The 57671-nt window shown below is 63.3% G+C and carries 49 protein-coding genes (2 of these 49 only partly in view); 29 read left to right on the forward strand and 20 right to left on the reverse strand.

Features of this window, described 5'->3' with window-relative positions:
* The 3 genes in view from J0O65_RS25970 to J0O65_RS25980 are tightly spaced (at most 5 nt apart) and all read right to left on the reverse strand, a layout consistent with a single transcriptional unit that may run on beyond the window.
* Nucleotides 1-110: the 5' end (the start) of a GGDEF domain-containing protein gene (locus tag J0O65_RS25970; protein WP_215410011.1), read on the reverse strand. 862 nt of this gene lie to the left of the window's left edge; only the first 110 of its 972 coding nucleotides appear in the window; the start codon lies at nt 108-110; its stop codon lies off the left edge, out of view.
* A 5-nt stretch (nt 111-115) separates the two neighbouring features.
* The gene (locus J0O65_RS25975; RefSeq protein WP_215410012.1) at nt 116-739 is read right to left on the reverse strand and encodes a chemotaxis protein CheC; all 624 of its coding nucleotides are present in this window, start codon (nt 737-739) and stop codon (nt 116-118) included.
* A gap of 2 nt (nt 740-741) precedes the next feature.
* Nucleotides 742-1110, reverse strand: a complete 369-nt coding sequence (locus J0O65_RS25980) for a response regulator (RefSeq protein WP_215410013.1) — start codon at nt 1108-1110, stop codon at nt 742-744.
* Nucleotides 1111-1317: 207 nt separating this feature from the next.
* On the opposite strand from J0O65_RS25980, the gene rpiA reads away from it, so the two are divergent.
* Entirely contained in the window at nt 1318-1995 is a 678-nt protein-coding gene (gene rpiA, locus J0O65_RS25985) for a ribose-5-phosphate isomerase RpiA (RefSeq protein ID WP_215410014.1), read from the forward strand.
* Nucleotides 1996-2031: 36 nt separating this feature from the next.
* On the opposite strand, the gene J0O65_RS25990 is transcribed toward rpiA, so the two are convergent.
* Nucleotides 2032-2556, reverse strand: coding sequence for a DUF6622 family protein (locus tag J0O65_RS25990; protein WP_215410015.1), 525 nt, complete (start codon nt 2554-2556; stop codon nt 2032-2034).
* A 178-nt stretch (nt 2557-2734) separates the two neighbouring features.
* Nucleotides 2735-3007: an oxidative damage protection protein gene (locus J0O65_RS25995; protein ID WP_034750797.1), complete on the reverse strand. Its 273-nt coding sequence runs from the start codon at nt 3005-3007 to the stop codon at nt 2735-2737.
* A gap of 219 nt (nt 3008-3226) precedes the next feature.
* On the opposite strand from J0O65_RS25995, the gene kdsA reads away from it, so the two are divergent.
* Nucleotides 3227-4072 (forward strand): 3-deoxy-8-phosphooctulonate synthase, encoded by an 846-nt coding sequence (gene kdsA, locus J0O65_RS26000; RefSeq protein ID WP_034750794.1) that lies wholly within the window; start codon nt 3227-3229, stop codon nt 4070-4072.
* A gap of 47 nt (nt 4073-4119) precedes the next feature.
* Here the strand turns inward: kdsA and argA are convergent, their stop codons facing one another.
* Complete coding sequence (gene argA, locus J0O65_RS26005) at nt 4120-5430, reverse strand: amino-acid N-acetyltransferase (protein WP_046685875.1); 1311 nt, start codon at nt 5428-5430, stop codon at nt 4120-4122.
* A gap of 129 nt (nt 5431-5559) precedes the next feature.
* Here argA and hrpA point away from each other — a divergent pair, with 129 nt between their 5' ends.
* Nucleotides 5560-9717 carry an ATP-dependent RNA helicase HrpA gene (gene hrpA, locus J0O65_RS26010; RefSeq protein ID WP_251373999.1) on the forward strand — a complete coding sequence of 1386 codons (4158 nt, stop codon included), beginning with the start codon at nt 5560-5562 and terminating at the stop codon, nt 9715-9717.
* Between the two features lie 254 nt (nt 9718-9971).
* Here hrpA and J0O65_RS26015 read toward each other — a convergent pair whose 3' ends face one another.
* On the reverse strand, nt 9972-10556 hold the full coding sequence (locus tag J0O65_RS26015) for a PRC-barrel domain-containing protein (RefSeq protein WP_215410016.1): 585 nt from the start codon (nt 10554-10556) through the stop codon (nt 9972-9974).
* Between the two features lie 238 nt (nt 10557-10794).
* Here J0O65_RS26015 and J0O65_RS26020 point away from each other — a divergent pair, with 238 nt between their 5' ends.
* From J0O65_RS26020 to J0O65_RS26030, 3 genes are all read left to right on the forward strand, one after another.
* Complete coding sequence (locus tag J0O65_RS26020) at nt 10795-11982, forward strand: extracellular catalytic domain type 1 short-chain-length polyhydroxyalkanoate depolymerase (protein WP_215410017.1); 1188 nt, start codon at nt 10795-10797, stop codon at nt 11980-11982.
* 308 nt (nt 11983-12290) lie between these two features.
* Nucleotides 12291-13505, forward strand: coding sequence for an MFS transporter (locus J0O65_RS26025; protein ID WP_215410018.1), 1215 nt, complete (start codon nt 12291-12293; stop codon nt 13503-13505).
* Nucleotides 13506-13588: 83 nt separating this feature from the next.
* On the forward strand, nt 13589-15622 hold the full coding sequence (locus J0O65_RS26030; protein ID WP_215410019.1) for a GNAT family N-acetyltransferase: 2034 nt from the start codon (nt 13589-13591) through the stop codon (nt 15620-15622).
* Between the two features lie 53 nt (nt 15623-15675).
* Here the strand turns inward: J0O65_RS26030 and J0O65_RS26035 are convergent, their stop codons facing one another.
* On the reverse strand, nt 15676-16941 hold the full coding sequence (locus J0O65_RS26035) for a putative Na+/H+ antiporter (RefSeq protein ID WP_215410020.1): 1266 nt from the start codon (nt 16939-16941) through the stop codon (nt 15676-15678).
* Nucleotides 16942-17147: 206 nt separating this feature from the next.
* Here J0O65_RS26035 and imuA point away from each other — a divergent pair, with 206 nt between their 5' ends.
* From imuA to J0O65_RS26055, 4 genes are all read left to right on the forward strand, one after another.
* On the forward strand, nt 17148-17858 hold the full coding sequence (gene imuA / locus J0O65_RS26040) for a translesion DNA synthesis-associated protein ImuA (RefSeq protein ID WP_215410021.1): 711 nt from the start codon (nt 17148-17150) through the stop codon (nt 17856-17858).
* On the forward strand, nt 17788-19275 hold the full coding sequence (locus J0O65_RS26045; RefSeq protein WP_215410022.1) for a Y-family DNA polymerase: 1488 nt from the start codon (nt 17788-17790) through the stop codon (nt 19273-19275). Before imuA ends, J0O65_RS26045 begins: the two co-directional genes overlap by 71 nt.
* A gap of 79 nt (nt 19276-19354) precedes the next feature.
* Entirely contained in the window at nt 19355-20059 is a 705-nt protein-coding gene (locus J0O65_RS26050) for a glutathione S-transferase N-terminal domain-containing protein (protein ID WP_215410023.1), read from the forward strand.
* Between the two features lie 73 nt (nt 20060-20132).
* Nucleotides 20133-20891 (forward strand): alpha/beta hydrolase family protein, encoded by a 759-nt coding sequence (locus J0O65_RS26055; RefSeq protein ID WP_215410024.1) that lies wholly within the window; start codon nt 20133-20135, stop codon nt 20889-20891.
* A 78-nt stretch (nt 20892-20969) separates the two neighbouring features.
* On the opposite strand, the gene J0O65_RS26060 is transcribed toward J0O65_RS26055, so the two are convergent.
* A complete protein-coding gene (locus tag J0O65_RS26060; RefSeq protein ID WP_035827997.1) occupies nt 20970-21320 on the reverse strand; it encodes a hypothetical protein in 351 nt (116 codons plus the stop codon).
* Between the two features lie 221 nt (nt 21321-21541).
* On the opposite strand from J0O65_RS26060, the gene J0O65_RS26065 reads away from it, so the two are divergent.
* The 5 genes from J0O65_RS26065 to coaD all read left to right on the forward strand — a co-directional run bounded on the left by J0O65_RS26065 (nt 21542) and on the right by coaD (nt 27049).
* Entirely contained in the window at nt 21542-22012 is a 471-nt protein-coding gene (locus J0O65_RS26065) for an Hsp20 family protein (protein WP_215410025.1), read from the forward strand.
* 259 nt (nt 22013-22271) lie between these two features.
* Nucleotides 22272-23780: a Do family serine endopeptidase gene (locus J0O65_RS26070; protein ID WP_215410026.1), complete on the forward strand. Its 1509-nt coding sequence runs from the start codon at nt 22272-22274 to the stop codon at nt 23778-23780.
* Nucleotides 23781-23811: 31 nt separating this feature from the next.
* The gene (locus J0O65_RS26075) at nt 23812-24471 is read left to right on the forward strand and encodes a response regulator (RefSeq protein WP_034750756.1); all 660 of its coding nucleotides are present in this window, start codon (nt 23812-23814) and stop codon (nt 24469-24471) included.
* A gap of 2 nt (nt 24472-24473) precedes the next feature.
* A complete protein-coding gene (locus J0O65_RS26080) occupies nt 24474-25808 on the forward strand; it encodes an ATP-binding protein (protein ID WP_046685864.1) in 1335 nt (444 codons plus the stop codon).
* A 95-nt stretch (nt 25809-25903) separates the two neighbouring features.
* Complete coding sequence (gene coaD, locus J0O65_RS26085) at nt 25904-27049, forward strand: pantetheine-phosphate adenylyltransferase (protein ID WP_215410027.1); 1146 nt, start codon at nt 25904-25906, stop codon at nt 27047-27049.
* 6 nt (nt 27050-27055) lie between these two features.
* Here coaD and J0O65_RS26090 read toward each other — a convergent pair whose 3' ends face one another.
* Together J0O65_RS26090 and J0O65_RS26095 are read right to left on the reverse strand one after the other, a co-directional pair.
* Entirely contained in the window at nt 27056-27652 is a 597-nt protein-coding gene (locus J0O65_RS26090) for a 2-hydroxychromene-2-carboxylate isomerase (protein ID WP_215410028.1), read from the reverse strand.
* 22 nt (nt 27653-27674) lie between these two features.
* The gene (locus J0O65_RS26095; protein ID WP_215410029.1) at nt 27675-29873 is read right to left on the reverse strand and encodes an OsmC domain/YcaO domain-containing protein; all 2199 of its coding nucleotides are present in this window, start codon (nt 29871-29873) and stop codon (nt 27675-27677) included.
* Nucleotides 29874-30004: 131 nt separating this feature from the next.
* Between J0O65_RS26095 and J0O65_RS26100 the strand changes: the two genes are divergently transcribed.
* Nucleotides 30005-30631 carry a hypothetical protein gene (locus tag J0O65_RS26100; protein WP_215410030.1) on the forward strand — a complete coding sequence of 209 codons (627 nt, stop codon included), beginning with the start codon at nt 30005-30007 and terminating at the stop codon, nt 30629-30631.
* A gap of 76 nt (nt 30632-30707) precedes the next feature.
* Here the strand turns inward: J0O65_RS26100 and J0O65_RS26105 are convergent, their stop codons facing one another.
* Nucleotides 30708-33110, reverse strand: coding sequence for a TonB-dependent receptor plug domain-containing protein (locus J0O65_RS26105; RefSeq protein ID WP_215410031.1), 2403 nt, complete (start codon nt 33108-33110; stop codon nt 30708-30710).
* Between the two features lie 177 nt (nt 33111-33287).
* A complete protein-coding gene (locus J0O65_RS26110) occupies nt 33288-34082 on the reverse strand; it encodes a PhzF family phenazine biosynthesis protein (protein ID WP_215410032.1) in 795 nt (264 codons plus the stop codon).
* A gap of 97 nt (nt 34083-34179) precedes the next feature.
* On the opposite strand from J0O65_RS26110, the gene J0O65_RS26115 reads away from it, so the two are divergent.
* Nucleotides 34180-37323: an error-prone DNA polymerase gene (locus tag J0O65_RS26115; protein ID WP_215410033.1), complete on the forward strand. Its 3144-nt coding sequence runs from the start codon at nt 34180-34182 to the stop codon at nt 37321-37323.
* A gap of 39 nt (nt 37324-37362) precedes the next feature.
* A complete protein-coding gene (locus J0O65_RS26120; RefSeq protein ID WP_251374000.1) occupies nt 37363-37842 on the forward strand; it encodes a GNAT family N-acetyltransferase in 480 nt (159 codons plus the stop codon).
* Here J0O65_RS26120 and J0O65_RS26125 read toward each other — a convergent pair whose 3' ends face one another.
* Nucleotides 37843-39252: an FAD-binding oxidoreductase gene (locus tag J0O65_RS26125; RefSeq protein ID WP_502793599.1), complete on the reverse strand. Its 1410-nt coding sequence runs from the start codon at nt 39250-39252 to the stop codon at nt 37843-37845. It abuts the gene before it with no gap.
* A 189-nt stretch (nt 39253-39441) separates the two neighbouring features.
* Between J0O65_RS26125 and J0O65_RS26130 the strand changes: the two genes are divergently transcribed.
* The 5 genes from J0O65_RS26130 (at nt 39442) to J0O65_RS26150 (ending at nt 44747) form a co-directional block, all read left to right on the forward strand.
* Nucleotides 39442-40359 (forward strand): ChaN family lipoprotein, encoded by a 918-nt coding sequence (locus J0O65_RS26130; RefSeq protein ID WP_215410034.1) that lies wholly within the window; start codon nt 39442-39444, stop codon nt 40357-40359.
* Between the two features lie 142 nt (nt 40360-40501).
* Nucleotides 40502-41263 carry a tonB-system energizer ExbB gene (gene exbB / locus J0O65_RS26135; RefSeq protein ID WP_215410035.1) on the forward strand — a complete coding sequence of 254 codons (762 nt, stop codon included), beginning with the start codon at nt 40502-40504 and terminating at the stop codon, nt 41261-41263.
* Nucleotides 41264-41266: 3 nt separating this feature from the next.
* Nucleotides 41267-41692: a TonB system transport protein ExbD gene (exbD, locus tag J0O65_RS26140; RefSeq protein WP_215410036.1), complete on the forward strand. Its 426-nt coding sequence runs from the start codon at nt 41267-41269 to the stop codon at nt 41690-41692.
* A complete protein-coding gene (locus J0O65_RS28325) occupies nt 41689-42450 on the forward strand; it encodes an energy transducer TonB family protein (protein WP_215410037.1) in 762 nt (253 codons plus the stop codon). The genes exbD and J0O65_RS28325 overlap by 4 nt, the downstream gene beginning before the upstream one ends.
* Before the next feature lie 38 nt (nt 42451-42488).
* On the forward strand, nt 42489-44747 hold the full coding sequence (locus J0O65_RS26150; protein ID WP_215410038.1) for a TonB-dependent receptor domain-containing protein: 2259 nt from the start codon (nt 42489-42491) through the stop codon (nt 44745-44747).
* A 70-nt stretch (nt 44748-44817) separates the two neighbouring features.
* Here J0O65_RS26150 and J0O65_RS26155 read toward each other — a convergent pair whose 3' ends face one another.
* Nucleotides 44818-45225, reverse strand: a complete 408-nt coding sequence (locus J0O65_RS26155) for a PRC-barrel domain-containing protein (RefSeq protein ID WP_215410039.1) — start codon at nt 45223-45225, stop codon at nt 44818-44820.
* Between the two features lie 247 nt (nt 45226-45472).
* Here J0O65_RS26155 and pyrG point away from each other — a divergent pair, with 247 nt between their 5' ends.
* From pyrG to ftsB, 3 genes are all read left to right on the forward strand, one after another.
* Entirely contained in the window at nt 45473-47125 is a 1653-nt protein-coding gene (gene pyrG, locus J0O65_RS26160) for a CTP synthase (RefSeq protein WP_152250204.1), read from the forward strand.
* 140 nt (nt 47126-47265) lie between these two features.
* Nucleotides 47266-48549, forward strand: a complete 1284-nt coding sequence (gene eno, locus J0O65_RS26165) for a phosphopyruvate hydratase (RefSeq protein ID WP_070260371.1) — start codon at nt 47266-47268, stop codon at nt 48547-48549.
* A gap of 61 nt (nt 48550-48610) precedes the next feature.
* Nucleotides 48611-48934: a cell division protein FtsB gene (gene ftsB / locus J0O65_RS26170; protein ID WP_035821182.1), complete on the forward strand. Its 324-nt coding sequence runs from the start codon at nt 48611-48613 to the stop codon at nt 48932-48934.
* A gap of 412 nt (nt 48935-49346) precedes the next feature.
* On the opposite strand, the gene J0O65_RS26175 is transcribed toward ftsB, so the two are convergent.
* The 5 genes from J0O65_RS26175 to J0O65_RS26195 form a co-directional block, all read right to left on the reverse strand.
* The gene (locus tag J0O65_RS26175) at nt 49347-49625 is read right to left on the reverse strand and encodes a hypothetical protein (RefSeq protein WP_215410040.1); all 279 of its coding nucleotides are present in this window, start codon (nt 49623-49625) and stop codon (nt 49347-49349) included.
* A 152-nt stretch (nt 49626-49777) separates the two neighbouring features.
* Nucleotides 49778-50920, reverse strand: coding sequence for a glycerophosphodiester phosphodiesterase (locus tag J0O65_RS26180; RefSeq protein ID WP_215410041.1), 1143 nt, complete (start codon nt 50918-50920; stop codon nt 49778-49780).
* The gene (locus J0O65_RS26185; protein WP_251374001.1) at nt 50920-53322 is read right to left on the reverse strand and encodes a TonB-dependent receptor; all 2403 of its coding nucleotides are present in this window, start codon (nt 53320-53322) and stop codon (nt 50920-50922) included. Before J0O65_RS26185 ends, J0O65_RS26180 begins: the two co-directional genes overlap by 1 nt.
* Nucleotides 53323-53475: 153 nt before the next feature.
* Nucleotides 53476-54453, reverse strand: a complete 978-nt coding sequence (gene hslO, locus J0O65_RS26190; protein WP_215410042.1) for an Hsp33 family molecular chaperone HslO — start codon at nt 54451-54453, stop codon at nt 53476-53478.
* Nucleotides 54454-54457: 4 nt separating this feature from the next.
* Nucleotides 54458-54982: a gamma carbonic anhydrase family protein gene (locus tag J0O65_RS26195; RefSeq protein ID WP_215410043.1), complete on the reverse strand. Its 525-nt coding sequence runs from the start codon at nt 54980-54982 to the stop codon at nt 54458-54460.
* 219 nt (nt 54983-55201) lie between these two features.
* Here J0O65_RS26195 and J0O65_RS26200 point away from each other — a divergent pair, with 219 nt between their 5' ends.
* The 3 genes from J0O65_RS26200 to htpX form a co-directional block, all read left to right on the forward strand.
* The gene (locus J0O65_RS26200; RefSeq protein ID WP_215410044.1) at nt 55202-56077 is read left to right on the forward strand and encodes an alpha/beta fold hydrolase; all 876 of its coding nucleotides are present in this window, start codon (nt 55202-55204) and stop codon (nt 56075-56077) included.
* 90 nt (nt 56078-56167) lie between these two features.
* Nucleotides 56168-57001, forward strand: a complete 834-nt coding sequence (locus tag J0O65_RS26205) for a 3',5'-nucleoside bisphosphate phosphatase (RefSeq protein ID WP_215410045.1) — start codon at nt 56168-56170, stop codon at nt 56999-57001.
* Nucleotides 57002-57214: 213 nt separating this feature from the next.
* Nucleotides 57215-57671, forward strand: the 5' portion of a protein-coding gene (gene htpX, locus J0O65_RS26210) for a protease HtpX (protein ID WP_215410046.1). It continues 431 nt past the right edge of the window; only the first 457 of its 888 coding nucleotides appear in the window; it begins with the start codon at nt 57215-57217; its stop codon lies beyond the right edge, outside the window.

Here is a 57671-nt window from a genome sequence, read left to right on the forward strand (position 1 = left end):
CAGTGATTCCACAGCACGATGCGGTGCCGCTCGTCGAGCACGATGGCGCCCAGGTTCACGGCGCCGAGTATGCTCTCGAGCAGGGCGAGTCGGTGTAAGGCATCGGGCATGATCGTCACGCCTGTCCCAGGACCTTGGCCAGGTAGCGGCTGACCTGCTGTTTCAGGTCGTGCAAGGCGGACAGGTCGAGCACGAACGCCACATAGCCATGGATCTGGTGCTTGGACAGCACGAAGTCGATATGCAGCATCAGCACGACGGCGTCGTCCTGGCCGCCGAACGATGACAGGATTTCCGCGCTGGTGCCCACGTGGTACAAGGGCAGCGAGCCATGCAGTTCGCTGTCGAACAGGTTGGCCAGGGTCCCGACGCAGGAATTGAGGATGATGTTGCCGATCTCGCTCATCGCCTCCTGTTCCATTTCCGTCAGTTCCTGCAGCGGCATGGCGTCGCCCACCATCAGGCGCACGATTTCCAGGCTCTTATCTTCGGGAAACATCAGGATGGCTTCGGTGGCGAAGGCGCCATCGTAATGCTGGCTGACGCCACAGATGCGTTCGCCATCCTTCTTGCTGCCCAGCAAGGCGGCCGCATCGGCACGGTTCAGGAAGGTGATCGACGGCACCGACATGGTGACTTCTTCATTGACGATCTCGCTCATGGCCGCCGCCGCATGGCCCACTCCGATGTTGAATATCTCTACCAGGGCATCGTTCTCGAGTTCGGAGAGATTGACCATGCTCACAGTCCCAGTGATTCGATCAGCTGGTGGATGCGCGTTTCAGTGATCGGTTTTTCCATGAAACCCACGCCGAGTTCGCTGGCGCGGTTGCGGGTGGCGTTTTGCACATTCGCCGTGACGAGAATGATGTGCGTCCGCGGGCACAGCGTGCGCAATTGTTCCGCCGCCGCCATGCCGCCCATGCCGGGCATGTTGACATCCAGTAGTATCAGCACAGGGGTGACTGTCTTGACTTTTTCCAGGGCTTCCTCTCCCGTCGTCGCCTCAATTACTTGCCAGTCGGCATGTTTGCTGAGGATGAACTGATGCGACATCAAACGTGAAACCCGGCTGTCATCGACAACAAGTACCTGTTTACTGTGATTCATGTGCTATTCCTGAAACGTCATATCGGGGCTATCGTGCCATTTTCGCATATTTTAAAGGGCATAGAGTGTAAATGGACGCGCAATTGCCCTAGGGCAAGGATTTCCCCTTTGTCTGTTGTATCCGCTCGCATCATCGGTCATGATGGCCGGCTGACCGGGCTGGCAATCCGTTAAAATAGCGCCATTCCTCACTTTAGCCTGAATGCCATGACCCAAGACGAATTGAAGCAAGCCGTAGCCCGCGCCGCCATCACCTATGTAATCGACGGTGAAATCATTGGTGTCGGCACCGGTTCCACCGCCAACTTTTTCATCGATGAGCTGGCCAAGATCAAGGACCGCATCAAGGGGACGGTCGCGTCGTCCGAAGCGACGGCCGCCCGCCTGGCCGGCCATGGCATTCCCGTCTTCGACTTGAACGACGTCGAGTCGATCGCCGTCTACATCGACGGCGCCGATGAAATCACGGCCAGCGGCGCCATGATCAAGGGCGGCGGCGCGGCATTGACGCGTGAAAAGATTGTTGCTTCCGTATCGAAACAGTTCGTTTGCATCGCCGACGGCTCCAAACTGGTGGAAACCCTGGGCGCCTTCCCGCTGCCGGTGGAAGTGGTGCCGATGGCGCGCGCCGCCGTCTCGCGCCAGCTGGCCGCGCTGGGCGGTACGCCCCGTTTGCGCCTGAAGGCCGGCGGCACGGAAGCGTTCATTACCGACAACGGCGGCGAGATCATCGACGTGCTGGGCTTGCAGATTGCCGATCCGGTGGCGCTGGAACAGCAGATCAACCAGATCGTCGGCGTCATCGCCGTCGGCCTGTTCGCCGCGCGCGGCGCGAACGTCTGCCTGCTGGGCATGCCGGAAGGCGTGCGTACGCTGGCGTACTAAGATGATAGCCGGCGTTGGCCGGCGTTTGTACCTGTTTTACACGGCGGCCCCTTGCGGGCCGCTTGTCATGTGCGCCTGGCGGTACACGGCCACGGTGCGCAGCAGGCCGCCCAGGAAAATGCCGCTGAAGCAGCCATAGGCGAGGCAGACGGGCAGCATGAAGCCGCTCGCATGGGCATAGGCCGGCGCGATGGCCAGCGTCACTGCCACCGCATATTTCAGGCAGAAAATACTCATCATCAAGATCAACGGCGCCCAGCTGCCGGGACGCCGCACGCTGGCCCGCTGGGGAATGGCGACGATCTTGCGCGCATCGGTCAGCGACCAGGCCAGCGCCGCGCCGGCCAAGGCGCCCGCTGCCCAGGCGAACGGCGCCACGCCGGCCAGGCCGAAGCTGCCCTGCACGCCGCTCAGGGACAGGGCCAGCATGAGCAGGGGAATGATGCTCAGCTTGCGCAAGCTCACTTCGCGCGCGCGGCTGGCCAGCACGCCCCGGTAGACGAGAAAGCCCAGGATGGCCCAGACATAGAGGGGAGTGTGGCTGAATATCTGCTGCAACATGGTGTCCGCCTTGGAGTGAGGTTGTCGATGGGCGTACTGTGCCAGCCGGCGGCGCGGGCGGCGAGCAGACTGCGACGAAACGGGGAGGGATGGCCGTGAAACGGGTTCAGGCGGCGTGAAACGGGAGGGGATGAAACAGCCCGCGGCGCGGCGGCCACGGGCGGGAATGCTGAAAAACTTACTCGGTAGGCGGCACGTAGCCCATCGCGGCATCGGCGCCATCGCCGAAGAAATGCTTTTCCATCTGCGTGGCCAGGTATTTGCGGGCGCGCGCGTCGGCCAGGTTCAGGCGGTTTTCATTGACCAGCATGGTCTGATGCTTGAGCCAGGCGGCCCACGCTTCTTTCGACACGGATTCGTAAATTTTCTTGCCCAGTTCGCCCGGGTACGGCGGGAAATCCAGTCCTTCGGCTTCCTTGTTGAGTTTGATGCAGTGGATCGTGCGGGCCATCTGTGCTCCTGAATCAGTGTAGAGATAAAGCGTGATTATAAGGCACTTTGCGCCTGTCCTCGCGGGGCCGTCGCGGCCTGGCGACACGCCGTTTGCCGCGCCCTTGCGCTGGATCAAATTTGATCTGCGCCGCCCTAGCTAGTAAGATGGCTTATCGCGCCAGCCGCTGGCGGCGCCTCTTCCAAGCAAGTAGTAACAATTAACCAAGATGGAATCCCTATGACCTCAGTGAAAGTCCATGGCATCGATGTCAGCAATACAGGCAGCTTCGCGCTGTTTGGCGGCATCAACGTGCTCGAATCGCGCGATCTCGCCATGCGCGCCTGCGAAGAATATGTGCGCGTCACGCAAAAACTGGGTATTCCCTATGTGTTCAAGGCCAGCTTCGACAAGGCCAACCGTTCATCGATCCATTCCTACCGCGGCCCGGGCCTGGAAGAGGGCATGCGCATCTTCCAGGACGTGAAGGCGGCGTTCGGCGTGCCCGTGATTACCGACGTGCATGAGCCATGGCAGGCGCAGCAGGTGGCCGAAGTGGTCGACGTGCTGCAATTGCCGGCCTTCCTCGCGCGCCAGACGGACCTCGTCGTGGCCCTGGCGAAGACGGGCAAAGTCATCAACATCAAGAAGCCGCAATTTTTGAGTCCTGGCCAGATGGCCAATATCGTCGAGAAATTCAAGGAAGCGGGCAACGATCAATTGATCCTGTGCGACCGTGGCACCTGCCTCGGCTATGACAACCTGGTGGTCGACATGCTGGGCTTTGGCGTCATGAAAAAGACCTGCGATGACTTGCCGATCATCTTCGACGTCACGCATGCGCTGCAGCAGCGCGACCCCGGTGGCGCCGCTTCGGGCGGCCGCCGCCAGCAAGTGGCGGACCTGGCCCGCGCCGGCCTGGCCGTCGGCATCGCCGGCCTGTTCCTCGAAGCCCACCCTGATCCCGACAACGCCCGCTGCGACGGCCCCAGCGCCCTGCCGCTGGACCAGCTCGAACCGTTCCTGGCGCAATTGAAGGCGCTCGACGACCTGGTGAAATCGTTCGCCCCGCTGAACATCAAATAAGGATGTGTCAGTAAAGAAAAAGCCCGGCATGCCGGGCTTTTTCAGTTTTACAGTGTCTTGATGAGTACTTGGGATTTGCGCTGCCAGTTATACATATGCTGGCGATCCTTCGGCAAATCGTCGACCGTGGCCGGCACGAAACCGCGTTTCTTGAACCAGTGCGAGGTGCGCGTGGTCAGCACGAACAGTTTGTTCAGGCCGGCGGCACGGGCGCGGTTTTCCATGTGTTTCAGGATGCGCTCGCCGTCGCCCTGGGCTTGCACTTCCGGATTGACCGTCAGGCACGCCATTTCCGCCATCTTTTGCGCCGGGAACGGGTACAGGGCGGCGCAGCCGAAGATCACGCCATCATGCTCGATGACGGAGAAATAATCGATTTCGCGCTCGATCAGCTCGCGGCCCCGCTTGACCAGCGTGCCGTCCGCTTCCAGCGGTTCGATCAGTTTGATGATGCCGCCCACGTCCTCGATGGTGGCCTGGCGCAGGCTTTCCAGGTTTTCATGGCTGATCATGGTGCCCACGCCATCATGGGTGAACAATTCCAGCAGAGCGGAACCATCCATCGAGAACGGCACGATGTGCGAGCGCTCGACGCCGTTGTGGCATGCCTTGACGCAATGTTTCAGGTAAAACGCCGTGGCGTCGGGCAGGAAGCCGGCCATCAGCACGGCTTCGGCCTGGTGCGACGACAGTTCGCGGATTTCCACGCCCGTGGCGTCTTCCATCATCGGCGTTTCCGTGATGAAAATCAGCTTGTCCGCATGCAGGGCGATGGCGGCGCTGCACGCCACGTCTTCCATGGTGAGATTGAACGCTTCGCCGGTGGGCGAGAAGCCCAGCGGCGACAGCAGCACCAGGCCATCCGAACCGAGGATGGAATGGATGGTTTCGGCGTCGACCTTGCGCGTGATGCCCGTCAGTTCCAGGTCCACGCCATCGATCACGCCCAGCGGGCGCGCCGTGATGAAGTTGCCGGAAATGATACGGATGGCCGCATGCGACATGGGCGTGTTCGGCAAGCCCTGGCTGAAGGCGGCCTCGATATCGAGGCGCAGCTCGCCGGCGGCTTCCTTCGCGCATTCCAGCGCGGCGATGTCCGTGATGCGCACGCCGTTGTGGAAGCGGCCTTCGACGTTACGCAAGGCCAGTTGTTCCGCCACCTGCGGCCGCGAGCCGTAGACGACGGTGACATTGATGTCCAGCGCATGCAGCAGGGACAAATCATGGGCCAGCACCTGCAGCGCCCCGGCGCTGACGAGTTCACCGGGGAAGGCGACCACGAAGGTCTTGCCGCGAAAGGCGTGGATGTAGGGCGCGACGGAGCGCAGCCATTGGACGAATTGGGTAGGGTTTTCCATTAAGCGCATTATAATTCGCTGCGCGATGTGCGCGCTTAAAATACCTGTAAAAAAACAATGTCTTCAGCCAGCAATAAGTCTTCCCCTCTTTCCAACGTTGCAAACGTGCCCGCCAGCGGCGATGTTGCCATGCCTGCCGCCACGCCTGCGCAGGGCCGCCAGCGCCCGCCCGTGAGCCAGCAAAGGCAGCAGCCGCCGCGCGCGGAACAGCAGAAACAGCAACAGCAGCAGCGATCGGGAGAGGGCAGGCCCCAGGCCGCGCGCCCGCCGCGCGAGGGGCAGGAAAGCCGCGAAGCCCGCGATGCGGCCCGCGCCGCGCGCGAGGCGGAAAAGGCGTTTCGCAACCCGCTGCCGCCGATCACGTATCCGGAAGACTTGCCCGTCTCGGGCCGGCGCGAAGAGATCGCCAAGGCCTTGCTGGAAAACCAGGTCATCATCGTCTCGGGCGAGACGGGTTCCGGCAAGACGACCCAATTGCCGAAGATTTGCCTGGAACTGGGACGCGGGCAGAAGGGCTTGATTGGCCACACGCAGCCGCGCCGTATCGCCGCCTCGTCGACGGCCAAGCGCATCGCGCAGGAGCTGGGCACGCCGCTGGGCGAGACGGTCGGCTTCAAGGTGCGTTTTGCCGACACCTTGACGAAGGGGGCGTCCGTCAAGCTGATGACGGACGGTATCTTGCTGGCCGAGACGCAGACCGATCCGTTGTTGAAAAACTACGACACCATCATCATCGATGAAGCGCATGAACGCAGCCTGAACATCGATTTCCTGCTCGGCTACCTGAAGCAGCTGCTGCCGCGCCGGCCCGACCTGAAAATCATCATCACCTCGGCCACCATCGATGCCGAGCGCTTCGCGCGCCATTTCGGCACGCCGGAAAAACCGGCGCCCGTGATCGAAGTGTCGGGCCGTCTGTACCAGGTGGAAGTGCGCTATCGCCCCGTGGAACGCGAACAGGTGGCCATGCCGGGTGCCGGCGCGGGTAATAGCGGCGCCGACAAGCCGGGCCAGCGCACGGCCGCCGCGCGCGAAAAGCGCGACCTGATGGATGCCGTCGTCGATGGCGTGGAAGAACTGTGCCGCATCGGCTCGGGCGACGTGCTGGTGTTCTTGCCGGGCGAGCGCGAAATCCGCGACTGCGCCGAAGCGCTGCGCAAGCACCATCCGCCGCACGTGGAAATCCTGCCCCTGTTCGCCCGCCTGTCGGCCGAGGAGCAGGAGAGGGTGTTCAAGACCAGCAATGCGCGCCGCATCGTGCTGGCCACCAACGTGGCGGAAACGTCGCTGACCGTGCCCGGCATCCGCTACGTGGTCGACGCGGGCCTGGCGCGCGTGAAACGCTACAGTTATCGCAACAAGGTCGAGCAGCTGCAGGTCGAGCCGATCGCCCAGTCGGCCGCCAACCAGCGCGCCGGGCGTTGCGGCCGCGTGGCCGATGGCGTGTGCATCCGCCTGTACGAAGAGCAGGATTATTTGCTGCGCCCGAAATTCACGGAACCGGAAATTCTGCGCTCCTCGCTGGCGGCCGTCATCCTGCGCATGAAGTCGCTGCACCTGACGGACGTGGAAACCTTCCCTTTCATCGAGCCGCCGCTGGCGCGTGCCATCGCCGACGGTTATCAATTGCTGCAGGAACTCGGCGCCGTCGATGACGTGAACAAGCTTACGCCGCTGGGCAACAAGCTGGCCAAGCTGCCCCTGGACCCGCGCGTGGGCCGCATGATCCTGGCCGCGCTCGATAACGCGTGTCTGACGGAAGTGCTGATCGTCGCCTCGGCCCTGTCCGTGCAAGACCCGCGCGACCGCCCGATGGAGCACCAGCAGGCGGCCGACGAGGCGCACAAGAAATTCGCCGATGAGAAGTCGGAATTCCTCAGCTACCTGAAGATCTGGCGCTGGTTCGAATCCGCCATCGAGCACAAGAAAACCAACCGCCAACTGCAGGACAATTGCCGCACGAATTTCCTGTCGCAGATGCGCTTGCGCGAATGGCGCGACGTACATTCGCAGCTGCTGACCATCGTCAAGGAGCAGGGTTGGCGCTTGAATGAGGCGCCGGCCACTTACGACAACCTGCACATGGCCCTGCTGACCGGTTTGCTGGGCAATATCGGCTTCAAGGGCGAGGACGAGCCGGGCGCGGGCTACCTGGGCGCGCGCGGCATCAAGTTCCATATCTGGCCCGGTTCCTCGCTGCTGAAAAAGCCGGGCAAGTGGATCATGGCGGCCGAACTGGTCGACACGACGCGCCTGTACGCGCGCTGCGTGGCGCAGATCCAGCCCGAATGGCTGGAAAAAGTGGGCGTGCATCTGCTGAAGAAATCGTGGGGCGAACCGCGCTGGGAAAAACGCTCGGCGCAGGTGACGGCGTCCGAACGCGCGACTTTATACGGCCTGGTGGTGTACAGCCAGCGGCGCATCAATTACGGCAATTTCAACTTGCCGGAAGCGCGCGAAATCTTCATTCGCGACGCCCTCGTGGGCGGCGACTTCGACACGCGCGCGCCGTTCTTTGCGCACAACCACAAGCTGATCAAGGACATCGAAAACCTCGAACACAAGTCGCGCCGCCTGGACGTGCTGGTCGACGATGAGCTGATCGCCGCCTTCTACGACAAGCTGCTGCCGGCCGACGTGTGCAACGGCGCCGGTTTCGAGAAGTGGCACAAGGAAGCGACGCGCGAGAATCCGAAGCTGCTGTACCTGAACCGCGAAGAGCTGATGCGCCACGAGGCGGCCGGCGTGACGACGGATCTGTTCCCGAAAACCATGTCGGTGACGGGCCTGGAAATGGGCCTGACGTACCACTTCGAACCGGGCAGTGTGCGCGATGGCGTGACGTTATCGGTGCCGCTGTATGCCTTGAACCAGCTGCCGCGCGAGCGCTGCGAATGGCTGGTGCCGGGCATGCTGAAGGAAAAAGTGCATCTGCTATTAAAATCCTTGCCGCAAAAGCTGCGCCGCCACTGCGTGCCGCTGCCCGACTATGCGGCGAAATTCTGCGAGCGCGTGCACGCGGCGGGCGTGTTCGGCCGCGGCGATCTTGTAGACGCCATCATCGCGGACATCCGCACGCAGATCACGATCAACGTGCTGACGACGGACTTCAAGCCGGAAACCTTGCCCGCCCATCACTTCATGAATTTCAAGGTGATCGACGAGCATGGCCGCCAGCTGGACATGGGCCGCAACCTGGCCACCCTGCAGGCGGAATTCGGCGGCCAGGCGCGCCAGAGTTTCCAGAAACTGGCCGAGGTGTCGGGCGTGTCCGGCGCGGGCACGCCGGGTGCCAAGGTAGCGGGCGCGCAAGTGGCGTCGCGGCTGCAGGCGCAAGCGCAGGGCGCCGCCGCAGCGACAGGCAAGGGCGCGCCGGCCAAGGGCGCAGCTAACGCCGCTGCCGCAGCACCGGCGTCAAGCAATGCCACCGTGTCGCAGCACATGGGCTTGACGGGCTGGACCTTTGGCGAATTGCCGGAGTTGCTGGAAATCGTGCAGGGCAAGCTGACCCTGATCGGCTTCCCCGCCCTGGTCGACAAGGGTACGCATTGCGACCTGGAAGTGTTTGACGATCCGACCGTGGCCGCGCGCACGCACAAGGTCGGTTTGCGCCGATTGTTCGCGCTGCAAATGAAGGAGCAGATCAAATACGTCGAGAAAAGCATCCCTGGCCTGCAGCAGATGGGCATGCAATTCATGGCCCTCGGTTCGCAGGAAGAGTTGCGCGAGCAAATCATCAACAAGGCGCTCGACATCGCCTGCCTGCAAGATCCGCTGCCGCTGGACGCCGCCTCGTTCGCCAAGCGCCAGGCGGAGGGCAAGTCGCGCCTGGTGTTGCTGGTCAATGAAATCGCCCGGTTGCTGTCGCAGGTGCTGACGGAATTCCACGGCTTGCCCAAGCGCCTGCAGAATATCCCCACGGCGGCAGCCACCGATATCCAGGCGCAGCTGCAGGGCCTCGTGCATAAACGCTTCCTGACGGAAAACGAGTACACGCAGCTGGCGCATTTCCCCCGCTATTTGAAGGCGATCAACGTGCGCCTGGAAAAGCTGCGCGCCGACCCCGCGCGCGACACCAAGTTGATGGCCGAATGGCAATCGGCTGCCGCTCCCTACTTGCGCCAGACCAGGGACCGCCAGGCCGGCAAGAACACGGACCCGAAGCTGGTCGACTTCCGCTGGATGCTGGAAGAGCTGCGCGTGTCCCTGTTCGCGCAGGAATTGCGCACGCCGATGCCGGTGTCGGCCAAGCGTTTGCAAAAAGTATGGGAGTCGATGCAGCGGTGATAGTACCTCTATAAACCTCGCTTAGCTCACTATCGCGTCGGCGTTGCTCACCGGCTCGGCGCCCCCTTACAGAGTACGGTTGCGCTACTCAACGCAATATTGAGCTTGCTCGCTACGGTTTCTAGAGGCACCGTGACACTAACGATGGGCGGCTATAGTCGCTTGTTCGCTAAATTCTGAAGCGTTTTCTGCCGGATTAGCAGAGCCGCCGAGGCGAAGCGCCGCGTACTCTGCGCTACTTAAGACCTTTCTCGTTAACTACGCTTATCCATCTTGTCATCGCCGAGCGCCGAACGCGAGCCCAGGTCGCCCTGGCTGCTGCCCGTGCCGGCGCGGCTGCCGCTCATCGAGGTGCCGGACATGCTGCCGGTGCTGCCCGATTGCAGGCTGGCGCCGCCACGCAGGTCGCCGCCGGATTGCGTGCGGCTGCCCGCCATGCTGCCGTAGCGCGCACCGCTGCCATAGAACGCTTCCATCTGCTGGTTCCAGGCATCGCTGCCCATGTCGGGCCAGTTGTTCTTGTCGAAACCGGGAGCGTCTTTCAGCAAGTCTTTGTCCACGTTCAGGAGGAAGCGTTTGTTGACGGTGTCCAGGGTCAGGCGTTCCCAGGGCACGGCAAACAGCTTGTCGCCCATGCCCAGAATGCCGCCGAAGGACAGGACGGCGTAGGCGATCTGGCCGGTACGCATGTCGAGCATGATTTCCTTGATGTCGCCCAGCTCCTCGTCGTTGTGATTGTAGACTTCGTCCCCGATCAGGGTGTCGGCCCCCATCAGGGCAGGCCCCGGGCCGTCGTGGTGGCGGTACATGCCCAGGATGTCGCGGTCCAGATAGCTCATGGTGTTCTCTCCTCTTGTGAGTGCTGATCGAGCATCCAGATTAAGCATACGCACCGGGTCGCGCTTGATCTGTCTCAATGGTGCCAGCGGCACTTTTATAAGCGTGCAAATGCACGGTGCTGGCCGCCAATTGCGGTACTCTATGCTTTCTATGGAGGAGGCCGCACATGCTGACGATGCAACGCTGCACAGGGATGAACTTGCGGTACGCTCCACCATGGCGCGCGCGCGACTTGCCATGGTGAAGCCCGCCACCACATGGCTGCGCGGGCTATTGCGTGCCGGTAAGGCGCAGCAGCGCACGGCGAGCCAGCTGGCCAAGGTGCTGTTCGGGCCCGTGCCGGCCAAGCCCAAGGCCAAATCCGGCAGCAAGACGGCGGCCAAGGCCAGGCCGACGCCGCGCGCCAGGCCCGCCAGCGAGGCCGTGCCCGCCCTGGCGCCGTTTGCCGCGCCCCTGTCGCCGCCGCGCGTGCGCAAGCGAACGGCGCCCCCGCCGGGCAAGTGGCTGGCCGCCCACTATGCGCCGTTGCCGGAACTGGGACAGTTGCCGGGCCGGCGCCTGCCGTATTTTCTGTACCTGCCCGACAAGGCGCCAAGCGCCGCCATGCGCAGCCGGGGCCGGCCGCTGCTGGTGATGCTGCACGGCTGCGAACAGAGCGCCACGCAGTTTGCCGAGGGCACGCGCATGAACCGCCTGGCCGAGCGCAAGGGCTATGCCGTGCTGTATCCGCAGCAATCGTTGCGCTCGCATGCGCGCCGTTGCTGGAAGTGGTACGACAAGCTGACGCAGGAGGGCGGCGGCGACGTGCGCCTGATCGTCGGCGCCATCGGGCAGGTGGCGGTCCGCCATGCGATCGATCGCGCGCGCATCTATATCTGCGGCATTTCCGCCGGCGCCGGCATGGCGCATATCGTGGCCCTGAACCATCCCCATCTGTTTGCCGCGCTGGGCCTGCATTCCGGGCCCGTGTTTGGCGCCGGGCATAACCTGATCGGCGCGCTGGGCGTGATGCAGCATGGCGCGGCCGCCCGCATGGACGCGGCCATCGATGAAGTGCTGGCGCGCCAGCCCGCGTTTCCCCGCCTGCCCACGATCTTGCTGCAAGGGCTGGCCGACAAGGTGGTGCGGCCCATTAACCAGGCGCAGCTGGTGCGCCAGAGCGTGCGCGTCAACCGCCTGCCGTTCGATACCGTGGTGACGGCGCAGCGCCTGCCGGGCGGCGCGGCGGGCGGGCGCAATCCGGCCCATGCGTACGCCTTGCACGACTATCAGGTGGGCAAGGACGTGCTGCTGCGCGTGGCGCAGGTCGAGCACCTCGAACACGCGTGGAGCGGCGGCGACGCCAGCCTGCCGTTCAATGACAAGGCCAAGCCCGACGCCAGCAGGATGCTGCTCGATTTCTTCGCCAGCCACCGCCGCCGGTAAGCCGCCGTGCCGCGCGCCGCAACGGCGCGGCAGGCACTGGTACGCATCGATCTTGCCTTCCTCGCAGGACCGCTGCCGCGCGCCGGCACGCTGGCCGCGCCCATTTCAGCACAGATACCCCATCTCGCGGCACCACGGTCTTTGCTTAAGTGGTATTGCTGCGGTATTTAAAAATCACAAAAACAGGCGCTAAAAATACTAACTGGTATACAATTGGTACACGTTTTCAGTGTCGAACCGTGCCAGCCGTCCCATGCCCCGACGGCCGGCATGCACTGACGGCAGCCACCCACGTTACGGAACGCGCCATGTCCATCAAGTCCAAGCAGTTGCTGTGGTTTTTTGCGTTTTTCCTCGTCTTTGAACTGAATATCTATCTGTCCAACGACATGATCATGCCGGCGATGCTGGGCATCGTCGGCGAGTTCCGGGCGGAGGAAAAATTCGTCCCCTTGTCGCTGAGCCTGTATCTGCTGGGCGGCAGTTCCCTGCAGATTTTCCTGGGCCCCCTGGCCGACATCATCGGCAAGCGCAAGCTCGTGCTCACCGGCAATACCTTGTTCCTGCTGGCCACGGTGGCCGTGCCATTTACCGCCTCGATCGAGCAGTTTCTCGCCGTGCGTTTCATCCAGGGCATGGGCTGCTGCTTCATCTTCGTCGGCTATGCCATGATCCATGAACTGTTCGACGACATGGCCGCCGTCAAGCTGAGCAGCATCCTGTCGAGCACCACCATCCTCGCGCCGCTGGCCGGCCCCATCCTCGGCAGCGCCATCATCAGCCGGCTGGACTGGCGCTACATCTTTTTTCTCTCGGGCCTGCTGGCGCTGCTGTCCTTGCTGGGCCTGTTCAAGACCATGCCGCGCGCGGCACCCAAGGTCGCGCGCCCGGATCTTGCCGCCATCGTGCGCAGCTATGCGGCCATTTTCAGCAACAAGCGCTTCATGTTCGGCATGTTTACGGCCGGGCTGGCCACCGTGCCCCTGACGGCCTGGATCGGCTTTTCGCCCCTCTTCGTGCTGCAGGACATGGGCGCGTCCTACGCCACGTATATCGCGCTGCAATGCGTGATTTTGTCCGGCTTTGTTCTCAGCAGCATCGCCATCCAGCGCCTGCGCCAGGATTTCCCCCTCGTTTCCCTGCTGCGCCTGGGCGGTCTGATCGCGGCCGCCGGCATGCTGGGCGCCGCTGCGGGCCGCCATCACGTCGACGTGTTTGCGGCCTGCATGTTCGTCTATTCCATCGGCTTCGGCCTGTTCAACGGCGCCCTGATCCGCAGCGCGCTCACGGCCAGCAAGGAATCGATGACCTTGACGACGGCCGCCATGAGCTTGCTGTACTGCATTTATTTGTCCGCCTGGCTGCAGCTGTACAACGTGCTGTGCCAGCGCTTCGGCTATGCGCTGGAAACGTATGCGCTGCTCAATATCCCCGTCATCGTGGTCATCGCCGCCTGCCTGCTGCTGTTTACGCGCGGCATGGCGGGGCGCCGGGAAAGCGAGGTGCTGCTGGCCCGGCACTGATGGCGCAACGATGCGCATGTTGTCGACCTTGTTTTACCTCTTGCGACGTTTATTGACACTCTCCTGCGGAAAATGGTGCGCCCATGAAAATAGATGACCTGGCCTCGAAACACGATCAAGCAAAGATTTTCAACCTGGAATACGAGTTCCGCATCAACCGGCTGAAACTCGATTACATCACCCTGGCCGATGTGCGGCCGGCCGGCAGCGATCTGGCGCAATTGGCCGCGGAGCACCAGGCGGGTATCGCCGCCCTGCGCAGCTTCGTCGCCCTGAACTTCAACCATTTCAATGCCGCAAGCTGCTCTTCGCTCAGCTGCATCCCCACGCGCGCGCTCGGCGACGACGAGCGCTATCTGCACCGCATCTGGATGGGCGGGCCGTTGCCGGCCATCGCAGCCGAAGCGATCCAGCAGTGGGGCGCGGCGCTCGACGAGGTGCGGCGCAACGGCGGCGCGCCATATGTCTCCATCCTGTGGGTGTGGGATGCGCAGCAGCTGCGCAATGACGAGCGCTTCAGCGCCACGGGCGGCGCCGGGCGCTACACGATAGGCCGCTACGCCATCGGCGGCACGACCTTGCACATCAACTCGCTGCGCGCGCTGGCGCTGGATTTCGCGCCAGCCCGCTTCGGCATACTCGACACCCTGCACACGCAGCGCTACTTCGCCACCTTGTCCGATTATTTCCGCATCCTCATCATGTGCGAATACGGCGGCATGTATATGGATGTCGATACGATCCCGCATAATCCGGCGACGATTTTCCTGATGCAGCCGGAAGTGCCCGATTATTTCCAGCGCAGCGATGATGGCAGCGAAGAGCGCCGGCATGTCAGCTGGATGAATCTGTTTCTCGATGAAACGGGCATGCTGATCGCCAAGAAGAACGACGCCGCGCTGCGCGTGATCCAGCGCAATGTGAACCTCGCCTATGCGGGCATCGCTGCGCAGGTCCCCCGTTCCTGTCCGCAATTCGAGGCACGGCTGTTTGGCCAGTTCTATGCCGAATGGAAGAAAAACCTGGGCGTGACCGTGCTCAGCCATGCCGAGTTCTACCAGCGCTACTGCGTGCTGTATGACGGCGCGCGGGAAGCGGTGGCGGGCGGCATCCGCGGCATGCGGCTGCTGGACGATATCATTACCGACATGCACATTCCCTTGAGCGACGAGGAACGGCGCGCATATGCCCGCTGCGTGGCGCGGCTCGATGAAATCGGCTGGCAGCTCGACGATCCCCTGAGCCTGCCCGACATCGTCGACGTGTTCGACATCGAGGAAGTGCCGCGCATGGCGTATGCGGCCCAGCTGCGGGCGGACATCGAGCATTTCCACTATTACTCGGTGCTGTCGGACGACCCGCAGCTCGATCGCGTGAATGCCGTTTTTTGCCGCTACCTGCTGGCCCACCGTTCGCAGCATATCGCCGCCGGCAATTTCTGGCGCCCCACCGTGGGCCGCCACGGCAGCCGCATGCCGGCCGCCGGCGATGCCGCGCCGTTGGCCGACGAGTTGCAGGCGGGCCTGCTGTCGCATGCGCCGCTCACGCTGGTGGCGGGCGAGCTGCTGGGCGACGAGGAAAAGAACCGCATGGCCAAATTGCTGTTTGCCACCAGCTACCTCGAATACTGCTCGTTCGGCAATAAACTCAATCTGCAATTCGTCGAGTTGCAGCGGCGGCAGAACATCGACCCCTACCTGGCGCATATCCACGGCCTGCATGACGAGGACGGGCGCTTCATCGGCTTTTTCACGGCCGCGACGATGGCCGAGTTCCAGGCCTGCGGCGCCGTCTCGTATTACCGCGACGACATGAAGGCGCTCGACGATGCGTATGACGCCTTCGTGCTCGCGCATGCGCGCGCCGACGACTGTTTCGTCAGCAGCCTGGCCATCGACGAGAAATACCGGGGCCAGGGTTTATTCAGGCAGATGTTCCATGAGATCCGCGACCTGGCCAGCCGCAAGGGCTGCGCGCGCATCACCCTGACGGTGTGGGAAAAGAGCGAAGCGCTGCAAGTGTATCTGCACAAGGGTTTTCGCAGCGTGGGCACGTTCGACTATGCCTACAGCCTGTTCTATGACCGGCTGCATTTTCTCGTGTACGAGGGCAACTGAGGAGGGAAACTGAGGCAGAGCAGGGGCGGCCGGCAGCCGCCCCGTGAGCAGTCTTACAGGGCCAGGAAGGCCAGGCCCGCCACGGCGGTGGGCAGCAGGGCGCCGGCCAGCAGGCCGACGGCGCCGATCGATTCATCCTTGAAGCCGCGGCGCAGCAGGGCCACGCCGGCCGGGTTCGGCGCATTGGCGATGACGGTCAGGCCGCCGCCAGCCACGGCGCCGGCCATCAGCATGTATTTCGCTTCGTCCGTCATGCCGACGATCAGCGAGCCGAGGTAGGTGAGGGCGGCATTGTCGGTAATCGCCGTCAAGCCCAGCGCGCCGAAGAACAGGGCCAGCGGCTTCAGGCTCGAGACGATGGGCTGCAACCACCATTGCTGCATGCCGCCCAGCACCACCAGGCCGCCGAGGAAGAAGCCGACCAGCAAGCCTTCCTTGAGGATCAGCGGGCTTTGATAGCGCTCATACGCCTGCACAAAGCCGAGGAAGAACAGGAACAGGCCGATGAACAGCACGGGATGGTGCGCCAGGGTGACCACGCCGGCCAGCACGATCATGTGCACGAGGCTGACGGCCAGCGGCACTTTTGGCGCTTCCACGTCGCCGGCTTTCGGCTTGATGTCGGCGGTGTTGCTGTGCAGGTATTTGCGCAGCAAGATGCTCACGCCCGTGGCATTGACCAGCACGGCGATGGCCGCCTTCCAGCCGAAGTGGGTGGCCATGTAGGCGCTATCCCAGTTCCACGTGGTGGCCACCATCAGCACGGGCGGCGCCGCGTACGAGGTGAGCGTGCCGCCGATGGAAACGTTGACGAACAGCACGCCCAGCGCGCCGTATTTCAGCCATTCAGGGATGCCCGGGCGGAAGATTTGCGGCGCCAGCATCAGCGCGGCCAGGGTCATGGCGGCCGGTTCCGTGATCAGGGAGCCCGTCAGGGGCACGAGCGCCAGGCCCAGCCAGACGAGGGCCAGTTCCGTGCGCAGCGGCATCACGCGCGCCACGCCTTTCAACAGGCGCTGCACGGCGTCGAGCACGGGGCGCGAGGCGGCCACGACCATGACGACAAAGACGAACAGCGGTTCCGTGTAATGGCGCGACTCGGCATACTCGATGGCCGCATCGCTGCCCGAGACGAAGGCCATGATGATGATCAGGATGAAGGCCCAGAAGCCGAACACGACTTCCACTTCGCCCAGCAAGTGCAGCAAGCCAGCATGGCGGGGATGGCGCCGCGACAATGTTTCAAACGACTTGGCGGCGAAGGTGTGGATGAGCGCAAGGCCGAAGACGATGGCGCTGATGAGTTGGATGGTGGTCAAATGCGTTTCCTTATGGACGGAGGAAGCCGCCCGGTGCATTGCCGAGCGGTAAGGAGAGTGCTTATGGTACAGCAATCGATGCCAAAAACGGGGTTTTTCGGACATGGCGGGACGGCCTGCGGGAAAGCGCCGAGCAGATAAGCCTTGCCAAAAGCGGAGCTGGATAGTACTGTACATGCATACAGTATTTATCTTCATATTCAATTATGCAACATTCCGAATTGATGGCCGCGCCGGAAGCCTTGCACCCGTCTTTATGGCGCGCATCGCAGCTGGGCCAGGGCGCCACGCGCTGCCTGGACACGGGCTTTGCCGCCCTGTCCGCGCAACTGCCCGGCGGCGGCTGGCCCAGCGGCAGCCTCATCGATCTGCTGGTGCAACAGCCGGGCAGCGGCGAATTGCGCCTGCTGGCGCCCGCACTGGCGCAGCTGCCGGGCTTGCCCATCGTGCTGCTGCAACCGCCGCATCCGCCGCAGGCGCTGGCCCTGGCCGCGCAGGGCCTGGCGCCGTCGCAACTGCTGTGGCTCAAGAGCGCCGGCAGCAAGGATGCCTTGTGGGCGGCGGAAAACATTTTGCGCAGCGGCACGTGCGGCGCCTTGCTGTTCTGGCAATCGCACGTGCGCGCCGACAGCCTGCGCCGCCTGCACCTGGCCGCGCAGTCCGGCAACACCCTGTTCTGCATGCTGCGCCCCTTGCACGGCGCGCAGGATGCGTCGCCTGCGCCGCTGCGCCTGTCCGTGCGCCCGGCCGCCGGCGGCATCGAGATCGGCTTCATCAAGCGTCGGGGACCGCAGCGCGACGCGCCCCTGTTCCTGCCCCTGCAACCACCTTCTTTACTGCTGCGTCATGCGACTCTGGATCGGCCTGTGCCTGCCCCGGCTCCCGCTCGAAGTGTTCTGCCCGCGCTGGTCGGCTGACATGCTCGGCGTGGTGCTGGAGCAGGAGCAAGTGATGGCGCTGTCGCCGCTGGCGCGGGCGGCCGGCGTCAAGCCGGGCATGCGCCGCGCGGGCGCCCTGATGCTGGCGCCGCAGGCGCGCCTGCACGAACGTTCGCCGGAGCTGGAAGCGCAAGCCCTGCAGGCGGTGGCGCTGGCGCTGCTGCAATACTCGCCGCTGGTGGCGCAGGGCGAGGAAGCGACCCTGCTGGTCGATGCGGGCGCCAGCCTGCGCCTGTTCGGCGGCGTGCGCGCCCTGTGCCGGCACATCGCGGCCAGCTTGCGCGCGCTCGGCTACACGGCCCAGCTGTCGTGCGCCCCCACGGCGCGCGGCGCCTGGCTGCTGGCGCGCGCCGGCACGCGCCGGGGCCGCGTGCTGGGCATGCAGAGTCTCGTGCGCCGTCTCGACCTCCTGCCGTGCGCCTTGCTGCCGCCCGCGCGCCCTTACCTCGACTGGTTCGATGGCATCGGTTGCCGCACCCTGGGGCAGTTGCGCCACTTGCCCCGGCCCGGCCTGCAGCGCCGCTGCGGCGCGGCCCTGCTGGACATGCTCGACGAGGCGCATGGACACGGCACGGAATTGTTCGTGTGGCTCGAAGCGCCGCTCACCTTCCGCGCCAGCCTGGAATTGTTCGACCGCGTGGAGCACGCCGACGCGCTGCTGTTCGGCGCGCGCCGGCTGCTGCAGCAAATGACGGGCTGGCTGTGCGCGCGCCAATTTGCCGTCGAGCGCATCCAGTTGCTGCTGGCGCACGAGCGGGGCAGGGTGGCGCGCCCGCCCACCGTCATCGACCTGGCCTTGGGCGAAGCCGTCTGGCGCGACGAGCACCTGGTGCGCTTGCTCAAGGAGCGCCTGGCGCAGCTGGCGCTGGACGCGCCCGTGATCGGCCTCACCCTGGAAGCGCTGCAGGTGCAGCCGATGGCGCCGCCCAGCGAGAGCCTGTTCCCCGAGCCGGGCGGCACGCCGCAGGAACGCCAGCGCCTGCTGGAATTGCTGGTGGCGCGCCTGGGTAGCGAGAATGTCTTGCAGGCCGCGCCGCGCGCCGATTACCGGCCCGAAGCGGCCAACCAGTGGCTGCCGCTGCCGGCCAGGGCCAGCGGGAAAAGCGCGCCACCCGACTTGCCGCCCGGCTTGCCCGGCATGCCCCGTCCCGGCTGGCTGCTGGCCCAGCCCATCGCCCTCTTGATGCGCGAACACCGGCCGTTTTATGGCTCGCCTTTGAAAATGGTGTCCGTGGCCGAACGCATTGAGGCGGGCTGGTGGGGCCAGTCGCAGGCGCGCGATTATTTCATCGCCGAAGGACTCGACCACGCCCATTACTGGGTCTACCGCGAACGCGTCGCCGGCAGCGGCGAGGATGCCGCGCCGCGCTGGTTCCTGCATGGCTTGTTTGGCTGAAGGGCTGTCCTGCTGAAATTGCCATGCTTGGCTATACTTGCTTGCTTGTGCCGCGTCATCCACTTCATTAAGGATTTTCATGTCCCAACTTTCCGACTTCCCCATCACCGAGAAATGGCCTGCCCGGCATCCCGAGCGCCTGCAGCTGTATTCGCTGCCGACGCCGAACGGCATCAAGGTCTCCATCCTGCTGGAAGAGCTGGGCCTGGCGTACGAGCCGCACCTGGTCAGCTTCGAGCGGAACGACCAGCTGTCGCCCGCCTTCCTGTCCCTCAATCCGAACAACAAGATTCCCGCCATCCTCGACCCCGACGGCCCCGGTGGCAAGCCGCTGGCCCTGTTCGAGTCGGGCGCCATCCTGCTGTACCTGGCCGAGAAGACGGGCAAGTTCATCCCGCAGGACGCGGGCTTGCGCTATGAAACGATCCAATGGCTGATGTTCCAGATGGGCGGTATCGGCCCCATGTTCGGCCAGGTGGGTTTCTTCCACAAATTCGCCGGCAAGGACTACGCAGACAAGCGTCCGCTGGAACGCTATCTGGGTGAAGCGAAGCGCCTGTTGGGCGTGCTCGAGCAGCGCCTGCAGGGCCGCGACTGGATCATGGGTAGCCAGTACACGATTGCCGACATCGCCATCTTCCCGTGGGTGCGCTGCCTGGTGGGCTTCTATGGCGCCGGCGAGCTCGTCGGGTTTGCCCATTTCCCGAACGTGCAGCGCGCGCTGGACGCCTTCCTTGCCCGTCCCGCCGTCATCAAGGGGATCGACATCCCGCAACGCGGATAAAACAGGCGGCGGCCGGGCGGCGCTACAATGCGCCTTCGGCCGCCCTGTGCGGCAGCTTGAGACTTGACACTGTATGAAATCCACCCGGCAAGATTTTCCCGGCGCGCACGGCCATGTGCTGGCGGCGCGGCTCGATGCCCCCGACGGCGCCATCCGCGCCTACGCGCTGTTTGCCCACTGCTTTACCTGCGGCAAGGACGTGCTGGCCGCGCGGCGCATCGCGCAAGGCTTGACGGAACACGGCATCGCCGTGCTGCGCTTCGACTTCACGGGGCTGGGCGCCAGCGAAGGGGAGTTCGCCGCCACCAATTTCTCGTCGAACGTGGACGACCTGGTCGCCGCCGCCGACTTTTTGCGGGCCAGGCATGCCGCGCCGCAATTGCTGATCGGCCATAGCCTGGGCGGCGCCGCCGTGCTGGCCGCCGCCGCGCAAGTGCCGGAAGCCACCGCCATCGCCACCCTGGCCGCACCGAGCACGCCCGCGTATGTGACGCGCATGTTCAGCGCACACCTGGAGCAAATCGCCGCCGAGGGCGAGGCGCTGGTGCGGCTGGAAGGGCGGCCTTTCCGCATCCGCCAGCAATTCGTCGACGACGCGGGCAGCCACAGCTTGAAGGAGCACATCGCCGGCCTGCGCCGCGCCCTGCTGGTGATGCATGCACCGAACGACACGACGGTGAGCCTGTCGAACGCGATGGATATCTTTACGGCCGCGAAGCACCCGAAAAGCTTCGTTTCGCTCGACGACGCCGACCACTTGCTGACGGGGCGCGATGACGCGGCGTATGTCGCCAACGTCATCGCCGCGTGGAGCGCGCGTTATTTGAACTAAGCTGAACTAAGCTGTCGCCCATGAAAAACGCCGTACCGGCAAGTCGCGGGTACGGCGCAGATGGGGGAAGAAAGAGGATCAGTCCTCGTCGAACTCTGCAGAAAGATCCTTCCAGCCTTTACTGATTGCAAAGGCGGAGAATTCTTCCGGTGCTTCCAGGACGATCAGTTTCTTGTCTTGCAAGCCCAGGTCGCCGTGGCCGAAGTCGGGACCCACGTAGCCGAGGCTGCGCAGGCGGGCCAGGATGTGGCCGACCAGGGTCTTGTCCTTGTAGGCACCCGCTTCGAGCGGGGCGGCGAAATCGACGTAGACGTCGATGATGCCGTAGCCTTCGTCGAAGATGCGGATGGCCTTGATGTCGTGGGCACGGCCGGAGCCGTCGGTGGCCTTGAAGGGGCCGCTGAGCTGGATGTCGGTGTCATTGTTCATGCCGCCAGCATACACCAAAAACCGGCCCCGCAGAGGGGCGTCATGCAACCCGTCCCTGGATGGGGCATGTAAAAATTTCTTACAAATTCTTTGCCGTATGGGGCGTCTTGCGCCGATTTCAAGGCCTTGAAAGGGGCTGGAGAGGCCGTATATCGGTAACAGGCGGATGCTCACGGTGAGGTCCGCCCCTCTTATCGCTTCATTTGAAAAGGATATTTATCATGCGTACTTTTGACCTTGCTCCTCTGTATCGTTCCGCCATTGGCTTTGACCGTCTGGCACAACTGCTCAATGAACAGCGCGCCGATGCGCAACCGAGCTATCCACCCTACAACATCGAACTGGTGTCGGAAGACAAGTACCGCATCGTGATGGCTTTGGCCGGCTTCTCGCGCGAAGAGATCGACATCATCACCGAACGCGACTCGCTGCACGTCACGGGCCGCAAGCAGAAAGATGGCGTCGAGCGCACGTTCTTGCACCGCGGCATCGCTGCCCGCGATTTCGAGCAGCGCTTCCAGCTGGCCAACCACGTGAAGGTCACGGGCGCCACGTTTGAAAACGGCATGCTGACCATCGACCTGGTGCGTGAAGTACCGGAGGCGCTGAAACCGCGCAAGATCGAGATCGGCTCCGTCAGCGGCGCCACCGCCGCCAACGTGAATGCGCTGGAACAGCGTCAGGCGGCCTGATCTGATCGTGGCGCCCTAAGGGCGCCCGGGCAGGTTCCCTTCATGCAGTAAAATACTGGCCGGTTGATCCGGCCAGTGTCACGTCCGGAGCCCGTTCGGGGCCTTCATTGCCCGCCATGCACGGTGCGCGCGGCACGCAAGATTAAACCATGCTTAAAGGCGCAAATGCCTGTTTCCAAATGGAAAAATGTTAAGCACCGCCTAAGACTCGTGGCCCACTATTGCATACATCAAAATCTCATTGAATGAGGAGCAATTCATGGAACAGCAAACGAATACCGCATCCCTGAAAATCAAACGCACCGTAGCCGCGCTGGCCGCGATCGGTGTGCTGGGCGCCGGCGGCGCCATGGTGGTACATCAGAACAATGCCGGCGCGAATGCGGCCGCGGCCGCCCCCGTGGCTGCCGCCGTGGCGCCTGCCACCGCTGCCGCGCCGCTGGTGGCCTTGCCCGACTTTAGCCAGATCGCCGCGCGCAACAGCCCGGCCGTCGTCAACATCAGCGTCACGGGCAGCACCAAGGTGGCCTATGACCCCTCGGCCCAGGCCGGCAACGACGATTTCGGCAACGACCCCTTCTTCGAATTCTTCCGCCGCTTCCAGGGGCCGCAAGGCGGGCAGCGCGGTGGCCGCGACGTGCCCACGCACGGCCTCGGCTCCGGCTTCATCGTCAGCCCGGACGGCGTCATCATGACGAACGCCCACGTGGTGCGCGATGCGCGCGAAGTGACCGTCAAGCTCAACGACCGCCGCGAATTCCGCGCCAAGGTGCTGGGCACGGATCCGAAGACGGACATCGCCGTGCTGAAGATCGACGCCAACAACCTGCCCGTCGTGCCGCTCGGCCATTCGAGCGACCTGAAAGTGGGCGAGTGGGTGCTGGCCATCGGTTCGCCTTATGGCTTCGACAGCACGGTGACGGCGGGCGTCGTCAGCGCCAAGGGCCGTTCCCTGCCGGACGACAGCAATGTGCCCTTCATCCAGACGGACGTGGCGGTGAACCCCGGCAACTCGGGCGGTCCGCTGTTCAACACGCGCGGCGAAGTGGTCGGCATCAATTCGCAGATCTACAGCCAGACGGGCGGCTTCCAGGGCCTGTCGTTCGCCATCCCCATCGACCTGGCCGGCCGCATCAAGGACCAGATCGTCGCCACGGGCAAGGCCAGCCACGCCAAGCTGGGCGTGACGGTGCAGGAAGTCAACCAGGGCTTTGCCGATTCGTTCAAGCTGGCCACGCCGGAAGGCGCGCTGGTGGCCAACGTGGAGCGGGGCAGCCCGGCCGACAAGGCGGGCCTGAAATCGGGCGACGTGGTGCGCAAGGTGAATGGCCAGCGCATCATCGGCTCGGCCGACTTGCCGGCGCTGGTGGGTACGTCCTTGCCAGGCGACAAGATCAGCATGGATGTCTGGCGTGATGGCAAGATCGTCAGCCTGACGGCAACCCTGGGCAATGCCGCCGACAAGGTGGCCGAAGTGGCGAAGAGCGACAGCGCCGCCGGCAAGGTAAAGCTGGGCCTGGCCCTGCGTCCGTTACAATCGGATGAAAAACGCGAGGCGGGCATCAGCGCCGGCCTGCTGGTGGAAGACGCCGGCGGCGCCGCCGCGAATGCCGGAGTGCAGCCGGGCGACGTGCTATTGTCGGTCAATGGCCGTCCCGTCAACACGGTCGAGCAGGTGCGCGACGTGGTGGAAAAATCCGCCAAGTCGGTGGCCTTGCTGATCCAGCGGGGACCGGACAAGATTTTTATCCCCGTGCGGCTGGGTTGAACACAAGAGTAACGAGATAGAAAGGCAAGCCATGCGCTTATTGCTGGTAGAAGACGATACGATGATCGGCGAGGTGGTGCTCGACTTGCTGCGCGCCGAGCATTACGCGGTGGACTGGGTCAAGGATGGCGACATGGCCGACACGGCCCTGCAGACGCAGACCTATGACCTGGTGCTGCTGGACCTGGGCTTGCCGCGCAAGGATGGCCTCGACGTGCTGCGCTCGATGCGCCTGCGCAAGCTCGACACGCCGGTGCTGGTGGCCACGGCGCGCGACGCCATCGAGCAGCGCATCGCGGGCCTGGACGCGGGCGCCGACGATTACGTCCTGAAACCGTATGACCTCGACGAATTGCTGGCGCGCATACGCGCCCTGCTGCGGCGCGCCTCGGGGCGGCCGGAGCCGGTCTTCGAGCACCAGGGAGTGAGTATCAATCCGCTGACGCGCGAAGTGATCGCCGAAGGCCATCCGGTCAACCTGTCGGCGCGCGAATGGGCCGTACTGGAAGCCTTGATCGCGCGCCCCGGCATCGTGCTGTCGCGCGCGCAGCTGGAAGAAAAACTGTACAGCTGGAAGGATGAAGTCAACAGCAATGCCGTGGAAGTGTATATCCATGGCTTGCGCAAGAAGCTGGGCAGCGACCTGATCCAGAACGTGCGCGGCCTCGGCTACATGGTGCCCAAGGCATGAGGATGAAGGTTACGGTGACGCATTCGCTGCGCGGCCGCCTGCTGTGGTTCCTGCTGGCGGCCATCATCATGGCGGCCCTGGCGCAGGCGTCAATCGCCTACCGCAGCGCGCTGTATGACGCCGACCAGATCTTCGATTACCACATGCAGCAGATGGCCCTGTCGCTGCGCTCGGGAGCGCCGCTGGCCAACCATGCGCAAGCCTTGCCGGCCGACCCCGTCAACAACGACATGGTGGTGCAGGTGTGGACGCCGGACGGCGTGCAGGTGTTCCGCTCGATCACGCGCGCGGAACTGCCGCAGCGCGCCGTGCTGGGCTTTTCCAACGTGAAGGCGAACGGCACCACCTATCGCATCTTTTCCGTGCAAACCAGTTCCCAGACCGTGCAGATCGCCCAGGACATGGCCGTCAGGAAGCGCATGGCCGGCAGCCTGGCGCTGCGCACGGTGGGGCCCATCGCGCTGATGGCGCCGATCCTGATGCTGGTCGTCTGGTGGGTCGTCAGCGGTTCGCTGGCGCCCGTCTCGCGCGTGCGCAAGCAGGTGGCGGCGCGCCAGGCGGACGACCTGTCGCCCGTCTCGGAAGCGGGCTTGCCCGATGAAGTGCGCCCGCTGGTGCATGAACTGAATTTGCTGTTCGGGCGCGTCAAGACGGCGTTCGACGCGCAGCAGCATTTCGTCGCCGACGCCGCGCATGAATTGCGCACGCCGCTGGCGGCCCTGAAACTGCAGGTGTTGAGCCTGGAACGGGCCGAATCGGAAGAAAAACGCAGCCTGGCGATCAGTCGCGTCAGCGCCGGCATCGAGCGGGCCACGCGCCTGGTCGAGCAGCTGCTGGTGCTGGCGCGCCAGGAAGCGAGCGCCGCCAGCGGCGACCAGCTGCAGGCGGTGGACTTGAACGATGTCGTCAAGCGCGCGCTGGGCGACATGGCCGGCATCGCGCAGGCGCGCAAGATCGACCTGGGCCTGCATCACATGGATGCGGCCAAGGTGGCGGGGCAGGCCGATGCGCTCAACATCATGCTGCGCAACCTGGTCGACAACGCCATCAAGTACACGCCGCAGGGCGGCACGGTCGACATCGACCTGCGCGCCAGCCCCGTCGGCGTGACCTTGTCGGTGGAAGACAGCGGTCCCGGCATCCCGCCCGAGGAGCGCGAGCGCGTCTTCAGCCGCTTCTATCGCGTGCCCGGCACGGACGCCAACGGCAGCGGCCTGGGGCTGGCCATCATCAAGGCCATCGCCGAGCGCCATGGGGCGCGCCTGGTGCTGGACAAATCCGAACGCCTGGGCGGCCTGTGCGTGCGCGTGGAATTCCCGCAAGCCGTGAAAAAATAATGTTTTGATCATGATCTTTGGCATGTTGCATTGACGCGCGCGCCGTGGCCCTATATTGTCTGCGAAACAAGCAGAACCAGACCACGGAGCGCAGCATGCAGAAGATCGGATTTTCAGGAACCCTCGACCCCATCACCAACGGCCACATGTGGGTGATCGGCGAAGCGCGTTCGCTCGCCGACGAGGTGATCGTGTTCCTGTCGCAAAACCCCGCCAAGAAGCCGCAGTTCCCTGCCGAAGACCGCAAGCGCATCATCGAGCAGAGCGCGCGCGAATGCGGCTGGGACAATGTGCAGGTGGTCATCGTCAAGGGCGACTACACGGCGCGCGCGGCGAAAAAGCACGGCTGCGACTACCTGATCCGCGGCATCCGCACGACGGCCGATTTCGACTATGAAAACCTGATCCAGCAAACGAATGTGGACGTGCTTGCGGGCGCCAAGACCATCTTCGTCATGCCGCCGCGCGACCTCGGCTCCGTCAGTTCCAGCTTCGTCAAGGCGCTGGAAGGCCCCGTGGGCTGGAACTGGACCATGAAGAAATTCGTCCCCGGCCCGGCCTACCAGGCGTGGATACTCGACTGCCTGCGCAAGGAGTGGCAAGCGCTGTGGAACTACGCCACCGCGTCCGAGGCCGACATCGCGCTGGCGGATCACTGGTTCGCCCACCTGACGGGGCCGCAAGCGTATGGCGGCGCGGAGCGCCACTATCACAACCTCGACCACCTCGTGCACGGCTTGTCCGAGATCCGCGTGTGGGCCGACAATACCTATGCCTCCAAGCGCGACAGCGCGCTGGTGAAGAAGGCGTTCTGGTTCCACGACGCCGTCTACAGCCACGACGACGACGCCCTGTATTCGAGTGAAGAGGCGAGCGCCCAGCTGTGGCTGGCTAGCGGCCTTGATGCGGGTGACAACCTCGATGTGGCGCAATTGATACGCGCCACCGACCATTTCCAGGGGCCCGGCATCAGCCACGCGCTGAAGGACGCCATGCTCAGCGCCGACCTGGCCATCCTCGGCCAGGATGAAGAGGTGTATCGCGCCTACACGCAAGCCATCGGCCGCGAATATGCGCACGTGGACCCCGTGCGCTTCAAGCAGCAGCGGGGACTGGCCCTGCTGCATTTATGCGGCAAGGCGCAGGCGGGCCAGCTGTTCGGCGATGCGTACTTTGCCGACCAGTACAACGAGCGGGCGATTGAAAACATGCGGAAGGAGATCGCGGCGCTGGCCGGTTGATGGCCGTCAGGGGCGGGCGGCGGCGTGCGCCAGCGCATCGTCCAGCCGGTCGTTGCCCCAGAACAGTTCGCCGTCGCTGAGGAAGCTGGGCGCGCCGAACAGGTTTAACGCTTGCGCCTGCTGCGTCTGGCGGCGCAGGCGCAGCTTGTTGTCCGGTGTCAACGCCAGAGCGACGATGGCGGGCGCGTCCAGGCCCAGTTCCGCCAACACCGCGCTGACGGCCTCGATGTTGTCGATATCGCGGTCTTCGGCAAAATTCATCGTCATCATGCGGCGCGCAAACGGCGCGATCCAGCCTTGGTCCGCGCCGACCAGGGCCACGCGCATGGGCAGCAGGGCCGTGCGGGGAAAGGTGGCGGGCTGGCGCCACGGCAAGCCGTATTTGTCGCACTGGCGCGCCATGTCGCGCCACGTGTAGTCGCCCTTGATTTTTTGCAAGACGAAGGGCGACGTTTCCCAGCCCAGCGCCTTGAAGACGACGCCCAGCAGGAAGGGTTTCCAGATGAGCTGCACCTTCTTTTCACGCGCCAGCGCGTCGATGCGCATGGCGCTCAGGTAGCTGTAGTTGCTGCCGAAATCGAACCAGAATTCCAGTGTGGCCATGGCATTGCTACCAGATGGTGTGCTAGCGGGCCGCCGCCCTGGCGCGTGCCGCGTGCAATTTCCTGAAGCTGTCGATCAGGCGCTGGTGCCGGTCGAGGCCTTCCAGTTGCATGCTGGTCGGCGTCAGGCCGAAGAAACGCACGCTGCCGTCCACCGAGCCCAGCACCGCGTCCATGCGGGCGTCGCCAAACATGCGGCGGAAATTGACGACGTAGTCGCCCAGCTCCAGTTCGTCATCGAGTTCCACTTCCAGCACCACGTTCAAGGCTTGATAGAACAGCTTGCGTTCGAGCGTGTTGTCGTTGTACTGCAGGAAGGTTTCCACCAGCTCTTTCGCTTCCTCGAATTGCTGCAGGACGAGATGAATCAGCAGCTTCAGTTCCAGCGTCGTCAGCTGGCCCCACACCGTGTTTTCGTCAAACTCGATGCCGATCAGGGTGGCGATGTCGCCGTACTCGTCGAGCTCGCTGTTTTCCAGGCGGTCGAGCAAGTCTTCCAGGCTGGCATCATCCAGGCCATGCAGGTTCAGGATGTCGGCGCGGAACAGCAGCGCCTTGTTGGTGTTGTCCCAGATCAAATCCTCGACCGGATACACCTCCGAATAACCGGGCACGAGGATGCGGCAGGCGGTGGCGCCCAGCTGGTCGTACTCGGCCGTGTAGACTTCCTTGCCCATGCCGGCGAGGATGCCGAACAGGGTCGCCGCTTCCTCGGCATTCGAGTTCTCGCCGTGGCCGGAAAAATCCCACTCGACAAAATCGTAATCGGCCTTGGCGCTGAAGAAGCGCCACGAGACGATGCCGCTCGAATCGATGAAGTGTTCGACGAAGTTGTTCGGCTCGGTGACGGCTTCGCTGGCAAACGTCGGCTGCGGCAAGTCGTTCAAGCCTTCGAAGCTGCGGCCCTGCAGCAATTCCGTCAGGCTGCGCTCGAGCGCCACTTCCAGGCTCGGGTGCGCGCCGAACGAGGCAAACACGCCGCCCGTGCGCGGGTTCATCAGGGTGACGCACATCACCGGATACACGCCGCCCAGCGACGCATCTTTCACCAGCACGGGGAAACCTTGCTCTTCCAATCCGGCGATGCCGGCCAGGATGCCCGGGTATTTCGCCAGCACGTCCTGCGGCACGTCGGGCAGGGCGATTTCGCCTTCGAGGATCTCGCGCTTGACGGCCCGTTCAAAAATTTCCGACAGACATTGCACCTGCGCTTCGACGAGGGTATTGCCGGCGCTCATGCCATTGCTGACGTACAGGTTTTCGATCAGGTTGGACGGGAAATACACGGTCTCGCCATCGGAATGGCGCACGTACGGCAGCGAGCAGATACCGCGCTCGGCGTTGCCGGAGTTGGTGTCGATCAGGTGGGAGCCGCGCAGCTCGCCATCGGGGTTGTAGATATCGAGGCAATATTCATCGAGAATCTCCTTCGGCAGCGCATCCTTGCGGCCCGGCTGGAACCAGCGCTCGTTCGGGTAATGGACAAAATCCGCGTTGGCGATGTCGTTGCCCCAGAACGAACCGGCGTAGAAATGGTTGTTGCTGAGGCGCTCGATATATTCGCCCAGGGCCGACGCCAGCGCGCTTTCCTTGGTCGCGCCCTTGCCGTTGGTAAAGCACATGGGCGAATGCGCATCGCGGATATGCAGCGACCACACATTCGGAATGATGTTGCGCCACGAGGCGATTTCAATCTTGATGCCCAGGCCCGCCAGCAGGCCCGACATATTGGCGATGGTCTGTTCCAGCGGCAAATCCTTGCCCACGATATAGGTGCTCGCGCCAGGGGCCGGGTTCAAGGCCAGCAAGGCCTGGGCATCGGCGTCCAGGTTTTCCACCTCTTCAATGACGAACTCGGGGCCCGTTTGCACCACTTTTTTTACCGTGCAACGGTCGATCGAGCGCAGGATGCCCTGGCGGTCCTTGGCCGAGATATCGGCCGGCAACTCGACCTGGATCTTGAAAATCTGCTGGTAACGGTTTTCGGGATCGACAATATTGTTTTGCGACAGGCGGATATTCTCGGTGGAAATATTGCGCGTGTCGCAATACAACTTCACGAAGTAGGCGGCGCACAGTGCCGATGATGCCAAAAAGTAATCGAACGGGCCAGGCGCCGAACCATCGCCTTTATAGCGGATGGGCTGGTCGGCGATGACCGTAAAATCGTCGAACTTGGCTTCGAGACGCAGCTTGTCGAGAAAGTTGACTTTAATTTCCATGAGGTAATCCAATACTGTGCTTGAGTGAGTTAGGCGCTATTATCCGTGCTTTCCGCCGCAGGGCAAAGATTGTTCACCGCGGCCGTGCTGGCGGGAAGCCGCCGGAGCGGGCCAAGGAGGCACGTTCCGCTATGAAGCAAGCGGATAGTCCATGGCTTTTCACCTATCGCACTGAAGGTTGTTTCTCTATTATGATTATTCTTGCTGATATACAAAAATCGCAAACTGTGATGGACGAGCTCGCATCGCATTGCGATTTTGACCTTGGTCGCGCCACTCGGGACAGCTCCTGGATCACGCTGCAGCCAGAAAATCCTTTCATGGTACTGGCCGGTGAAAGCAGCGGTGGCGTTTTTCTGGCGTACGGCGATGGCGAGGTCGAACGACGCCCTGTCCTGTATGTTACATCCGAGGGGCAGGCGGGCTGTATCGCTTCCAATCTCACAGCGCTGATTGCCATGATGCTGGCGTTGCCTTACTGGCGTGACCTGCTCAAATTTTCAGATGGTGGCAATTTGCAAGAGATGCGACAGGCCGCTCGGTTCAGCGAGCAGGACTACGTAGATGAATATGCCGAATTTCCTGCTGCCAGGAAACGGATATTGGATACATTACCTGTTCCAGTTATTGCTGATCCAGTCAAATTGCTGCATGACCGCGTACGCGCCACCGATTGCAGTGTCGTGGCCGAGGACGGCTGGCCTTACGATTCGCTGTTTCGTCATTTCAAGTCAAGCGACAATCCGGGTTGGACGTGAAGACGTGGATGCCAGCATAAAAAACAGCGGCTGCCCATGCTGGCGCAGCCGCTGTTTTTTCAGGCGGGCAGAGTGATCAGAACTTCACCCACAGCCGCCCGAAATACGAAGCGCCGTTCAGGCCGAACTGCACGCTGTCGTACTTGAAGCCGTTGTCCGTCTCGTCCGCGTTTTGCGTGGTGGGCTTGACGTTGAAGATGTTGTTGCCGCCAAAGGTCAGCTTGGTGTTCTTGTTGATGCTGTAGGTGAAGCTCAGGTCGGCCGAAGTCTTGGCCGCGTAATGGGCGTTCGGCACGCCGGCAGCCGTGCCGCTGAAGGTGCCCAGGGTTTGCGGACCAAAATAGATGATGCGCAGGTCGGACTCCAGCTTGCCCGTGATGTAGTCGAAGCCCAGCGTGGCTTTCGCGCGCGGGCCGCCCTGTTCGATGAACAGGCGTTCGCGCTCGGACAGCAGCACGTCTTCATAGCCTTTGAGTGAATCCGGGGTCTTGACCTTCGTCACTTCCGTTTTGCTCAAATTCAAGGCCAGGAAGGTATTCAGGCGGTTGCCGGCCAGCTCTCCCTTGTGCGAGGCCGTCAGGTCCAGGCCGCGCGTGCGCGTGTCGATGGAATTGACGAAAAATTGCGCCTCGCCCACGCCCAGCAGGGCCAGGCGCGCCGCCAGGTCGGGGTAGTTGTCGGCATTGAAGCGGCCCGACAGCACGATGCGGTCCTTGATCTTGATGTTGTACAAGTCGGCCGTCACGGAAATGGCTTGCGTCGGCGTCCAGGTGGCGCCCAAGGTAAAGCTGGTGGATTTTTCCTCTTTCAGCTTGGGGATGCCGGCCGCGTTGGCGACGGCGCCGCCGTTCGGCGCCAGCACCACGTCGGTGGGGACGCCGCCGATGAAGTCGGTGAAGGTGGACGAGAAATACACTTGCTGCAGCGATGGCGCGCGAAAGCCCGTGCTGGCCGAGCCGCGCAGCAGCACGTTGGGCGCCACTTTATAGCTGGCGGCCAATTTGCCCGTCACGGTGGAGCCGAAGTCGCTGAATTTTTCATAGCGCAGGGCCGCCTGGGTTTTCAGGCGCTCCGTCCAGTCCAGCTCCACGTCGCCATACGCGGCGATGCTGTGGCGCTTGGCCTTGGTGGCGTCGCCGGGCTGGAAGCCGGGAAAGCCCTGGCTGCCTGCATTGCCGCCCACGCCCACGCCGTCGGCGTCGCTGTAGGAGCCCGGTTCGCCGGCCATGATCTTGTATTGCTCGCTGCGGTACTCGGCGCCGAAGGCCACGTTCATGCCGCGCATCACCGTGTCGTAGTAGCGGCTGAAATCGGCATTGCTGGTCAGTTGCTGGAACGAAAAGCCGCCCGCGTCATAGTTGCTGGCGCTGACGCCTTTGCCGCCGTTCATCAGGTCGAGATTGGCGATCGAGGCGTTCAAGGTATGGCTGATGTCGTAGCGCATCTTGTTGTAGCCATAGGTTTGCGAAAAGTCCGCATGCCATTCGCCGATCTGGCTGCGGTGGCCGATGGTGGCGTACTGGTCGTCGATCTTGCCGTTAATGAAAGGCACGAAACCGTCCGGGTACATGGCGGCCGAATTGCGCGACGGGATGTCGTCGCTGCCGATGCCGCCGCGGCCGAACGCGGCGCTCGAGGCGTCGCGCGTCTGCGCGCCGGCCGTGAAGTACAGCTTGCCCGTGCCGCTGGTGGCGTAGTCGCCATTGATGTACAGGGTCTTGTTCCTGGACTTGGTGTCGCCGATGATGCGCATGCTGTCCGCGTCGGCGCGGTTCGAGCGGCCCCGGTCCAGGTATTCGCCCGTGATGGCCAGGGTGCCTTTGTCGCCCAGCGCGATGCCGCAATAGGCGGAAGTCATGTAATTCTTGCCATCGCCTGCCGAGTACTGGCTGTAGCCGGCCACCGCTTCGCAGCCCAGGCTTTTCTTCAGTTCGATATCGATTACGCCGGCAATGGCGTCCGAGCCGTACTGGGCGGCGGCGCCGTCGCGCAGCACTTGCACGTTCTTGATCGCCAGCAAGGGAATCGCATTCATGTCCGTGCCCGTGTTGCCGCGGTTGCGCGCGCCGAACAGGTTGACGAGGGCCGTCGTGTGGCGTCGCTTGCCATTCACCAGCACGAGGGTCTGGTCGGAGCCGAGGCCGCGCAGGGCGGCTGAATCGATCAGATCGGCCCCGTCGGCGCCCGTCTGGCGCGTGGAGTTGAACGAGGGCGAGATGTATTGCAGCGATTGCGCCAGGTCAAACTGGCCGCCTTGCTCGGCCACCTTGGAAATCGGAATGATATCGACCGGCACCATGGTGTCGGTGGCGGAACTGGCGACCCGGCGCGAACCGACCACGCTGACCGTTTGCACGGAGCCATCCGTGGCGGCCGCTTCCGTGGACTGGGCCATGGCGGCGGGACTGAAGGCGGCCAGGGCGGCGCTGCCGTACAGGCTGATGAGGACTGCTTTACGCAAGGTGGTGAGGGTCGGCACGCAGTATCTCCAAGTGGCTGATGAGCAAAATTCGTGACTTGATTCTAGTGCCATCATTTCAGCATTCACCAGCGATACTTTGTTTTGTTATTACAAATTCGCTGTAACTGTTGTTTCCTGGTTGATTATCTTTTGGCCGCCGCCTCGCTTGCCTCGTCCTGGTGCAACATGCCCCGTTCAGGTGCTGCGTTGCACCATGCCGCCCACCCAGATTGCCTGCGCGCTGTATTGCACCTCGATCAGACAGGGCTGCCGCGTCACGTGGCCCTGCGACAGGCTCAGCGAGTGCTGCAAGTGCGCCGCCAGCGCGCCCGCCGCCACGCCCGTGGCGCTGTCTTCCAGCGCCGGGTCGAGGTGGTTGAAGTTGCGCCCTTCGTAGGCGTTCTCGCCCGTGCGGCAATACGCATAGCAGCCGCTGACCTGGTGCAAGGCGCTCCAGTCGGCGATCAGTTCCAGGTTCGGCCGCAGCGCGCGCAGGGTGGTGCGGTCGGCCACTTCCAGCAGCAGCTTCGGGCTGCCGACGGAGGCGATCACGGGAGGCGACAGCAAGTGCATGTGTTGGCCCATCAGTTCCGACGGAATATATTTTTCCACCGTGACGGCCGGCGCCGGCTGCGGCGCCAGGCCGATGAACAATCCCTCCGCGCGGCGCACCAGCTGCAGGGCTTGCCCATGCATGGCGGTCGTCACCGTCAGCGCCGCCGGAGCGCCGGGCGCCGTCAGCAGCACATGCGCGGCCGCCAGGGTGGCGTGCAGGCACAGGGGGCTGCGCGTGTGCGGATAAAAATAGTCGAGCACGAGGCATCCCTCCGCGCCGTCCGCTTGCCGGTCGAGGAAGACGCAGGCACTGACCTGGCGTTCGCGGGCGAAGGACTGACGCGCCGTTTCGCTGCCGTGGTCGTGCTCCACGACCAGCGCCGCATTGCCGCCACCGGGGGCGGCGCCGAAACATTTTAATAAGTGGACGATCATGGCGGTCGAGACAAAAGGTAAAACCCCAGCATAACTGAGATGGCCGTTTTCAGATGAGTATAATATACTGTGTTTATGTACAGTATTGAGGTGGATCATGTGGGGCGCAGTCTTACCCGAGTATGCTGAGTTGTACTGCCTGAGCAATTTCAGCTTCCTGCATGGCGCCTCGCATGCGGAAGAGCTGGTGGCGCGCTCTGTCCAGCTCGGTTACAAGGCGCTGGCCATCACGGACGAGTGTTCGCTCGCGGGCGTCGTGCGCGCCCATGCGACGGCCAAGCGGGCCGGTTTTCCGCTGATCATCGGCGCGCATTTTCATTTGACGCAGACCGACGGCAGCGCGGGGCCGTCCCTGCTGGCGCTGGTGCAGGACCGCGACGGTTACGGCAACTTGTCGGAACTGATTACCATGGCGCGCACGCGGGCGGCCAAGGGCCGCTACCTGCTGACGCCGGACGATTTCGCCGCGCCATCGGCGGAATTTTCCCATTTGCAGGGCTTGCCCGGCTGCCTGATGATCTTGCTGCCCGGCTATCCGGCCCGGCCGGAAGACGTGCGCGCGCAGGGCGCGTGGATGGCGTCCACCTTTGGCGGCGGGCGCAGCTGGATCGGCCTGAACCTGCTGCAGCGGGCGCAGGATGACGCGCACCGCGGCGCCGTGCAAGAGGCGGCGCAGGCGCTGGGCTTGCCCGTGGTGGCCGTCGGCCACGTGTGCATGCACGTGCGTTCGCGCAAGCCCCTGCTCGACACCCTGTGCGCGATCCGCGTGGGCAAGCCCGTGGGGGAGTGCGGCTATGCGCTGGCGCAGAACGCGGAACAGCATCTGCGCGCGCGCTTGCGCCTGGCCAATGTGTATCCGTCGCAGGCGCTGGCGGAAACCCTGCGCATCGCGGGGATGTGCACGTTTTCGCTCGACAGCCTGCGCTATGACTACCCCGAGGAACTGGTGCCGCACGGCTACACGCCGGCCACCTATCTGCGCGAGGAAACGTATGCGGGCGCGCGCATCCGCTTTCCGCTGGGTATTCCGGCCAACGTGCAGCAGCAGATCGAGCATGAACTGGAACTGATCGCCGACCTTTCCTACGAGCCGTATTTTTTGACCGTCTACGACATCGTGCGCTTTGCCCGTTCACAAAACATCCTGTGCCAGGGGCGGGGCTCGGCCGCCAATTCGGCCGTCTGCTATTGCCTGCACATCACGGAAGTGGACCCGGCGCGCGGCAATTCGCTGGTCGAGCGCTTCATGTCGCGCGAGCGCAACGAGCCGCCCGACATCGACGTCGACTTCGAGCACCAGCGGCGCGAAGAGGTGATTCAATATATCTATGGCAAATATGGGCGCGAGCGGGCCGCGCTGGCCGCCGTGGTGATCAGCTACCGGCCGAAGAGCGCCCTGCGCGACAGCGGCAGGGCGCTGGGGGTCGACCTGGCCATCGTGGAAAAAGTGGCCAAGGCGCATCGCTGGTTCGATGGCAAGCGCGACCTGCTGGAGCGCCTGGCCGAATGCGGGCTCGACCCGGAGGCGGCATTGTCGCAGCAGTGGGCCGGCCTGGCGCAGCAGCTGCTGGGCTTTCCCCGCCATTTGTCGCAGCATCCGGGCGGCTTCGTCATCGCGCAAGGAAAATTGTCGCGCCTGGTGCCGATCGAAAACGCCACCATGGCCGAGCGCAGCGTCATCGAGTGGGACAAGAACGACCTGGAAGAACTGGGTTTGATGAAGGTCGACGTGCTGGCGCTGGGCATGCTGTCGGCCCTGCGCCGCGCCCTGGAGCTGGTGAGTGCGCGGCGCGGCGAGCAATTCCGCTTGCAGGATATTCCCGCCGAAGACCCGGCCACCTACGACATGATGTGCCAGGCCGACACCATCGGCGTGTTCCAGATCGAGTCGCGCGCGCAGATGAGCATGCTGCCCCGCCTGCGTCCCCGTGAATTCTACGACCTCGTCATCGAGGTGGCGCTGGTGCGCCCCGGCCCCATCCAGGGCGGCATGGTGCATCCGTATCTGCAGCGGCGCCAGCAGAAAGAACCGGTCGCGTATCCGAAGGGCCTGGACAAGGCGCTGGGACGCACCCTGGGCATCCCGATTTTCCAGGAGCAGGTGATGCAGGTGGCCATCATCGCGGCCGATTTCACGCCCGGCGAAGCGGACCAGTTGCGGCGCGCCATGGCGGCCTGGAAACGCAAGGGCGGCATGAACAATTACCATGACCGCATCGTCGATGCGATGGTGGGGAATGGCTACGACAAGGAGTTTGCCGAGGCCATCTTCAGCCAGATCGAGGGCTTTGGCGAATATGGTTTTCCCGAGTCGCACGCGGCCAGTTTCGCCTTGCTGACGTACGCCAGTTCCTGGCTGAAATGCCACGAACCGGCCGCCTTCCTGTGCGCCTTGCTCAACAGCCAGCCCATGGGTTTTTATAGTCCCTCGCAACTGGTGCAGGATGGACGCCGCCATGGCGTGCAAGTGCTGCCCGTCGACGTTGCCGTCAGCGGCTGGGAAGCGGCGTTGGAAGAGACTGCGGAAGGGGCCGCGCCCGCCGTGCGCCTGGGCTTGAACAGCCTGTTCGGCATGCGCGCCGAGGCGGCCTGGCGCATCGAGGATGCGCGCGCCATCGCCGCCTTCGCCGACGTGGCCGACCTGGCGCGGCGTGGCGGCCTGGACCGTCATGACGTGCAGGTGCTGGCCGCCGGCAACGCGCTGCACGCGCTGGCCGGGCACCGGCGCCAGGCGCTGTGGCAGGCGGCCGGTGCCGTGCCGGACCGGGACTTGCTGCGCGCCATCACGCATGAGGAGGACTTGCCCGTGCTGGCCGCGCCGACGGAAGGCGAGAGCATCGTCAGCGATTACCGCGCGCAAGGCCTGACCCTGGGCCGCCACCCGCTGGCGCTGCTGCGCAGGCAATTGCTGGAACAGCGTTTCCTGCCCGCCGCCAGCCTGGCCAGCTACACGGATGGCCAGCTGGCGCGCGCCTGCGGCATCGTCACCGTGCGCCAGCGTCCGGGCACGGCCAAGGGCGTGATCTTCATGACGCTGGAAGACGAGACGGGCACGGTGAATGTCATCGTCTGGCCCGACCTGGTGGAAAGCCAGCGGCGCGAAGTGCTGAGCGCGCCGCTGCTGGGCGTGTATGGCGTATGGCAAAGGGAAGGGCAGGTGCGCAACCTGGTGGCCAAGCGCCTGGTCGACATGTCGCATCTGCTGGGACGCTTGCGCACCAGCAGCCGCGATTTCTGTTGAGGGTTGGCTATGTCGGCCAGGCGGTGGCATGATTGTCATATGACGACTTTACCCGAACCGACACTGCGTCCAGCGCTGGTCGCCGACGCGCCCGCCATCGTCGCCCTGATCGACGACCTGATGCCCTTTCTGACCCTGCACCCGGACGGCGCGGGCGCGGAAAAGTTCATCGAACACTGCCGCCAGCCCGCCATCGAAGCTTATCTGTCGCTACCCAATTACGCTTACCAGCTGGCGCATATCGATGGCGCACTGGCCGGCGTGGTGGCCATGCGCGATAACACGCATCTGTTCCACATGTTCGTGCCGCGCGCCCTGCACCGACGCGGCATGGCGCGCCGCCTGTGGCAGGCCGCCCGCGATGCGTCGCTGGCAAAAGGCGGCGTGACGGCGTTTACCGTCAATTCCTCGGCCTACGCCTTGCCCCTGTATGAAAGCCTGGGCTTTGTCGCCACGGGGCCGAAGGTGGAGACGGGCGGCATCGCGTTTGTGCCGATGCGCATGGAATGGACGGCCTGATTACCAGCGCACGATCTTGCCCGGATTCATGATGTTCTTCGGGTCCAGCGCGTGTTTCAGGGCGCGCATGGTGTCGATGGCGCCTACACCATGCTCTTCCACGAGGAAGGCCATCTTGTGCATGCCCACGCCGTGCTCGCCCGTGCAGGTGCCGTCCATGCCGATGGCGCGCGTGACCATGTCGCTGTTGACCTTTTCCGCGCGCGCGACGTCGGCCGGGTCATCGGGGTCGACCAGCATCTGCACGTGGAAATTGCCGTCGCCGACGTGGCCGATGATGGCGTAGACGAGACCCTGCGCTTCGCAATCGGCCTTGGTGGCGAGGATGCATTCGGCCAGGCGCGAAATGGGCACGCAGCAATCGGTGGAAATGGCGCGGCTGCCGGGACGCATCTGCAGCAGGGCGAAATACGCGTTATGTCGCGCGGCCCACAGGCGCGAGCGGTCTTCGGGGCGGCTGGCCCATTCGAAATCGCTGGCGCCGTGCTCCGCCGTGATGGCTTGCACCAGCTGCGCCTGCTCAGCCACGTTGGCCGGCGTGCCGTGGAATTCAAACAGCAGCAGCGGTTTCTCCGGCAGCGCCATCTTGTCGTAGGCGTTGATGGCTGTGACGCCATTTTCATCGAGAAACTCGACTCTGGCCACGGGAATACCCATCTGGATGGTCTGGATCACGGCGCTGACGGCTTCGCCCGTGCCGGGGAACGAGCACACGGCAGCCGAGATCGCTTCAGGCAGCGGGTACAGTTTCACCGTCACTTCCGTGATGATGCCCAGCGTTCCCTCGCTGCCGACAAATAAACGCGTCAGGTCGTAGCCGGCCGACGATTTTTTCGCCCTGGTCCCCGTCTTGATGATGCGGCCATCGGCCGTCACCACCGTCAGGGCCAGCACGTTTTCGCGCATGGTGCCGTAGCGCACGGCATTCGTGCCCGAGGCGCGCGTGGCCGCCATGCCGCCCAGCGACGCATTCGCGCCCGGGTCGATGGGGAAGAACAGGCCCGTGTCGCGGAGTTCCTCATTCAGTTGCTTGCGCGTCACGCCTGCCTGCACGGTGGCCGTCAAGTCTTCAGCATGCACGGCGACCATCTGCTTCATTTGCGACAGGTCAATCGTCACGCCGCCGTGCAGGGCCAGCACGTGGCCTTCGAGCGAAGTACCGCTGCCGTAGGCGATGACGGGCACGTCGTGCGCGCTGCACAGTTTGACGGCAGCCGCCACTTCCTCGGTGGAATGGGCGAAAATGACGGCGTCCGGCAGCATGGGGGGATAGCTGGACTCGTCGCGGCCATGGTGGTCGCGCATGGCTTGCGTCATGGAAAAGCGGTCGGCAAAGATCAGGGAAAGTACGGCAGCAAGGGATGCGGGCAGCGGTTTGTTCAGTACCGCCAACTGGTCAGTTTGATTCACGCGAGTCCTCCGTTTTTTTTATTCTACTCCGCGCCCGGGGATTTCACCGAAGCGGCATATCGATTTTTTGCCAGTTGTAAAAGAATTCGCATGGTGTGCCGTGCATTGGTTGTAAATGAGAATCATTTCTATTAAAATGCCCGCCAGTAGTGATTTTGCAATGCGTGCTTCCACCCGAAAGGCCATGCCATGAACTTCCCCCTGTCCCTCGCCGCCGTCCTGCCCGCCTGCGTGCTGGCGCTGAGCGCCTGCGGCAGCATCGCACCCGCCACCGGCACGGCTGCCGCCACGATGGCCGCGTCCGCTTCTGCGCAAGATGTGCGCCAGCTGGGCGAGATCGTCGACCTGCGCAGCGGCCAGCGCGTGACTGCCGAGCAATTGCTGGCCCAGCTGGCCGCCGCGCCGCGCGTGATCATCGGCGAGCAGCATGACCAGCTCAGCCACCACCAGATCGAGCGATGGCTGCTGCTGCAGTTGCAGGACCAGCGCCCGCAAGGCAGCGTGCTGCTGGAAATGCTGAACCCGGACCAGCAAGCCAAGGTGGACAAGGTCAAGCCGTGGCTGCGGACGGACCCCGTCGTGCGCCCCGAACACGTGGCCGAGCTGCTGGCGTGGCAACCGAGCTGGAAGTGGGCGCAATATGGCGACCTGGTCATGACCGTGATGCGCGCGCCATATCCCGTCTGGTCGGCCAACCTGGACCGCGGCGAAATCAAGCAACTGTTCATCGACCAGCCGGCCGTGCAGGGCAAGCACAGCAACCTGGCCAACGATGGCAAGGTGCATGACAAATTGAAGGACATCATCCGCGTCATGCACGACAACCAGATCGACGCGCCGCGCCTGGCCGCCATGCTGTCGGTGCAGCAGCAGCGCGACCGCCGCATGGCCGAGCGCCTGCTGGCCGCACCCGCGCCGGCCGTGTTGATCGCCGGCGCCTACCATGCGCACAAGGACCTGGGCGTGCCGCTGCACGTGCAGGACTTGACGGGCGGCCCGGCGCCGCTGGTGCTGGTGCTGGCACAGCAGGGCGCCACGGTGCTGGCGCGGCAGGCGGATTTCGTCTGGTTCACACCGGCATTGCCCGCCGTCGCCAGCGCCAAGTAAATCCTCGCATGTCCGCCGGGCGTTCTGCCCGGCACTCTCCCCCAGCAAGCTCCCCCATGGCAGCCAGGTAGTCCGTCCGATTTTTTTTGCATGCGCGTGCGCGCCGTTGGCGCAGCCATGCTTGTTACCTGTCAAAGTTCTCATGCGTATCCCCTTGTTCCGTATCAAAGCCGCCGCCTGCGGCGTGTTTCTTTCCCTGTTGCATGTCACCGCGCAAGCGTCCGCCTTGCCCCATGACATGTCGCTGCTGGGCATGTTTTTCGCCGCCGACCAGGTGGTCAAAAGCGTGCTGATCGGATTGTTGATCGCCGCGCTGGCCACTTGGGTGGTCTTGCTGGTGAAGGGCGCCAGCTTGCTGCAGGCGCGGCGCGCGGCGGCGCAAGCCGTCGCCGTGCTGAAGACGGCGACCTCCTTGCCGGACGCGGCCGTCAAAGTGGAGGGTGCCGGCAGCACTTCGCTGGCGCAACAGTTGTTGGCCGAGGTGCAGCAGGAGCTGAGCCTGTCGCACGCGCATGCGCCGGCGGCGGCCTTGAAGGAGCGGGCCGGCTTTCGCCAGGAACAGTGGATTGCGCAGCAGGTGCGCGCCATGACGCAAGGCATCGGCCTGCTCGCCAGCATCGGCGCCGTGGCGCCCTTCGTCGGCCTGTTCGGTACCGTATGGGGCATCATGAACAGCTTCATCGGCATCGCCGCCAGCCAGAGCACGAACCTGGCGACCGTGGCACCGGGCATCGCGGAAGCCCTGCTGGCCACAGCCCTGGGCCTGGTGGCGGCGATTCCGGCCGTCGTCATCTATAACGTCTTGAGCCGTGGCATCAACCAGTACAAGGCGCAGCTGCGCGCCGCATCGGCGCAAGTATTGTTGATGCTGAGCCGCGACCTCGACACGCGCCGGCAGGCCTGAAGCATGGCTTCCCTGTTTCCCTCCCCGGACGACGACACGGCCGATATGCCGGAGCTTTGCGAGATCAATGTCACGCCCTTCATCGACGTGATGCTGGTGCTGTTGATCATCTTCATGGTGGTCTCGCCGCTGGCCACCGTCGACCTGAAAATCGACTTGCCGGCCGCCACGGCCCAGCCGGAACCGCGTCCGGACAAGCCCTTGTTCGTTTCCCTGAAGGCGGACCGCAGCCTGTACCTGGGCGTAGCTCCCGTGGCGCGCGAGCAGCTGGGCCGCCTGCTCGACGCGCAGACGGGCGGCGACCGCCAGCGCACCCTGTTTTTCCAGGCCGACAAGCAGGCCGCCTATGAAGACGTGCTGGGCGTCATGGATGCCCTGCGCCAGGCGGGCTACCTGAAAGTGGGCCTGGTCGGCCGGGAGGGCGGGTGAGCCCGCGCCCCCTGTTCAGCTGGGGCATCGCCACGGCGCTGGTGGTAGCGGGCATGCTGGCGCTGCTGCTGTGGGCGGCCTGGCGGCCCGCGACGCCGGCCTCCGCACAGCCGCCCGCCAGTGTGATGCTGGTGTTTGCGGCACAGGCGATGTCGCCGGCCACGCAGGTCGCGCATGCCGTGGGCGCGCGCCAGTCGGCCGCGTCCAGCGATTCCCGCCCACCGAAGAGCACAGTCCGGCAAGAGACGCTGCCCGTGCTGGCGTCTGCCGCCACGCCGCAGATCGTCGCGGCGGAAAAGGAGGAAAGGGTGGCGGCCAGTCCGTCTACGGAGCCGGGTACGGATGCCGTCAAGCAAGCATCGATGCCCGCGCAGGCCAGCAGCAGCGCCACGCCGGCGCCAAGTTCCGTGCGCGGTCCGCAGGCCGCGCCGTTCGACAGCGACACGGCGTCAAACAGCGCGGCGCCGGCCAGCTGGCAAAGCCGGGTGCTCGGCCATCTGGCGCACTTCAAGCGCTATCCGGGCGACGCGCGCCAGCGCAAGCGGGCCGGCGCCGCCTGGGTGCGCTTCCAGGTGGACCGCGACGGCAAGCTGCTGGCCAGCGAGTTGATCACCTCGTCGGGCACGGTGCTGCTCGACCGCGAAGCCATGCAAGTGCTGCAGCGCGCGCAGCCGCTGCCGGCGCCGCCCGCCAACGTCCTGCAGCAGGGCACGGTGACGGTGACCTTGCCCGTGTCGTTCAAGCTCGACGCCAGCTGAATTTTATATTTTTCAATAACATAACAAATCGAGGGTGTATGCATATCAAGACAATGACGCGGGCCGTGGGCGTCTGCATGGCCTTGCTTGCGCAGCAGGCGTGGGCGCAGCAGGCGCAAGACAGTGGCAAGGTGGAATTCTCGCCGCTGAATGTCTCGGGTGAGACGGTTTCCGTGGAACAGCAGGCGCTGGAAAGACCGGGCGCCGTCAGCGCGCGCGGCGCGGACACGCGCTTGCAGAGCGTCGACCAGATCCTGCGCGGCATGCCGGGCACGTTTACCCAGATCGATCCGGCGCAAGGGGCCGTCAGCGTGAATATACGCGGCCTGTCCGGCTTTGGCCGGGTCAACACCATGATCGATGGCGTGACGCAAAATTACTATGGCAGCGCGCCGTCGGAAGTGGCGCATGGTAGCGTGCCCAGCAGCCAGTTCGGCGCCCTGATCGATCCGAACTTCATCATCGGCGTGGACGTGTCGCGCGGCAATGCCATCGGGGGCGATGGCGTCAATGCGCTGGCCGGCAGCGCCAATGTCCGCACCCTCGGCGTCGATGACGTGGTGTTTGCGGGCGACAAGGTGGGCGCGCGCACGAAGATGTCCGCCGGCAATAACGGCGTGGGACGCAGCGCCATGCTGGCCGTGGCCATGAAACAACCCGCCTTCGATGGCGGCAGCGTGGGCTTCATGGCCGCCACCAGCGCGAGCGTGATCGGCAACAACTACAAGAATGGCAGCGGCACGGACAGCGAACAATTCGGCTTCGGCTACAACCGTTTCTACAAGCAGAAACCGAAATCGCAATTGCTCAAGCTGGACCTCGCATTGAGCGACTTCCATGCGCTGGAACTGTCGGCGCGCGATTACCGCAATACGTTCACGCGCCGCGATATCCAGAGCGACGATTACTATGTGAAATATCACTACACGCCGTTTTCGGAATTGATCGACCTCAAGGTGGTTGCCAGCAGCAGCCGTGGCAGGCAGAAATACATGCCGGAAGCCTTGCTCAATTTCGTCAACACCAGTACGGCCAACCGCGCCGACGCCTTTGACGTCAACAACACCAGCAGCTTCAGGCTGGCCGGCGGCGACGCCGTGGTGACCGTGGGCGGCAAGCGCATGCGCAATGCATACAGCAAGCACGTGGAAAGCCTCGTCGATGATCCGGACAATCCGGACGCGAACCAGCAATCGATCGAAAACAATAGCTTTGGCCCCGCCGGCAAGCAAAAGGTCGACAGCCTGTACGCGGGCCTGCAGTACAACCGTGGCGTCTACCAGGTCAACGCGGGCCTGAATTACACGCGTTTTGAATTGACGGGCTACAAGCCAGCCTGCGACGAGCGCGTGAAATGTTTCCCGCAAGGGGAGGCGCATATCGCGCTGAAGGAGCACGGCATGAATCCATCGCTGCTCGTTTCCGCCCAAGTGACGCCGTGGTTCCAGCCGTTTGCCAGCGCCGAGCGCACCATGCGCGGGCCGAATCCGCAGGAAGTGTTTTTCTCGAACGATGGCGGGGCGTCGATGAACCCATTCCTGAAGGGCGAAAAGGCGACGACCTATCAGCTGGGTTTCAATGGCAGCCTGCACGGTCTGCTGAGCGCCAACGACGCGCTCCATTTCAAGGCGCTGTATTTCAAGAGCAAGATCGACGGCTACATCACCAGCCAGTCCTTCCTCGTGTGCGACAACGGGCGCAAGTGCAATATCGCGGAAGTGATCGCCACGGACTGGGAAACGGTCGATGAGTACGTGACGAACATGTATATCTACATTAACTCGGCCACGCCCGTGCACACGCGCGGCTGGGAACTGGAGGCGCAGTACCAGCAGGGGCCGGCGTATGCGCGCCTGTCGTACACGCGTGAAAAGACCAGCCAGCCCACCTCGATCGCCAGCGCGTGGTTTGGCGCGGCCGACATCAGCGAATTGCCGAGCACTTACTACAACCTCGACGTGGGCACGCGCCTGCTGGACAACAAAATGGAGATCGGCGCCATCGTCAAGCACACGGGATCGAACCGGCGCCTGTCGCCGGACAACGAAGCCGATGCGGTCACGGGGGAAGTGACGAAGGTGGACAATCCGAAGATCCCGGCCGTGATTGACCTGTACGCCAGTTACCAGGTGTCAAAAAACCTGTTCCTGCGCCTGTCGGTGCAAAACGCCATGGACAAGAATTATTCGGAAGCGCTGAACCGCCTGAACTCGATGCCGTCGCAGTCGAACGACAATGCGCCGATGAGTACGGCGAGGGGCAGGACGTATGTGGCGGGGCTGGAGTACCGGTTCTAGTTAAACCCCAGTGCAAATAATGGGGTCGTACCCCGCAGGGTACGACCCCAGCATTCCGCTTAGGGGTTAATTAATACTCGCGCGGTGTCGTTCCATAATAGCTGTGGATGGACTGGGCCCACGTGGTATCGGCCATGTTCGGCCAGTTATCCGTGTCGAAGCCGGGTGCGTTTTCGATGCGTTCCTTGTCGACGTTGAGGGTGAAGCGCTTGTTGACGGTGTCGAGCAGCAGCGCTTCCCAAGGCACGGCGAACAGCTTTTCGCCGATGCTGAAGACACCGCCGTGCGACATGACGGCGTAGGCGATCTTGCCGCTGCGCATGTCGATCATGATTTCCTTGATTTCGCCCAGATGTTCATCCCTGGCGTTGTGCACATGGTCGCCGATCAGGGTGTCGGCACCCATCAGTTCAGGGCCGGGGCCTTTATGGCCGCGGTTGACATACATGCCGTAGGCGTCGCGTTCTTCGTAGCTCATGATGGACCTCCTGTTGAAAAATCCCAGTCTCCCGCCGGGGCGCGGCAGGGTCTGTTCGCTCACCCACACAACATATGGAATTGGAAATATTTCAATTATTGTTATTGGGTAATTTTGTTGCGCGTAGACAGCAGGAGGGGGAGGGATAGTCGGTATTTGGCGCAAATTTCCGTGCTCGGGGAGCGCCGCAGGCGGGCTTTAGTGTATAATTTCAATTTCCCGCACGTGCCGTTCGGCACCATCTGCAATGACCAAATTTGTCTTCGTCACTGGTGGCGTTGTGTCTTCCCTTGGAAAAGGGATTGCCGCCGCCTCCCTCGCCGCGATCCTCGAATCGCGCGGCCTTAAAGTCACCATGCTCAAGCTCGACCCGTATATCAACGTCGATCCTGGCACGATGAGCCCTATGCAACACGGTGAAGTATTCGTCACCGACGACGGGGCCGAAACCGACCTCGACCTCGGTCACTACGAGCGCTTCATCTCCACCCGCATGAAAAAGGTGAATAACTTCACCACCGGCCAGATCTATGAATCGGTGATCCGCAAGGAACGCCGGGGCGAATATCTGGGCAAGACCGTGCAGGTGATTCCGCATATCACCAATGAAATCCAGGATTACATCCGCCGTGGTGCCGAAGGCTACGACGTGGCCCTGTGCGAAATCGGCGGCACCGTCGGCGATATCGAATCCTTGCCCTTCCTGGAAGCGGCGCGTCAGCTGAGCCTGCGCGCCGGCCGCAAGAACACGGCCTTCGTCCACCTGACCCTGGTGCCTTACATCGCCTCGGCCGGTGAGCTGAAGACCAAGCCGACCCAGCACTCGGTGCAAAAGCTGCGCGAAATCGGCATCTTGCCAAACGCGCTGCTGTGCCGCGCCGACCGCGCCATCCCGGAAGACGAGCGCGCGAAAATCTCGCTGTTCTCGAACATCGAGGAAGACGCCGTCATTTCCGTGTGGGACGTCGACACCATCTACAAAGTGCCGCAAATGCTGCACGACCAGGGCCTCGACAAGATCATCTGCGACGCGCTGGACCTCGATCCTGCGCCGGCCGACCTGTCGATCTGGAGCAAGCTGATCTACACGATGGAGCATCCGAAGGCGGAAGTCACCGTCGGCATGGTCGGCAAGTATGTCGAGCTGACCGAGTCGTACAAGTCGCTGATCGAAGCGCTGCGCCACGCCGGCATCCACACGGAAAGCCGCGTCAACATCGAGTACATCGATTCGGAAGAAATCGAAACGACCGGTTGCGACAACCTGGCCAAGTACGACGCCATCCTGGTGCCGGGCGGCTTCGGCAAGCGCGGCGTGGAAGGCAAGATCAAGGCGGCCCAGTTCGCCCGTGAAAACAAGATCCCTTACCTGGGCATCTGCCTGGGCATGCAAGTGGCCCTGATCGAATACGCGCGCAACAAGGCAGGCATGCCGAACGCGAATTCGACCGAGTTCGACCTTGATACGGATCAACCTGTCGTTGCACTTATCAATGAGTGGCAAAACCACGATGGTAAAGTCGAGTTGCGCGATGAAAACTCGGACCTGGGCGGTACCATGCGCCTGGGCGCGCAGACCTGCGCCGTCAATCCGGGCACCCTCGCCGCCGAGATCTACGGCAGCGTGGTGACCGAGCGTCACCGTCATCGCTACGAAGCCAATAATCACTACCTGGCCCGTGTCGAAGCGGCTGGCCTGATCGTCTCGGCCCGCACGCCGAGCGAAGATTTGTGCGAAATCATGGAATTGCCACGCACGGGTGAAAATGCCCACCCATGGTATATGGGCGTGCAATACCATCCCGAGTTCAAGTCGACGCCACGCACCGGCCATCCGTTGTTTACCTCGTTCATCAAGGCAGCGCTGGCGCACAAGGAAGCCAACGCCGCTGCGCAATAACGCGGTCGATCGCGACAGTATTACCCGTAAGACAGCTCCCGGCCAGATGGTTCCCGCCGGGAGTTTCTTTGCCCCCTTTGTGCAATTGCGCATCAGAACGCAGTGTGCAGCCCCTGTTACGCTTAACTTTGGAGAATGACATGAGTGCTATTGTTGATATTATCGGTCGCGAAATCCTGGACTCGCGCGGCAACCCGACCGTCGAATGCGACGTGTTGCTGGAATCGGGCGTGATGGGCCGCGCGGCCGTGCCGTCGGGCGCCTCGACCGGTTCGCGCGAAGCCGTGGAATTGCGCGATGGCGACGCCAAGCGCTACTTCGGCAAGGGCGTGCTGCAGGCATGCGAGAACATCAATACCGAAATCTCCGAAGCCATCATGGGCCTGGACGCCAATGAACAGGCTTTCCTGGATCGTACCTTGATCGACCTGGACGGCACGGAAAACAAATCGCGTCTGGGCGCCAACGCCATCCTGGCCGTCTCGATGGCCGTGGCCAAGGCTGCCGCCGAAGAAGCGGGCTTGCCGCTGTACCGCTATTTCGGCGGTTCGGGCGCCATGCAGATGCCGGTGCCGATGATGAACGTCATCAACGGCGGCGCGCACGCCGACAACAACCTGGACATCCAGGAATTCATGATCATTCCCGTGGGCGCCCCGTCGTTCAAGGAAGCCGTCCGCTACGGCGCGGAAGTGTTCCACACGCTGAAAAAGATCCTGCACAAGAAGGGCTTGAACACCAACGTGGGCGACGAAGGCGGTTTCGCGCCATCCTTGGCCAACCATGAAGAAGCCATCAAGCTGATCATCCAGGCCATCGAAGAAGCGGGCTACGAGCCAGGCACGCAGATCGCCATCGGCCTCGATTGCGCCGCGTCCGAGTTCTACAAGAACGGCAAGTACGAAATGGAAGGCGAAGGCCTGAGCCTGACGGCCACCGAGTTCACCAACCTGCTGGCGACCTGGTGCGACAAGTACCCGATCATCTCGATCGAAGACGCGATGCACGAAGGCGACTGGGACGGCTGGGCGATCCTCACCAAGGAACTGGGCAAGAAAGTGCAACTGGTCGGCGACGACCTGTACGTCACCAACACCAAGATCCTGAAAGAAGGCATCTCGAAAGGCATCGCCAATTCGATCCTGATCAAGATCAACCAGATCGGCACCCTGACGGAAACCTTCGCCGCCATCGAAATGGCCAAGCGCGCCGGCTACACGGCCGTCATTTCGCACCGCTCGGGCGAAACGGAAGACTCGACCATCGCCGATATCGCCGTTGCCACGAACGCCCTGCAGATCAAGACCGGCTCGATGTCGCGCTCGGACCGCATGGCCAAGTACAACCAGCTGCTGCGTATCGAGGAAGACCTGGGCGACATCGCCAGCTACCCTGGCCGCGATGCGTTCTATAATCTGAAGTAAGCTGATGTAAAACCCACTGGCCGGCCGGAGATATCCGGCCGGTTTGTTAACTGAATGTCCCATGCGCCTCATTACGCTCGCCCTGGCAGCCCTGCTGCTGTTGATCCAATTTCCCCTCTGGCTGGGTAAAGGCGGCTGGCTGCGTGTTGCCGACATGGAAGCCCAAGTGGCGGTGGCCAATAAAAAGAATATGGAATTGAAGGCGCGCAACGCCAAGCTCGAATCCGAAGTGCGCGACCTGAAGGATGGCACGGGCGCCGTCGAAGAGCGTGCCCGCTATGAGCTGGGCATGGTCAAACAGAATGAGATTTTCGTGCAGATCGTGCGCAAGGGCCAGACCCCGCCGCTGCTGGAAACGCCGGTGGACGCCGCAGCGCCCCACTGAGTACGGATCACTTCCCACTTGCCAGCCTGGACCGATTGCCAGGCTGACATATCACAGCTTTATTTACTACCCGCTACTTATTACTTGCTACTGCCTTGCTGCTTGCCGATCAGAAACGGGCTTTGCCGGTCGTGATCAGGTAGAAATGGATGCCGGTGACCACGACGGCGACACTTACCAGTACGGTTTCGAGAAATATCATATAAAAATCCTTGTCAGTATTTAGTTAGCTTAAGAAAACGTCCAAGGCCAGGCGCCCAGCCGAAGACAGTACGAACGTACGGCGAGGCGCAGGCAACGCACTTTTGGACAGGCGTTTAGTCAGCATAAAAAAACGTCCAGGGCCAGGCGCCCAGCCGAAGACAGTACGCAAGTACGGCAAGGCGCAGGCAACGCCGCCCTGGACGTTTTTTTACCCGCGGGAAGCGAGGAAGCGCAGTTCGGCTGCCAGATTCGGCATCAGTTTTTCGTAGCGGTTCGCTTCCGAGTTCAGCAGGGCGAAATCGCGCTTGCTTGGACGCACATAGCGCTCGTCGTCGGCGCTGGTCGTCGCGGTGGCGATGACTTCCTTCTGCGCCAGTTCGCTGTATGGCTTGGAAGCGAGCAGGGCGCCCAGGAAGGCGCGCGTGGCGCGGCCCAGGTTGCTGAAATAGGTGTCGTCGTTGCTGTAGGTGTTGGCAAAAGTGGACATATGCCCTCCATGAATGGTCTGTTGTTGCATTGCACAATAATGGAGTTCGCGATATGCGTCCAATTTCAAATTCCAATTTCAGAAATTCAAAAAACGAATAATAAGGGCGTAGCCGCCGGCCACGCCCTGGAAAAGAATTTGTTACGAAATGTTTATCCTGCGGCGATGCGTCCCAAACTGGGATCGTCGCTGAAAAAGCCGTCCAGTCCCGTCTCGATATAACGCCGCATTTCCGCCACGGAGCCCGCTTCGTTGCGCGCATTCTCGCCATTACCGTCGCGGAAGTCGGCCGCCAGGAAACGGTTTTCCGGACGGAAGGTCCACGTGTGCAACAGCAAGCCCGCCTGGTGCGCATCGTCGACGATGGACGAGGGCTTGGCCAGGCGCTGGTCGGCGCCCAGCGGGATGATGCCGCGCGTGGGCGGCGCCACCACGTCCGCGTAGGCGGCGATGTCGCGCAGGCCGGCCGGCGTCGTCATCTGCCCGAACGTCAGCTTGCCGCCCGCCTTGACGACGTCCATGGGGCGCACGTCGCCACCCACCACCAGCTGCATCAGGCGCACGTTGGCGCGCCGTCCCAGCTTCTCGCGCAAGTATTTCAAATTCGCCACTTCGAAGGACTGGATTTCGATCGGCGCGCGGCGCGTGTATTCGTGCGCCAGCATGGTCGACAGGAAACGGTCTTCCAGCGCCAGGCCCGCGTCGCGGAAATAGGTCGAGCTTTTCAGCTCGGGCGCGAGACCGATGATGCGGCCGCTGGCGGCCGATTGCGCTGCAACAAAATCGATGATTTCTTCCCAGGTTGGGATCTGAAATTGTCCATCGTACAAGGTGTTGCCGGTACGTACTTTCGGCAGCCGTTCGATGGCGCGCAGGGTTTTCAATTCCGCCAAGGTGAAGTCGTCGACGAACCAGCCCTCGTGCCATTCGCCGTCGACCAGCTTCTTGCCGCGCCGGCTGGCGAACTCGGGACGGCGCGCCACGTCGGTGGTGTCGACCAGATTGCTTTCGTGGCGCGCCACGAGGATGCCGTCGCGCGTGGCGACCAGGTCCGGTTCCACGTAGTCGGCGCCGTCGAGGATGGCCTTGGCGTACGATGCCAAGGTATGTTCGGGGCGCAGGGCGCTGGCGCCCCGGTGGGCGAAGACGAGCGGACGCGAAGGGGGCGTGGCCAGCAGGCCGGCGGCAAAGCCGGGCGCGGCGGCCAGCGCCAGGCCGCCGGCGGCCGCCCGGACGAAGCTGCGGCGCGAAAAATGCCGCTGCGGCAATACCGGGGCGAGATGCGGCGCACGCATCAGAAATCCGCCGTCAAGGTCAGGAAGCCCTGGCGCGGGGCGATGGGGAAGGTGTTGTAGGTCTTGTCGGCCGCGCCCACCACCACGTTCAGCGAACCTTCGCGGTTGGCCAGGTTGCTCACATTCACGCGCCAGCGCGGATTTTTCAGCCAGCCGGCCAGGGCCGGCAGCTTGCCCGATACGCCCAGGCCCATCAGGAAATAGCTGGGCACGGACAAATCGTTGGTGTACGTCGCGTAGCGCTTGCCCACATAGTCTCCCGTCAGTTGCACTTCGATATCGCCAACCGTGGCGGAAGCCACGAACTTGTTCAGCCATTCCGGCGAGCCGGGCACGTTCTTGCCCGCCGTCGGCACCAGCGCGGCGCCATTGTTGTAATTGTCCGCGTACTGCGAGCGGTTGTACGACAGGGCATTGTAGAACGAAAAATTGTTGCCAAAGTGTACGGTTCCGGCGATGTCGATGCCGTCCGTGCGCACGCTGCCCACGTTGGCCAGCACGGGGTTGCCACCGATGATGGAGGAAATCACGGGCGTCGGGCTGATCTGCAGCAAGCGGTTGCTGAAATCGACGTGGTAGACGTTGATTTGCCCATCGATGGCCGTGATGGCGCCCAGGCGCAATGGGTGGCTGCCGCGCACGCCCACTTCATACGTGAGGGCCGTTTCCGGCTTGGCGTCGCGCTTGAACAGGTCGAACGCGGCCTGGCTCGACAAGCTCCATGGCGAGGCGCCGCCGCCGCCGTAGGTGACGAACTGGCGCATGTTTTTCTGGATGTTGAAGTACAGCTGGTCTTGCGGCGTGACATCCCAGCGTGCGCCCACCTGCGGCAAGAACCATTTTTTCGTGTTGATGGTGCCGATCGGCAAGGCCGTCGAGCCGCCGGAAATGGCGCCCCTGGCCGGCTGCACGGGGAATTGGCCATCGGCAAACTGCAGGCTGGACTTGAAGCCGGCTTGCAGGGCGATATCGGGGCGGATGCGCCATTCATCCTGCAGGTGCAGCTGCACCACCTTGTTGTCGATCTCGCTGCCGTACTGCGTGATCAAGGGATTGCTGGGGCGGTCGTAGGGCGAGGTCGGGTTGTTGACGTCCAGCGCATACCAGCGGCGGTAGGCGGAGGAGCGGTTCTGTTCCAGCCACAGGCCCGCTTCCAGCTGGTGCTCGCCGATTTCCTTGCGCAGCGTGGAGATCAGGCCGCCGCGCTTGATGTCGTATTCCGTCGTGCGCACGGCGTAGCCCGAGTTGCCGAACACTTGTTTCAGGTTCTGCTTCGGGTAGTAGACGCTGAACAGGCCCGGCAGGCCGGCCACGCCGATGGGCCCGGCCACCACGCCCGCGCCGTCATCCTTGTGGTAATACACCTGGTTGGCCCAGGTCATGCCTTCGGCCAGATTGGCGTCGAACTTGGCGTAGGCCAGGTAATCGGTGCGCTGCGCATCGCTGTAGTAATTGCGGTAATTGTTGCCATCGGCGGCAGGCGTGGCGCCCGTCGGCGACAGGTAATTCAGGGCCGCCTTGAAGTCCGGATACAGGAAGGGGCGCGTGTACGGCGCGCTCGTCTCGCCCGCCACGTGCACGGTGCTGTCTTCGTTCGGCTCGATCTTGTCCGAGTAATTGAAGAACAGGGTCAGCTTGCCCGCCTCGCTGCGGTTGACGTATTTGGCGTTGAACTGGTCGCCGCCCTGGCGCGCATCGAAGTCCCAGGCGCGCGCTTCGTGGTGCAGGATGGAAAAATAGGCGCTGCTGCCGTCGCCGAAGGCGCCCGTGTCGTAGCGGGCAAACGTGCGCGAGGTGCGGTGGCTGCCCACCGTTTGCTGCACGCTGGCGCCCTGCGTGGCCAGCGGGTCGCTGGAATAGGTTTCGATGGTGCCGCCCAGGTTGCTGGTCGACGCCGTCGCCAGGTCGCCGGCGCCCGAGGACAGCACGACGCTGCGCACGTTTTCGCTGATCACGGCGCGCTGCGGCGACAGGCCGTTGTAGTTGCCGTACTGCTGGTCGCCCAGCGGCACGCCATCCATGGTGTAGCCGAGTTGCTGGCCGGAAAAGCCGTGCACGAACAGCGACAGGTTTTGCTCGTTGTTACCCCACGGATCGGCCGTCTGGAAGCTGACACCCGGCAAGGTTTGCAGGGCTTTCAGGGGATTCGTGCCGGGCAGGATTTTCTGGATTTCATTCTTGCTCAGGGCGACGGAAGAGCGCGTCTTGCGCGAGGAAATCTCCACGGTGGCCATGGGGGCATTGTCGTCGGCGGGTGCGGCCATGTCGGCGGCGGCCGAAGCCACGGCGGCGGCCACGGCCGTTTGCGCCAGCGCCGGCAAGGAGAGGCCAGCGGCGCAGGCGCCCAGCAAAACGTGGAAGGAATGGCGGCGCAGGGCCAGCGTCAAGTGGGTGGTCATCATCAGCCTGTGGAAAGTAGTGTGGGTAATACAAGCTGCGCAGCGTAACGGCGGCGCGTGACGGGCTGATGACGAAGTGATGACGGAACGATGACAGTGGAAACAATTGCGCCGCCCGAGGGGCGGCGCGGAAGGACTATGACGAAACTGTCATGCTTAGTTGATGCTGGCGGCTGGCGGTATCAGTACTTCGGCCGGCGCATCCGTGATGAACAGCTGCGCGCAGTCGACCTTGTCGAAATCGTAGTGCTGGCCGCAGAAATCGCAGTTCACGCCCACGTGGCCGATTTCTTCCAGCGTGCTGTTGACTTCTTCCTCGCCCAGCATCTTGAGCATATTGCCCACTTTTTCGCGCGTGCAAGTGCAATGGAAGCTCGGGTGCAAGGGGTCGAAGACGCGGATGGTTTCTTCCCAGAACAAACGCTGCATCAGGGTGTCGATATCGGTCGACAGGATTTCCGCCTCTTTCAGGGTCGAGGCCAGCATCACGGCGCGGTTCCATGTGTCCAGCGCATCTTCTTCCGAGACGGGCGTCGCTTCGGCCTTGCCGCCATGGTGGGGCAGCTTTTGCAGCAGCAGGCCGCGCGAGACGGTATCGTCGGTGGCCAGCCACAGGCGCGTGTCGAGCTGTTCCGAGCGCAACATGTAGTTTTCGATGACGGTGGCCATGTCGTCGCCGTCCAGCGGCACGATGCCCTGGTACGGTTGCTGGCCCGGCACCTTGTCGGCCGGGTCCAGGGTGATGATGAAGCGGCCCTTGCCCGTGGCGTTGAGCAATTGCGGCACGGTGGCGGCGTCGGCGATGGTGGCGTCCGGGTCCAGCTTGGCCGTGGCGCGCAGGCGCAGCTCGGAATCGCATTCGACGACCATCAGGCGCACGGGGCCGTCACCATGGATTTGCATGATGATGGAGCCGTTGAATTTCAGGTTGGCCGACAGCAGGGCGGCGGCGGCGACCATTTCGCCCAGCACTTTTTTCACGGCCGTCGGGTAGGCGTGGCGCGACACCACTTCCTGCCAGGTGTGGGAAACGTCGATGAACTGGCCGCGCACGGCGGCGTTGTCGAAAATAAATTTTTGCAGGGTATCCTGGCCGGTGGCGGCGCTGACGGCGCCCGTCGTTTCAGTCGTCATTCTTTTATCCAATCTTCTTGAGTTGCGTATTAAATAGCTGGCCGCGCTGTACATAATTGACGGCGTTGCCTTGTAGCCTGGTGATATCGTCTGCCGTCAGGATTCGCACGGCTTTCGCTGGCGAGCCGAGGATCAGCATATTGTCGGGAAATTCCTTGCCTTCCGTGACCAGGGCGCCCGCGCCGACCAGGCAGTTTTTGCCGATCTTCGCGCCGTTCAGGATCACGGCCTGGATGCCGATCAGGGCGCCATCGCCGATCGTGCAGCCATGCAACATCGCCTGGTGGCCGATGGTCACGTTGCGGCCGACGTCCAGCGGGTAACCGGGGTCCGTATGCAGCACGGCGCCTTCCTGCACATTGCTGTTGGCGCCCACGGTGATGCGTTCGTTGTCGCCGCGAATGGTGGCGCCGAACCATACGGACGTATTCGCTTCCAGGGTCACCTTGCCGATCACGTTGGCCGTGTCGGCAACAAAAGCGGAAGCATCAATCTGCGGCGCATGGTCGCCCAATTGGTAGAGTGTCATCGTTAGCCTGTGGCGGTGGTGGAAGCGCCGGGCATGGCCGGACGCTGAAGTTTTACTGTGCTGCGTACGCTATTTTACGCTGTTGCAGGACAAGTCCTGATGCAGAGCGCCAATCCGGTATAATTATCGAACGGTCGTACTTTTATATCCGGCCTATCTACAGACACAGCATGTGGCGCCATCCGCGCCACTTTCAAGGCAGGCAATCAGATGAAACCCATGAAACTTTCCCGTTCCGAATTCATCAACATCCGCGGCGCCCGCACGCATGTGCGCCACTGGGGCCGCGAAGGGGCGCCCATGTTGTTCATGGTGCACGGCTGGATGGACGTGGCCGCCTCGTTCCAGTTCGTCGTCGACGAGCTGGCGGGCGACTGGCACGTGATCGCGCCCGACTGGCGCGGTTTTGGCCTGAGCGACTACACGCAGTCCGATACCTACTGGTTCCCCGACTATCTGGCGGACCTGGACGCCATGCTGCTGCACTATTCGCCGCACGCTCCCGTCAATCTGCTGGGTCACAGCATGGGCGCCAACGTGGCCGGCCTGTACGCGGGCGTGCGGCCGGAGCGCGTCAGCCGCTTCATCAACCTGGAAGGCTTCGGCATGATGGCGACGCAGCCGGAGCAGGCGCCGGGCCGCTACGCCAAATGGCTGGACGAATTGCGCGAGCCGCCCGCCATGCGCAGCTATCCTTCGCAGCGCGCCGTGGCCGAGCGCCTGCAAAAGACCAATCCGCGCCTGCCGGACGCGCGCGCGGCCTTCCTGGCCGAACACTGGTCGGCGCAGAACGAGGCGGGCGAGTGGGACATCATGGGAGACCCGCGGCACAAGCGGGTCAATCCCATCCTGTACCAGGTGGAAGAAGTGATGGCGTGCTGGCGCCGCATCACGGCGCCCGTGCTGTGGGTGGAGGCCGAAGAGACGAATATGTGGCAATGGATGGGGCCTAAGGAGCAGGCGCGCATCGAAATCGACCGGCGTTTGGCCTGCATCAAGGATGTGCGCTGCGAGATGCTGCTGGACGCGGGCCACATGCTGCATCATGATCAGCCGCAGGCATTGGCGCGCCTGGTGGAAGCGTTTTTGGCCTGATCTGTGTCGGGAACGCCGCAGCGCGATTGGACAAGCAGCGTACAATGAAAACTTCTTCCATGCTGAGCCCGTGCAGGGTATTGTTTTCACATGCTTAAAGTCGACCTGCATTGTCATTCGAATATTTCCGACGGCGTGCTCGCACCCGCCGCCGTGGCCGCGTACGCGCGCAAGGCGGGCGTCGACGTGTGGGCGCTGACGGACCACGATGAGGTGTCCGGCGTCGCCGCCGCGCGCGCGGCCGCGCTGGATCTGGGCATGCGCTTCGTGGCCGGCGTGGAAATTTCCATCACCTGGGCCGGCGAAACCGTGCACATCGTCGGCTTGCAAGTCGATGAAGCCAATCCGGGTCTCGTGCAGGGCTTGCACCGCACGCGCTCGGGGCGCGACGCGCGCGGCCGCGAGATCGCCCGCCAGCTGGACCTGGCCGGCATCCCCGATGCCTATGAAGGGGCCTTGAAATTCGTCGGCAACCCGGACCTGATGTCGCGCACGCACTTCGCCCGCTACATCGTGGAAACGGGCAAATGCGCGAATATCCCCGACGTGTTCAAGAAATACCTGTCGGAAGGCAAGCCGGGCTACGTCGAGCACCGCTGGGCCACCCTGGCCGAAGCCGTCGGCTGGATCCGCGGCGCGGGCGGCGTGGCCGTCATCGCCCATCCGGGCCGCTACCGCTTCAGCGACATGGCGCAAGGCGTGTTGTTCGATGAATTCAAGCAACTCGGCGGCGTGGCCATCGAAGTCGTCACGGGCAGCCACAGCCCGGACCAGTATCCCGAATACGCGCAACTGGCCAACGCCTATGGTTTCCTCGCCTCGCGCGGCACGGATTTCCATGCGCCGGGCGAGTCGCGCGTGGATTTTGCCAAGCTGCCGCCGCTGCCATCGAATGTGACACCGATCTGGCACGACTGGTTTTAGCTGACAGCCAGGCAAATCTACTACGCGGCGCGCTTTGCGGCCGGCGATGCTCACCGTACTCCAGTACGGTTGCGCTTCTCGGCCACAAATCACTGCCGCTCGCGACGATTTTCCTGGCTGCCGATGCGCCGTCGTGTCGCTGCTTGAAATCTGCGTTAGTGTGCATATCTTTTTGTCATTCTTGTTATATATAGTCATCCGGAGCCAACGCCCATGAAACGTATCGTCCTGTTTATCGCAACCAACCTGGCCGTGATGCTGGTGCTGTCGCTCGTGCTTAGCTTGCTGGGCGTGGGCAATCCGGCGCGCGGCAGCACCCTGAACCTGGGCAGCCTGCTGGTGTTTTCGCTGGTGGTGGGCTTCACGGGCTCGATCTTTTCCCTGTTGATCAGCAAACCCATGGCCAAGTGGAGCACGGGCGCGCGCGTGATCGACAACCCGACCTCGTCGACGGAATTGTGGCTGGTCAATACCGTGCGGGCGCTGTCCGAACGGGCCGGCATCGCGATGCCGGAAGTGGCCGTGTACGAAGGCGACGCGAATGCCTTCGCCACGGGCGCGTTCAAGAATTCGGCGCTGGTGGCCGTCTCCACCGGCTTGCTGCAAAGCATGAACCGCGATGAAGTCGAAGCCGTGCTGGGCCATGAAATCGCCCACGTGGCCAATGGCG

Origin of the sequence: Janthinobacterium sp. JC611 (assembly GCF_018682595.1) — a bacterium.
Classification (GTDB): domain Bacteria; phylum Pseudomonadota; class Gammaproteobacteria; order Burkholderiales; family Burkholderiaceae_D; genus Janthinobacterium.

Coding starts and splice junctions, on each gene's coding strand:
- J0O65_RS25975 (WP_215410012.1), bottom strand. CDS start 739: ATGGTCAATCTCTCCGAACTCGAGAACGATGCCCTGGTAGAGATATTC.
- J0O65_RS25980 (WP_215410013.1), bottom strand. CDS start 1,110: ATGAATCACAGTAAACAGGTACTTGTTGTCGATGACAGCCGGGTTTCA.
- rpiA (WP_215410014.1), top strand. CDS start 1,318: ATGACCCAAGACGAATTGAAGCAAGCCGTAGCCCGCGCCGCCATCACC.
- J0O65_RS25990 (WP_215410015.1), bottom strand. CDS start 2,556: ATGTTGCAGCAGATATTCAGCCACACTCCCCTCTATGTCTGGGCCATC.
- J0O65_RS25995 (WP_034750797.1), bottom strand. CDS start 3,007: ATGGCCCGCACGATCCACTGCATCAAACTCAACAAGGAAGCCGAAGGA.
- kdsA (WP_034750794.1), top strand. CDS start 3,227: ATGACCTCAGTGAAAGTCCATGGCATCGATGTCAGCAATACAGGCAGC.
- argA (WP_046685875.1), bottom strand. CDS start 5,430: ATGGAAAACCCTACCCAATTCGTCCAATGGCTGCGCTCCGTCGCGCCC.
- hrpA (WP_251373999.1), top strand. CDS start 5,560: ATGCCTGCCGCCACGCCTGCGCAGGGCCGCCAGCGCCCGCCCGTGAGC.
- J0O65_RS26015 (WP_215410016.1), bottom strand. CDS start 10,556: ATGAGCTATCTGGACCGCGACATCCTGGGCATGTACCGCCACCACGAC.
- J0O65_RS26020 (WP_215410017.1), top strand. CDS start 10,795: ATGGTGAAGCCCGCCACCACATGGCTGCGCGGGCTATTGCGTGCCGGT.
- J0O65_RS26025 (WP_215410018.1), top strand. CDS start 12,291: ATGTCCATCAAGTCCAAGCAGTTGCTGTGGTTTTTTGCGTTTTTCCTC.
- J0O65_RS26030 (WP_215410019.1), top strand. CDS start 13,589: ATGAAAATAGATGACCTGGCCTCGAAACACGATCAAGCAAAGATTTTC.
- imuA (WP_215410021.1), top strand. CDS start 17,148: ATGCAACATTCCGAATTGATGGCCGCGCCGGAAGCCTTGCACCCGTCT.
- J0O65_RS26045 (WP_215410022.1), top strand. CDS start 17,788: ATGCGACTCTGGATCGGCCTGTGCCTGCCCCGGCTCCCGCTCGAAGTG.
- J0O65_RS26050 (WP_215410023.1), top strand. CDS start 19,355: ATGTCCCAACTTTCCGACTTCCCCATCACCGAGAAATGGCCTGCCCGG.
- J0O65_RS26055 (WP_215410024.1), top strand. CDS start 20,133: ATGAAATCCACCCGGCAAGATTTTCCCGGCGCGCACGGCCATGTGCTG.
- J0O65_RS26060 (WP_035827997.1), bottom strand. CDS start 21,320: ATGAACAATGACACCGACATCCAGCTCAGCGGCCCCTTCAAGGCCACC.
- J0O65_RS26065 (WP_215410025.1), top strand. CDS start 21,542: ATGCGTACTTTTGACCTTGCTCCTCTGTATCGTTCCGCCATTGGCTTT.
- J0O65_RS26070 (WP_215410026.1), top strand. CDS start 22,272: ATGGAACAGCAAACGAATACCGCATCCCTGAAAATCAAACGCACCGTA.
- J0O65_RS26075 (WP_034750756.1), top strand. CDS start 23,812: ATGCGCTTATTGCTGGTAGAAGACGATACGATGATCGGCGAGGTGGTG.
- J0O65_RS26080 (WP_046685864.1), top strand. CDS start 24,474: ATGAAGGTTACGGTGACGCATTCGCTGCGCGGCCGCCTGCTGTGGTTC.
- coaD (WP_215410027.1), top strand. CDS start 25,904: ATGCAGAAGATCGGATTTTCAGGAACCCTCGACCCCATCACCAACGGC.
- J0O65_RS26090 (WP_215410028.1), bottom strand. CDS start 27,652: ATGGCCACACTGGAATTCTGGTTCGATTTCGGCAGCAACTACAGCTAC.
- J0O65_RS26095 (WP_215410029.1), bottom strand. CDS start 29,873: ATGGAAATTAAAGTCAACTTTCTCGACAAGCTGCGTCTCGAAGCCAAG.
- J0O65_RS26100 (WP_215410030.1), top strand. CDS start 30,005: ATGAAGCAAGCGGATAGTCCATGGCTTTTCACCTATCGCACTGAAGGT.
- J0O65_RS26110 (WP_215410032.1), bottom strand. CDS start 34,082: ATGATCGTCCACTTATTAAAATGTTTCGGCGCCGCCCCCGGTGGCGGC.
- J0O65_RS26115 (WP_215410033.1), top strand. CDS start 34,180: ATGTGGGGCGCAGTCTTACCCGAGTATGCTGAGTTGTACTGCCTGAGC.
- J0O65_RS26120 (WP_251374000.1), top strand. CDS start 37,363: ATGACGACTTTACCCGAACCGACACTGCGTCCAGCGCTGGTCGCCGAC.
- J0O65_RS26130 (WP_215410034.1), top strand. CDS start 39,442: ATGAACTTCCCCCTGTCCCTCGCCGCCGTCCTGCCCGCCTGCGTGCTG.
- exbB (WP_215410035.1), top strand. CDS start 40,502: ATGCGTATCCCCTTGTTCCGTATCAAAGCCGCCGCCTGCGGCGTGTTT.
- exbD (WP_215410036.1), top strand. CDS start 41,267: ATGGCTTCCCTGTTTCCCTCCCCGGACGACGACACGGCCGATATGCCG.
- J0O65_RS26150 (WP_215410038.1), top strand. CDS start 42,489: ATGCATATCAAGACAATGACGCGGGCCGTGGGCGTCTGCATGGCCTTG.
- J0O65_RS26155 (WP_215410039.1), bottom strand. CDS start 45,225: ATGAGCTACGAAGAACGCGACGCCTACGGCATGTATGTCAACCGCGGC.
- pyrG (WP_152250204.1), top strand. CDS start 45,473: ATGACCAAATTTGTCTTCGTCACTGGTGGCGTTGTGTCTTCCCTTGGA.
- eno (WP_070260371.1), top strand. CDS start 47,266: ATGAGTGCTATTGTTGATATTATCGGTCGCGAAATCCTGGACTCGCGC.
- ftsB (WP_035821182.1), top strand. CDS start 48,611: ATGCGCCTCATTACGCTCGCCCTGGCAGCCCTGCTGCTGTTGATCCAA.
- J0O65_RS26175 (WP_215410040.1), bottom strand. CDS start 49,625: ATGTCCACTTTTGCCAACACCTACAGCAACGACGACACCTATTTCAGC.
- J0O65_RS26180 (WP_215410041.1), bottom strand. CDS start 50,920: ATGCGTGCGCCGCATCTCGCCCCGGTATTGCCGCAGCGGCATTTTTCG.
- J0O65_RS26185 (WP_251374001.1), bottom strand. CDS start 53,322: ATGATGACCACCCACTTGACGCTGGCCCTGCGCCGCCATTCCTTCCAC.
- hslO (WP_215410042.1), bottom strand. CDS start 54,453: ATGACGACTGAAACGACGGGCGCCGTCAGCGCCGCCACCGGCCAGGAT.
- J0O65_RS26195 (WP_215410043.1), bottom strand. CDS start 54,982: ATGACACTCTACCAATTGGGCGACCATGCGCCGCAGATTGATGCTTCC.
- J0O65_RS26200 (WP_215410044.1), top strand. CDS start 55,202: ATGAAACTTTCCCGTTCCGAATTCATCAACATCCGCGGCGCCCGCACG.
- J0O65_RS26205 (WP_215410045.1), top strand. CDS start 56,168: ATGCTTAAAGTCGACCTGCATTGTCATTCGAATATTTCCGACGGCGTG.